This window comes from Paenibacillus sp. 7541, assembly GCF_002276395.1.
Lineage (GTDB): Bacteria > Bacillota > Bacilli > Paenibacillales > Paenibacillaceae > Paenibacillus_AQ > Paenibacillus_AQ campinasensis.
The window spans coordinates 1-50,870 of the sequence record NZ_NQLZ01000047.1 but is presented as its reverse complement, the minus strand read 5'-3'; the positions used below and the strand labels follow the sequence as shown (position 1 = coordinate 50,870).

The 50,870-nt window shown below is 53.1% G+C and carries 51 protein-coding genes and 8 tRNA genes; 50 read left to right on the top strand and 9 right to left on the bottom strand.

Translation table 11 applies throughout. The features are described from left to right. The first annotated feature begins 23 nt into the window (after positions 1–23). From CHH75_RS23105 to trxB, 26 genes are all read left to right on the top strand, one after another. Positions 24–100: transfer RNA gene (locus CHH75_RS23105), tRNA-Met, on the top strand. Between the two features lie 9 nt (positions 101–109). After that, a tRNA-Val gene (locus CHH75_RS23100) sits at positions 110–185 on the top strand. A 26-nt stretch (positions 186–211) separates the two neighbouring features. After that, positions 212–287 (top strand) — tRNA-Thr (locus tag CHH75_RS23095). Between the two features lie 5 nt (positions 288–292). Further along, a tRNA-Asp gene (locus tag CHH75_RS23090) sits at positions 293–369 on the top strand. 229 nt (positions 370–598) lie between these two features. Continuing rightward, positions 599–671 (top strand) — tRNA-Phe (locus CHH75_RS23085). A gap of 8 nt (positions 672–679) precedes the next feature. Continuing rightward, positions 680–765: transfer RNA gene (locus CHH75_RS23080), tRNA-Tyr, on the top strand. 4 nt (positions 766–769) lie between these two features. Continuing rightward, a tRNA-Lys gene (locus CHH75_RS23075) sits at positions 770–842 on the top strand. 315 nt (positions 843–1,157) lie between these two features. Beyond that, positions 1,158–2,333, top strand: coding sequence for a PucR family transcriptional regulator (locus tag CHH75_RS23070; protein ID WP_244908312.1), 1,176 nt, complete (start codon positions 1,158–1,160; stop codon positions 2,331–2,333). A 104-nt stretch (positions 2,334–2,437) separates the two neighbouring features. After that, on the top strand, positions 2,438–3,562 hold the full coding sequence (locus CHH75_RS23065; protein WP_095267812.1) for an ABC transporter ATP-binding protein: 1,125 nt from the start codon (positions 2,438–2,440) through the stop codon (positions 3,560–3,562). Positions 3,563–4,093: 531 nt separating this feature from the next. Beyond that, positions 4,094–5,032 carry an HPr(Ser) kinase/phosphatase gene (hprK, locus tag CHH75_RS23060; RefSeq protein ID WP_095267813.1) on the top strand — a complete coding sequence of 313 codons (939 nt, stop codon included), beginning with the start codon at positions 4,094–4,096 and terminating at the stop codon, positions 5,030–5,032. A gap of 13 nt (positions 5,033–5,045) precedes the next feature. Further along, entirely contained in the window at positions 5,046–6,173 is a 1,128-nt protein-coding gene (gene lgt, locus CHH75_RS23055; RefSeq protein ID WP_095267814.1) for a prolipoprotein diacylglyceryl transferase, read from the top strand. Between the two features lie 6 nt (positions 6,174–6,179). After that, positions 6,180–6,827, top strand: a complete 648-nt coding sequence (ppaX, locus tag CHH75_RS23050) for a pyrophosphatase PpaX (RefSeq protein ID WP_095267815.1) — start codon at positions 6,180–6,182, stop codon at positions 6,825–6,827. Between the two features lie 13 nt (positions 6,828–6,840). Continuing rightward, a complete protein-coding gene (locus tag CHH75_RS23045) occupies positions 6,841–7,344 on the top strand; it encodes an acyltransferase (protein ID WP_095267816.1) in 504 nt (167 codons plus the stop codon). 178 nt (positions 7,345–7,522) lie between these two features. Further along, positions 7,523–8,740, top strand: coding sequence for an acyltransferase (locus tag CHH75_RS23040; protein WP_095267817.1), 1,218 nt, complete (start codon positions 7,523–7,525; stop codon positions 8,738–8,740). A 324-nt stretch (positions 8,741–9,064) separates the two neighbouring features. Then, a complete protein-coding gene (locus CHH75_RS23035) occupies positions 9,065–10,270 on the top strand; it encodes an ATP phosphoribosyltransferase regulatory subunit (protein ID WP_095399250.1) in 1,206 nt (401 codons plus the stop codon). A 40-nt stretch (positions 10,271–10,310) separates the two neighbouring features. Beyond that, a complete protein-coding gene (hisG, locus tag CHH75_RS23030; protein WP_095267819.1) occupies positions 10,311–10,949 on the top strand; it encodes an ATP phosphoribosyltransferase in 639 nt (212 codons plus the stop codon). Positions 10,950–11,095: 146 nt separating this feature from the next. Continuing rightward, positions 11,096–12,400, top strand: coding sequence for a histidinol dehydrogenase (gene hisD, locus CHH75_RS23025; protein ID WP_095399249.1), 1,305 nt, complete (start codon positions 11,096–11,098; stop codon positions 12,398–12,400). Further along, positions 12,397–13,002 (top strand): imidazoleglycerol-phosphate dehydratase HisB, encoded by a 606-nt coding sequence (gene hisB, locus CHH75_RS23020; RefSeq protein ID WP_095399248.1) that lies wholly within the window; start codon positions 12,397–12,399, stop codon positions 13,000–13,002. Before hisD ends, hisB begins: the two co-directional genes overlap by 4 nt. A 3-nt stretch (positions 13,003–13,005) precedes the next feature. Beyond that, positions 13,006–13,617, top strand: a complete 612-nt coding sequence (hisH, locus tag CHH75_RS23015; protein WP_095267822.1) for an imidazole glycerol phosphate synthase subunit HisH — start codon at positions 13,006–13,008, stop codon at positions 13,615–13,617. A 106-nt stretch (positions 13,618–13,723) separates the two neighbouring features. Continuing rightward, the gene (gene hisA / locus CHH75_RS23010; protein ID WP_176475646.1) at positions 13,724–14,455 is read left to right on the top strand and encodes a 1-(5-phosphoribosyl)-5-[(5-phosphoribosylamino)methylideneamino]imidazole-4-carboxamide isomerase; all 732 of its coding nucleotides are present in this window, start codon (positions 13,724–13,726) and stop codon (positions 14,453–14,455) included. 30 nt (positions 14,456–14,485) lie between these two features. After that, positions 14,486–15,244 (top strand): imidazole glycerol phosphate synthase subunit HisF, encoded by a 759-nt coding sequence (hisF, locus tag CHH75_RS23005; protein ID WP_095267824.1) that lies wholly within the window; start codon positions 14,486–14,488, stop codon positions 15,242–15,244. Then, a complete protein-coding gene (hisIE, locus tag CHH75_RS23000; protein ID WP_095399247.1) occupies positions 15,241–15,954 on the top strand; it encodes a bifunctional phosphoribosyl-AMP cyclohydrolase/phosphoribosyl-ATP diphosphatase HisIE in 714 nt (237 codons plus the stop codon). Before hisF ends, hisIE begins: the two co-directional genes overlap by 4 nt. 15 nt (positions 15,955–15,969) lie before the next feature. Further along, a complete protein-coding gene (gene hisJ / locus CHH75_RS22995) occupies positions 15,970–16,794 on the top strand; it encodes a histidinol-phosphatase HisJ (RefSeq protein ID WP_095399246.1) in 825 nt (274 codons plus the stop codon). Between the two features lie 169 nt (positions 16,795–16,963). Continuing rightward, a complete protein-coding gene (locus tag CHH75_RS22990; RefSeq protein WP_095267827.1) occupies positions 16,964–17,914 on the top strand; it encodes a ribose-phosphate diphosphokinase in 951 nt (316 codons plus the stop codon). A 144-nt stretch (positions 17,915–18,058) separates the two neighbouring features. After that, positions 18,059–19,738: a tetratricopeptide repeat protein gene (locus CHH75_RS22985; protein WP_196426438.1), complete on the top strand. Its 1,680-nt coding sequence runs from the start codon at positions 18,059–18,061 to the stop codon at positions 19,736–19,738. 144 nt (positions 19,739–19,882) lie between these two features. Beyond that, a complete protein-coding gene (gene trxB / locus CHH75_RS22980; RefSeq protein WP_095267829.1) occupies positions 19,883–20,836 on the top strand; it encodes a thioredoxin-disulfide reductase in 954 nt (317 codons plus the stop codon). A gap of 115 nt (positions 20,837–20,951) precedes the next feature. Here the strand turns inward: trxB and CHH75_RS22975 are convergent, their stop codons facing one another. Continuing rightward, complete coding sequence (locus tag CHH75_RS22975; RefSeq protein WP_095399251.1) at positions 20,952–21,395, bottom strand: spore coat protein; 444 nt, start codon at positions 21,393–21,395, stop codon at positions 20,952–20,954. Positions 21,396–21,517: 122 nt separating this feature from the next. Beyond that, complete coding sequence (locus CHH75_RS22970; protein WP_095399244.1) at positions 21,518–21,979, bottom strand: GNAT family N-acetyltransferase; 462 nt, start codon at positions 21,977–21,979, stop codon at positions 21,518–21,520. A 196-nt stretch (positions 21,980–22,175) separates the two neighbouring features. On the opposite strand from CHH75_RS22970, the gene CHH75_RS22965 reads away from it, so the two are divergent. The 7 genes from CHH75_RS22965 (at position 22,176) to CHH75_RS22940 (ending at position 27,386) form a co-directional block, all read left to right on the top strand. Continuing rightward, on the top strand, positions 22,176–22,997 hold the full coding sequence (locus tag CHH75_RS22965; RefSeq protein ID WP_095399243.1) for a methyltransferase domain-containing protein: 822 nt from the start codon (positions 22,176–22,178) through the stop codon (positions 22,995–22,997). Between the two features lie 489 nt (positions 22,998–23,486). Continuing rightward, a complete protein-coding gene (locus CHH75_RS22960) occupies positions 23,487–24,560 on the top strand; it encodes a VanZ family protein (protein ID WP_095267832.1) in 1,074 nt (357 codons plus the stop codon). Between the two features lie 180 nt (positions 24,561–24,740). Beyond that, positions 24,741–25,394, top strand: coding sequence for a hypothetical protein (locus CHH75_RS22955; RefSeq protein ID WP_095399242.1), 654 nt, complete (start codon positions 24,741–24,743; stop codon positions 25,392–25,394). 109 nt (positions 25,395–25,503) lie between these two features. Then, positions 25,504–25,977, top strand: a complete 474-nt coding sequence (locus CHH75_RS22950; protein WP_095399241.1) for an NUDIX domain-containing protein — start codon at positions 25,504–25,506, stop codon at positions 25,975–25,977. 117 nt (positions 25,978–26,094) lie between these two features. Beyond that, complete coding sequence (locus CHH75_RS22945) at positions 26,095–26,295, top strand: DUF4177 domain-containing protein (protein WP_095267835.1); 201 nt, start codon at positions 26,095–26,097, stop codon at positions 26,293–26,295. Between the two features lie 27 nt (positions 26,296–26,322). Further along, entirely contained in the window at positions 26,323–26,499 is a 177-nt protein-coding gene (locus tag CHH75_RS24975; RefSeq protein ID WP_176475645.1) for a hypothetical protein, read from the top strand. A 77-nt stretch (positions 26,500–26,576) separates the two neighbouring features. Continuing rightward, entirely contained in the window at positions 26,577–27,386 is an 810-nt protein-coding gene (locus CHH75_RS22940) for a DUF368 domain-containing protein (RefSeq protein ID WP_095267836.1), read from the top strand. A 173-nt stretch (positions 27,387–27,559) separates the two neighbouring features. Here CHH75_RS22940 and CHH75_RS22935 read toward each other — a convergent pair whose 3' ends face one another. From CHH75_RS22935 to CHH75_RS22920, 4 genes are read right to left on the bottom strand one after another with little or no spacing between them, the layout of a single operon-like run. Continuing rightward, positions 27,560–28,165 carry a response regulator transcription factor gene (locus tag CHH75_RS22935; RefSeq protein WP_095267837.1) on the bottom strand — a complete coding sequence of 202 codons (606 nt, stop codon included), beginning with the start codon at positions 28,163–28,165 and terminating at the stop codon, positions 27,560–27,562. Next, on the bottom strand, positions 28,155–29,312 hold the full coding sequence (locus tag CHH75_RS22930; RefSeq protein ID WP_095399240.1) for a sensor histidine kinase: 1,158 nt from the start codon (positions 29,310–29,312) through the stop codon (positions 28,155–28,157). The genes CHH75_RS22935 and CHH75_RS22930 overlap by 11 nt, the downstream gene beginning before the upstream one ends. Positions 29,313–29,325: 13 nt before the next feature. Continuing rightward, the gene (locus tag CHH75_RS22925; protein WP_095267839.1) at positions 29,326–30,075 is read right to left on the bottom strand and encodes an ABC transporter permease; all 750 of its coding nucleotides are present in this window, start codon (positions 30,073–30,075) and stop codon (positions 29,326–29,328) included. After that, the gene (locus tag CHH75_RS22920; RefSeq protein ID WP_095267840.1) at positions 30,076–31,002 is read right to left on the bottom strand and encodes an ABC transporter ATP-binding protein; all 927 of its coding nucleotides are present in this window, start codon (positions 31,000–31,002) and stop codon (positions 30,076–30,078) included. A 296-nt stretch (positions 31,003–31,298) separates the two neighbouring features. Between CHH75_RS22920 and CHH75_RS22915 the strand changes: the two genes are divergently transcribed. The 6 genes from CHH75_RS22915 (at position 31,299) to CHH75_RS22890 (ending at position 36,521) form a co-directional block, all read left to right on the top strand. Further along, positions 31,299–32,246, top strand: a complete 948-nt coding sequence (locus CHH75_RS22915) for an ROK family glucokinase (RefSeq protein ID WP_095267841.1) — start codon at positions 31,299–31,301, stop codon at positions 32,244–32,246. A gap of 58 nt (positions 32,247–32,304) precedes the next feature. Beyond that, positions 32,305–33,213: an RNase adapter RapZ gene (rapZ, locus tag CHH75_RS22910; RefSeq protein WP_095267842.1), complete on the top strand. Its 909-nt coding sequence runs from the start codon at positions 32,305–32,307 to the stop codon at positions 33,211–33,213. Between the two features lie 57 nt (positions 33,214–33,270). Further along, positions 33,271–34,212, top strand: coding sequence for a gluconeogenesis factor YvcK family protein (locus tag CHH75_RS22905; RefSeq protein ID WP_176475647.1), 942 nt, complete (start codon positions 33,271–33,273; stop codon positions 34,210–34,212). 5 nt (positions 34,213–34,217) lie between these two features. Further along, the gene (whiA, locus tag CHH75_RS22900; RefSeq protein ID WP_095267844.1) at positions 34,218–35,147 is read left to right on the top strand and encodes a DNA-binding protein WhiA; all 930 of its coding nucleotides are present in this window, start codon (positions 34,218–34,220) and stop codon (positions 35,145–35,147) included. A 100-nt stretch (positions 35,148–35,247) separates the two neighbouring features. Next, the gene (locus CHH75_RS22895; RefSeq protein ID WP_095267845.1) at positions 35,248–35,517 is read left to right on the top strand and encodes an HPr family phosphocarrier protein; all 270 of its coding nucleotides are present in this window, start codon (positions 35,248–35,250) and stop codon (positions 35,515–35,517) included. A gap of 257 nt (positions 35,518–35,774) precedes the next feature. Next, the gene (locus tag CHH75_RS22890; RefSeq protein ID WP_095399239.1) at positions 35,775–36,521 is read left to right on the top strand and encodes an SIMPL domain-containing protein; all 747 of its coding nucleotides are present in this window, start codon (positions 35,775–35,777) and stop codon (positions 36,519–36,521) included. Between the two features lie 10 nt (positions 36,522–36,531). Here the strand turns inward: CHH75_RS22890 and CHH75_RS24970 are convergent, their stop codons facing one another. Then, entirely contained in the window at positions 36,532–36,861 is a 330-nt protein-coding gene (locus tag CHH75_RS24970) for a hypothetical protein (RefSeq protein WP_176475644.1), read from the bottom strand. 147 nt (positions 36,862–37,008) lie between these two features. Here CHH75_RS24970 and CHH75_RS22885 point away from each other — a divergent pair, with 147 nt between their 5' ends. The 5 genes from CHH75_RS22885 to CHH75_RS22865 all read left to right on the top strand — a co-directional run bounded on the left by CHH75_RS22885 (position 37,009) and on the right by CHH75_RS22865 (position 42,157). Beyond that, positions 37,009–37,974 (top strand): ABC transporter ATP-binding protein, encoded by a 966-nt coding sequence (locus CHH75_RS22885; protein WP_095267847.1) that lies wholly within the window; start codon positions 37,009–37,011, stop codon positions 37,972–37,974. Beyond that, positions 37,971–38,822, top strand: a complete 852-nt coding sequence (locus CHH75_RS22880) for an ABC transporter permease (RefSeq protein WP_095267848.1) — start codon at positions 37,971–37,973, stop codon at positions 38,820–38,822. The genes CHH75_RS22885 and CHH75_RS22880 overlap by 4 nt, the downstream gene beginning before the upstream one ends. 41 nt (positions 38,823–38,863) lie before the next feature. Beyond that, a complete protein-coding gene (locus CHH75_RS22875; RefSeq protein WP_155618373.1) occupies positions 38,864–39,625 on the top strand; it encodes an ABC transporter permease in 762 nt (253 codons plus the stop codon). Positions 39,626–39,704: 79 nt separating this feature from the next. Next, positions 39,705–40,757 carry an ABC transporter substrate-binding protein gene (locus CHH75_RS22870; RefSeq protein ID WP_095267850.1) on the top strand — a complete coding sequence of 351 codons (1,053 nt, stop codon included), beginning with the start codon at positions 39,705–39,707 and terminating at the stop codon, positions 40,755–40,757. Between the two features lie 326 nt (positions 40,758–41,083). Continuing rightward, positions 41,084–42,157 (top strand): PdaC/SigV domain-containing protein, encoded by a 1,074-nt coding sequence (locus tag CHH75_RS22865; protein WP_095399238.1) that lies wholly within the window; start codon positions 41,084–41,086, stop codon positions 42,155–42,157. A 112-nt stretch (positions 42,158–42,269) separates the two neighbouring features. Here CHH75_RS22865 and clpP read toward each other — a convergent pair whose 3' ends face one another. After that, positions 42,270–42,866, bottom strand: a complete 597-nt coding sequence (gene clpP / locus CHH75_RS22860) for an ATP-dependent Clp endopeptidase proteolytic subunit ClpP (protein ID WP_095267852.1) — start codon at positions 42,864–42,866, stop codon at positions 42,270–42,272. A gap of 157 nt (positions 42,867–43,023) precedes the next feature. Next, a tRNA-Arg gene (locus CHH75_RS22855) sits at positions 43,024–43,098 on the bottom strand. A gap of 260 nt (positions 43,099–43,358) precedes the next feature. Between CHH75_RS22855 and CHH75_RS22850 the strand changes: the two genes are divergently transcribed. The 6 genes from CHH75_RS22850 to eno all read left to right on the top strand — a co-directional run bounded on the left by CHH75_RS22850 (position 43,359) and on the right by eno (position 50,711). Further along, positions 43,359–44,396 carry a sugar-binding transcriptional regulator gene (locus tag CHH75_RS22850; protein WP_095267853.1) on the top strand — a complete coding sequence of 346 codons (1,038 nt, stop codon included), beginning with the start codon at positions 43,359–43,361 and terminating at the stop codon, positions 44,394–44,396. Between the two features lie 201 nt (positions 44,397–44,597). Beyond that, the gene (gap, locus tag CHH75_RS22845) at positions 44,598–45,602 is read left to right on the top strand and encodes a type I glyceraldehyde-3-phosphate dehydrogenase (protein WP_095399237.1); all 1,005 of its coding nucleotides are present in this window, start codon (positions 44,598–44,600) and stop codon (positions 45,600–45,602) included. 192 nt (positions 45,603–45,794) lie between these two features. After that, entirely contained in the window at positions 45,795–46,976 is a 1,182-nt protein-coding gene (locus tag CHH75_RS22840) for a phosphoglycerate kinase (RefSeq protein ID WP_095267855.1), read from the top strand. A 72-nt stretch (positions 46,977–47,048) separates the two neighbouring features. Continuing rightward, positions 47,049–47,801, top strand: a complete 753-nt coding sequence (tpiA, locus tag CHH75_RS22835; RefSeq protein ID WP_095399236.1) for a triose-phosphate isomerase — start codon at positions 47,049–47,051, stop codon at positions 47,799–47,801. 1 nt (position 47,802) lies between these two features. Continuing rightward, complete coding sequence (gpmI, locus tag CHH75_RS22830; RefSeq protein ID WP_095399235.1) at positions 47,803–49,347, top strand: 2,3-bisphosphoglycerate-independent phosphoglycerate mutase; 1,545 nt, start codon at positions 47,803–47,805, stop codon at positions 49,345–49,347. A gap of 74 nt (positions 49,348–49,421) precedes the next feature. Next, a complete protein-coding gene (gene eno, locus CHH75_RS22825) occupies positions 49,422–50,711 on the top strand; it encodes a phosphopyruvate hydratase (protein ID WP_095267858.1) in 1,290 nt (429 codons plus the stop codon). The last annotated feature ends 159 nt before the right edge of the window (positions 50,712–50,870 follow it).

The following is a 50,870-nucleotide window of genomic DNA, read 5'->3' as shown; positions in this document are numbered from 1 at the left end:
CCATTTGAAAAACATATTGTTATGGCGGCGTAGCTCAGCTGGCTAGAGCGTACGGTTCATACCCGTGAGGTCGGGGGTTCGATCCCCTCCGCCGCTACCATACATATCTGGAGGCTTAGCTCAGCTGGGAGAGCATCTGCCTTACAAGCAGAGGGTCGGGGGTTCGATCCCCTCAGCCTCCACCATGATATTTTCACTATTATTATACTATGCCGGTGTAGCTCAATTGGTAGAGCAACTGACTTGTAATCAGTAGGTTGGGGGTTCAAGTCCTCTCGCCGGCACCATGCGCGGAACTGTGGTGTAGAGGCCTAACATGCCTGCCTGTCACGCAGGAGATCGCGGGTTCGAATCCCGTCAGTTCCGCCATTTAATTTAAGCTTCAGGGATGAGAATCCGTAAAAGGGTTCGTCGGAGCATTGACGTCGATAGCATAAACTTCGCAGTCTCGAACGAAGTGAGAGTATCCCGTCAGTTCCGCCACTTAATTACTATGATAAGTTCAAGGTCATGGTACGGGAATAAAACTGAATTGATTTCCACAACTTAAAGTGGGAAGTGTTAAACTCCGCACTTTATTTTTTTGTTAATTACATAAGGCTCGGTAGCTCAGTCGGTAGAGCAGAGGACTGAAAATCCTCGTGTCGGCGGTTCGATTCCGTCCCGAGCCACCTTTTATGGAGGCTTAGCGAAGTGGCCAAACGCAGCAGACTGTAAATCTGTTCTCGTACGAGTTCGGTGGTTCGAATCCATCAGCCTCCACCAGTAAGAGCCATTAGCTCAGTTGGTAGAGCACCTGACTTTTAATCAGGGTGTCGAAGGTTCGAGTCCTTCATGGCTCATCAAAGTCGTCAACGATGTTGGCGGCTTTTTATTATTTTCAGTGATCTTATGCTCGCCCTTTCCTTTTTAAACCTCCCCCAACAAGGTTGCACTTCTGGTATCAACAGCCTCGCATCTCATCTTCTTGAGGTATCAAATTTATTATATGCCCGTAACTATTCAGTTAGGCAGAATCTATACTTAATATACTTAAGCTCCTCACGAACCCTTCGTTATTCCCGTTCCAGCTAAAACTGCAATCATGAAGGATGTCCTTGCGGCCGGTTGTTGTTGTACCGCATGATTATGCTAAAATAAGAAAAAACAATAAAGTGGTGGGAACAGCAATGGTGGAGAAGGATCTTATTGTTCAGACACTTGAGCAGGTGCTGGGTGTTTCGCTTGGCTATCGAATATTGGATGATCAGGAGAGCGAAGCTGTGCTTCAGGCTGTATCCGAGAAACAGAACAGGGATGCCGACCTTGACGAGGCTGCTGTTGCTCCGACTAACGGCGTTTACGACAATAACAAAGAGAATGAACTATGGATTCCACTCCATCTGCAGAAGCCCATTCCAGTGATTACGGCGCCAAGGGATGTGTTGACCCCCTCTGAGGTCGGATTAATGAAGTTGTGGTTATCCAGTCTTCAGGAGGACGGCCAAGCCCTTAAAGGCAAAGGTGCCGGAAAGGCGGATGAGGAACGCCAGGCCCGTCAGCTTGGAGATTGGTTGATGGAACAGGTCCGGGAAGGAGCGCTTCATGCAGCGCTTCCGGCAGAACTGCGGCAGCTCAGATTGAAGGAGAACATGGTTCCTTTTTTGCTGACCAATGAGAGTGAGAGCTCTGGGGTGACGGGATACAAGGCTCTTCAGCGCTTGCTGAAGAGCTACTTTGACGGAGAGGTCCTGCTCATTCCTCTGCAGCAGAAAGAATGGATGGTTCTGGCGAGTCAGGATCTGCTTGCCGGCGGCCTAGCGGATGAGAAAGAGGATTCAGCAGTGGAGGCAGACCAGGATCTGCTATCCCTATTCTGCATGGGATTGTACGAGCTAATCTCGACGGAGTGGGTTGGAGATTTTCACATCGCCGCCATTCCGCCCGTGGATGCGAGGCAAGGGCTGCCCTCGGTGCTTCATAAGCTGAGAGAAACGATGGCCATCGGGCGCGTCTTCCGTGTTAAGGAGCATATTCACTTGTCCACAGGTCTTCATCTTGAGCGCCTCATATTCAGCATCCCGGAAGCCCAGCGCAACCGGTTTTTGCAGGAATATGCCGCTTTGCATACGGAGCTGTTTGAGGATAGTGAGACGTTGTCTACACTGGAGTCGTTTTTTGAACTGGACTGTAACGTGAGCGAGACGGCTAAGCATCTTTATATCCACAGAAACACCTTGCTGTATCGGCTGGACAAGATTAAACAGGAGACCGGGCTTGATGTCCGGAGCTTCAGTGATGCAGTTCTGGTAAAAATGACATTGCTATTGTATAAAGTGACGAAAAGGAAATAGGTTTTTTGTGCAGATTGTGTATAGCAAGCCAGGAGCCTATAGGGTAATATAGAATTATCAAATGTATTCGATTTCATAACATTCCTATGAGGGGGCAAATGCACATGGCAGGTGTACGTTTAGAGCATATTTACAAGAAATACCCAGGTTCCGACAAACCAACCGTAGTTGACGTTAATCTTGATATTAAAGATAAAGAGTTTCTCGTATTGGTAGGACCTTCCGGTTGCGGTAAGTCCACTACGCTTCGGATGATTGCTGGACTGGAAGAGATTTCGGATGGAAAGCTGTACATCGGCGACCGCGTCGTGAATGACGTAGCACCGAAAGATCGCGACATCGCGATGGTATTCCAATCCTACGCCTTGTATCCGCACATGAACGTGTATCAAAACATGGCATTCGGTTTGAAACTCCGCAAAGTGAAAAAAGACGAAATCGACAAACGTGTACGTGAAGCAGCTAAAATCCTCGATATCGAGCATTTGCTGGATCGTAAGCCTAAGGCTCTGTCCGGCGGTCAGCGTCAGCGTGTCGCTTTGGGCCGTGCGATCGTCCGTGATCCTCAAGTGTTCTTGATGGACGAACCACTCTCCAACTTGGATGCGAAACTTCGTGGTCAGATGCGTGCGGAAATCACGAAGCTGGTTAAACGTCTTGAGACAACTTGTATCTACGTAACGCATGACCAGATCGAAGCGATGACGATGGGTGACCGGATCGTTGTTATGAAGGACGGCATTATTCAACAAGCCGCTTCTCCTGAAGAGCTGTATAACCACCCTGTAAATATGTTCGTTGCGGGCTTCATCGGATCCCCAACAATGAACTTTATTAACGGTACGTTGTCCGAGCAGGACGGAGGCGTATTCTTCACTTCCGAAGGCCTGAACGTACAAATTCCTGGTGGCAAAGCACAGCTGCTGAAGAATAAATCCTTGATCGGTAAAGAAGTTATTATGGGTCTTCGTCCTGAAGATATCCATGAAGAGCCAGTATTCCTGGAAGCTTCCCCGAACTCTGTGTTCAGCGCCAAAGTTGATGTAACCGAGAACCTGGGTCACGAAATGCTCCTGTACCTCAGCGGACTGGGCACGGATACAGTAATCGGTCGTGTGGACGGACGTTCCACTACACGCGAAGGCGACAATGTGAAGCTGGCGATCGATATGAACAAAGTTCATATCTTTGATAAAGAATCCGAGTTGAATGTACTGTTGGTTGACTAATTAGCGACCACTTTCGAAGAACCGTCCCTTTTGGGGGACGGTTTTCTTATTTTATTAAGGTAATATGCGGAATTATCCTTGCTGTGCCGAGGGGCTGCCCAAGCCGAGCGCGATTGCATTCGGGCTTTATTTCCTATAAGATAAGCAGAAACAGGCCTATATGAAGATACAAGTATGGAGTGATGAAGGTAATGAGCTTTGCGCTATGCGGTCGGCCTGATTCCAAGGTTTATGAATCTTGAGTATGATGCGGCATCAACACATGGTAAAATGAGGTGTAGCATCTTATTTTAATGATATCCAAATAAGGCAGCCGAGAACGAGCTCACTTACATAGCTTACATAGGCAGCATGATTATATGTGCAATTCAGGTACAATGATGCAGTACTTCAACGGGTTCCGCAGGCATACGAGGAACGCGACGGAAGCGAAAGTGCAGCAAACCAGGGCAGACTGCCAATACTAACTGCTACGGGAAGCTCACCGTCTACAATACAGCGGCAGAAAAGCAGAAGAAAAGGGGTAAGACCATGGCCAAAAAAGTAAAAGTGTCAGAGCTGGTACAGCAATTCCAGCTTGAGGTCATCTCAGGCGAGGAAGGTTTGAAACGGCAGATCACTACGGATGATTTGAATCGACCGGGTCTGGAAATGGCAGGGTATTTTGAATATCACCCACGCGAGAGAGTTCAGCTTCTGGGGCGGACAGAGCTGGCTTTTTTTGGGATGTTGAAGCCGGAGGAGCGCAAGGACCGGATGCGCAGACTGTGCACGGACGAGACGCCATGTATCGTGGTGACGCGTTCGCTGGAAGTGCCTCAGGAGCTGGTGGAGGTCAGCAACGAAAAAGGACTGCCTGTGCTTCGCAGCAGCATGGCAACGACGATTCTAACAAGCCGCTTTACGAGCTTTCTGGAGCGGAGACTGGCACCAACGACGACGATCCACGGCGTTCTATGTGATGTGTACGGCGTGGGTATGCTGATCACGGGAACCAGCGGTATCGGCAAAAGCGAGACCGCACTTGAACTGGTGAAGCGCGGACATCGGCTGATTGCTGACGATGCGGTCGAAATTCGCCAAACGTCAGATTTTCAGCTTCACGGGACCGCGCCTGAGCTGATTCGGCATCTGCTTGAGATTCGCGGGGTCGGCATTATTAATGTGATGACCTTGTTTGGTGCGGGCGCCGTGCGGAACAACAAGCGAATTACGCTGGTCGTCCGTCTGGAAGCGTGGCAGCAGGACAAACAGTATGATCGCCTGGGTCTGGACGAGGAAACAACACGCATCATAGATACGGATATCCCGTTGGTCACGATTCCGGTACGGCCAGGACGAAACCTTGCGGTCATCATTGAGGTAGCAGCGATGAACTACAGATTGAAGCAAATGGGACTGAATGCAGCATTACAGTTTACCAATAAACTGACGGCGACGATCGCCGAAGATATGGATGATTTGGATTAGGAGGTATTTCTAAATGTCATCACTGCTGATCAATCCGGTGGCGTTCTCCATCGGAACGCTGTCTGTTCACTGGTATGGGCTTATACTGGGACTCGGTGCGCTTGCAGGGCTTCTGCTGGCGATCCAGGAGGGAAAGCGATTCTCCATTCCCCAGGAATTCTTTATGGATCTGCTGTTGCTCGGCGTTCCCTCGGCTATCATCGGAGCGAGGATATATTATGTCGCCTTTAAATGGGAAGACTATCAGGACAATTTCCTGGATGTGTTCAAAATATGGGAGGGCGGCATTGCGATCTTTGGCGCGCTGATCGGTGCGATCATCTGCGCGGTCATCTACGTTCGCCGCAAAGGATATAACTTCTGGCGCATTGCAGATATTTGCGCCCCATCCCTGCTTGCCGGCCAGATTATTGGCCGCTGGGGTAATTTTGTCAATCAGGAAGCATACGGAGGCCCGGTAGAGGAATCCTTCCTGCGTGAGACGCTCCGACTGCCTGACTTCATTGTGAACCAAATGAATGTACAGGGCGTATTCCATCATCCAACCTTCCTGTATGAATCTTTGTGGAATGTGGTTGGTATTATTCTGATCTTTATTATCCGCAGACAAAAGTTCCTTCGGGCCGGAGAATTGTTTATCGGATATTTCATCTGGTATTCCATCGGTCGCTTCTTCATTGAAGCTGTCCGTACAGACAGTCTGGCATTCAGAGGCGCAAGCGGCCTGGCTGATTTCGTCAATGGACTGTGGAGCCCGATGACCTGGATGGGCTTTGAGCAAGGCTTTCTGGATCCTGCCTACGGCAACGTCCGTATATCGCAGCTCTTATCCATATTGTTCGTTGTCGTCGGGATTGCCCTGATTATCTTCCGCAGGGTAACAGGCAGAGCGAATGAGCGCTATCTGGATCCAATTGTATCAACCAAGGCGGACACCAGCACAGCACCAACGCCGGAAGCCGAATTGCGCAAGGGAGAGGCTGCACCATCCAAACCGCAGCAAACGACAGCTGCAGCTGAGCCGAATGAAGTGAGAGAGAGAACTAACATTAACCAGCCACCAGCGCAGCGTACCGAGGCTGGCAGGGAGGATACTCCGGATGTGAGCGAAAGCCTGGATTCGGAGGACAAAAAGGAGTAAATCAGCATGATTGAAACCGTACTGTTTGATTTGGACGGCACGATTATTGATACAAACGAACTGATCATCTCTTCTTTTATTCATGTGTTTGAACAGCGGGAATCAGGGCCGCTCACAAGGGAGCAGATTATTCCCCATATGGGCACGACGCTGGAGCATCAGCTGCAAGCTTTTTCGGGCGAGGAAGACGTGTCCCATTTCGTGAAGGCCTACCGCGCCTTCAACTCGGTGCATCATGATGAGATGGTCCGGCCGTTTCCGCATGTGAATGAAGTGGTGGAGCGGCTGCATGCGCACGGGCTTCGCCTCGGTGTGGTGACGACGAAGATTCGTCCGTCTACGATGATGACACTGGAGAAGTTCGGACTGGAGCCGTATATGTCGGCTGTTGTCACTGTGAACGATGTGGAGCATCCGAAGCCTCATCCAGAGCCTGTGCTGACCGCTGTGGAGCAGCTTGGATGTGATCCGGAGACAACTTTAATGATCGGGGACAGCCCGGTGGACATTCAGTCTGCCAAAGCAGCAGGCGTGAAGGCGGCGGCTGTCGCTTGGTCACTTAAGGGCGTGGACAAACTTCAGGAGTACGGACCGGACTATATCATCAACGATATGAGGGATCTGTACGACATTATCGGACTTCACAAGGAATAGAGGTTTTGACGGCATGGCCAGAAACGTAACCCGGCATCCGGTGGAAGGGCCTAATGCATTGTGGCAAATATACCGTACCGTGAGCCCCTTCAAAGGGGTCAAAAACTTTGTCTTCATCCAGATCGCCCGCTATTGTCCGGTGCTATCCGTTAAGAACTGGATATATCGACACATCCTTGGCATGAAGGTGGGCAAGCATGCGGCGTTTGGGCTCATGGTGATGGTGGATGTTTTTTTTCCCGAGAAGATTACGGTAGGCGATAATTCGATCATCGGATATAACACGACCATTCTTGCTCACGAGTACTTGATTAAGGAGTACCGTCTCGGTGACGTCATCATTGGAGAGAACGTGATGATTGGAGCGAATTCGACCATTCTGCCCGGGGTGACGATTGGAGACGGCGCCGTGGTGGCTGCCGGATCGGTTGTGCATAAGGACGTGGCTGCGGGCACATTTGTGGGCGGGAACCCGCTGCGGGTGCTGACGAAGGGCTCGGGAGATGAGCCCACCTAAGGCAATTCGTGGTCATAGGTTCCCATGCTGTCCGTTTTATAGTAGAATGAGGAAGGTAATAGGGAAAAATGCTAATGAGAGGTCCCCAGGCTTGACGAACAGTCCTGCGGGACTTTTAAGATTTTTTGGCAGGTATGCCCCGCTTCCTTGATTCTATACAAAAGGAGATTTTATTGGTATGAGCGGAAATTCCATAAAGAAGGAACGACTGCCGCACCTGGACATTTTTCGAGCGCTGGCGATTATAGGCGTTCTTCATGTTCATGCGACGTCGTTTGCTACGGTTGCTGCAACCGAATCGCGATTCTACTACATTATTAACTTTTTAAATATCTTTTTTAAGTATGGCACGCCTTCATTTATTTTCCTGAGCAGCTTTGTTCTGTTCTATAACTATATCGACAGGCCGCTGACGAAGGATTTGATCAAGAACTTCTACAAACGGCGGCTATTGTATATTCTGCTTCCGTATCTGCTGTTCTCGATCATTTATTTCTTTGTTCGCTTGTACCAGAACGGTTTGCTGAATAGCTCGCTTGATCTATGGGCTCAGATGCCGGTCTTTTTCGAACGGCTGGCTCGCGGTCAGAACTATACGCACTTATACTTTGTATTTATCAGCTTACAGTTCTATATACTGTTCCCGATATTCCTTAAGTTGTTCAAGTCGTCCCGGTTCTTGGTCCGGTGGGCGGTGCCGATTGGCTTCTTGCTGCAATGGGGCTTTATTATACTGAACAAGTATGAGTTCCAGATCACGTACAAGGGAAGTTTGTCGATCTCTTATATCGCCTATTACATGCTCGGCGCATATGTGGCCATGCATTATGATAAGTTCAAGGGATGGTTCAGTTCAACCTGGAAGCAGCAGAGCGCAAGGCAGAGGACGGTAACTGTCTTCATATGGCTGGGCTGGCTGGCGCTGGCGCTGGCGCATGTTCAGATATGGTACAACAACCGATTGTATAGCGCGAGATACGACTCCTTGCTGTATGAGCTGCTCTGGAATATGCACACCGTCTTCTCGGCGATCGTGCTGATGCAGTTGGCCAGCTGGCTCTATAACAGCGGCTGGAAGCGGATCGTTGCGCTGCTGACGCGCATCGGGGAGCTGTCGTTTGCGATCTATCTGGTGCATCCGCTGTGGCTGTTCCTCTACCGGGAATATGACCCTAAACTAAATCCGGTTACCGATGATTATCTGATCTGGATTTACGGCGGATTTATTACGGCGCTGCTTGTCAGCGGGGTCGTTGTCCAATTGCTGATGAGATGGGTGCCGGGGGTTTGGGTGCTGCTCGGCAGCGTGCCGCGCTCCCTCAAGCCGGCGCCTCGGACTCGGGCGGATCGGAAAGACACCGTGGCCGGAGATGGCAAGAAGTCGGTGGATCTGTAACTCATTTGCTCCAATAATCAACACAGGGCAGGTCTCATCATGATGAGGCCTGCCTGTTATTATGCAAGCTGTTCGCTGGTGCGAGCAGCTTTTTGGCGTAGGTTCGGATTTTCTGCAAAGAAGCAAAAAAGGTGCCGAAAATGATAATATTACTAGTGTGGCTTTGTTCGTTGTAGTTCAAGATTACAGGGGGTAATGAACGTTTGTAGGCCGTGATGCCGTGCCATTGACGGATGTAAGCTTTGTATGTTAATATATCGAATATCCTTTAATTTGTTAGCAAATTAGCGCTTTAACGCAATGAAGATATAGAGGTGGTGTAGTATGTCTAAACCGAAAGGCTTCGAAAAACCAGCCGGTGTCCGGGATTACCTCCCGCACGCGGTTGCCAAGCTGCGCCGGATTGAACGAGAAGTTCTTGCGTGTATGGACCGCTGGGGCTACCGGCAGATCATGACACCTACGATGGAATATTATGATACGGTGGGCGTGGCAAGCTCGACGTCGGATCAGAAATTGTTTAAATTGTTGAATAACAGAGGCACCACGATGGTCCTCCGTTCGGATATGACGTCGCCGATTGCGCGCGTTGTATCTTCGCTGTTGAAGGAGGAGCCACTGCCAATACGCTTGTCCTACCATGCCAATGTATTCCGGGCGATTGAAGAAGAAGCCGGCCGCGAGTCGGAGTTTTTTCAGACTGGGGTGGAGCTTGTCGGGGACGATTCCCCGGAGGCGGATGCCGAGGTGATCGCTCTGGCCATCGAGTCATTGAAGGCGGCCGGTGTCGCCAGGTTCAAAATCGCAATGGGCCATATGGGCTTCCTGAACGGCCTTCTGCAGGAGGTGCTTCCGGAGCGGGCCGAGGACCAGGGCAGCCTGAAGCAGGATCTGTTAAACCGGGATTATGTGGGCTATCGAGGTACCATTGAGCGGCTGAATCTGCCCGAAGAACAGGCGGGCAAGCTGGATGGCGTGCTGAAGCTTCGCGGCGGCCGCGAAGCCCTTAAACATGCGCAATCGCTGAGCGGCAATACACTGGCTCAGAGCTCCATTCGCCATCTGGGCAAGGTGCTTGAAGTGCTGGATGCGTATGAGGTGTCTGAGCATGTCATGATCGACCTGACAATGATTGGCGATTTCTCTTATTACACGGGTATGATCTTTGAGGGCTATGCTGCCGAGCTGGGCTCTCCGGTGGCAAGCGGGGGGCGCTATGACAAGCTGCTGCGGCAGTTTGGGCGTGCAGTGCCTTCAACTGGCTTTGCCTTGAAGACGAATCGCATACTGGACGGCGTATCCGGAACCGATATTCCGGAGGAGCGGCCAATTCTCGTGCAGTATACGCCAGCCTTCCGCAAGGAAGGGCTGCAGAAGGCAACAGAGCTGCGTGCCCAAGGTTATATTGCGGTAACCTCTGTTATAGAGGAGAACGACCATAGCGAGGTGGCTGGTCAGGATGAACATCAACCGCCGGCTGCGGGTAAACTGCTCAATAAAGGTTATCAGGAAATTATTACTTTCAAATAGATGAGTGTGAATGGACGATATACAGGGAGGAGGATGCATGATGGCGGAAGTGTTGAAGGTTGCCATGCCTAAAGGGCGTATCTATAAAAAAGCATCTGCGCTGTTCCGCGCTGCGGGTCTCCCGATTCCACTGGATGTGGATGAGACGCGCAAGCTGGTCATTCCCCTGCCTGAGGCGGGGATGGAGTTCATCTTGGCCAAGCCGGTGGACGTTCCGACCTATGTCGAGTATGGAGTAGCTGATATTGGCATCGTCGGCAAAGATGTGCTGATGGAGGAGAAGAAGGACGTGTATGAGCTCCTTGATCTGGGCATTGCCCGTTGCCGGATGTCCGTCATTGCACTGCCGGATTGGACGCCGGGCATACGTCAGCGGGTAGCAACCAAGTATCCGAATGTTGCCTCGCAATATTTTCGTGAACAGGGACAGCAGGTCGAGGTCGTTAAGCTGAACGGTTCAATTGAGCTAGCGCCGCTGATCGGACTTGCAGATCGGATTGTCGATATGGTGGAGACCGGGCAGACCTTGCGCGAGAATGGGCTGGTTGAACTGAACAGCATCTTCGAGATTACGAGCCGGCTCATTGCCAATCGGGTCAGTTATCGGATGAAGAATGCGGAAATCCAGCAGCTATGCGACCGATTGCAGCAGGTGATTAACGCAGGGGCACAGCTCTAGTAGCAAACGGATAGCATGCTGATGCTACAGCTAGGGATTGTCCCAACGAAGCTAGCATCGGATGGGAAGAGAGCGGCACGATGTGCTGATATTATGAAATATCGCTTGCAGAGCATATAAGGTCTGAACTTCAGGAGGTGTTGAAGGTGAGAGTGGTATCTGCGCGTGACTTTCAGTCGAAGCGCGAGAATGATTACGGGACACCTGAGCAGAATGAAACGGTAAAAAGCATCGTGAACAGCGTACGAGCCGAAGGGGATATCGCACTGCTGCGGTATACCGAGCAGCTGGATCGCGTCAAGCTGGAGGCGTCCGGACTGCGCGTAACCGAGGCCGAAATGCAGGCCGCTTATGAGCGGGTAGAGCCGTCCTTTGTGACGGCGATCCGGGCGGCGGCAGACCGGATTCGCGCTTATCATGATAAGCAGAAGCGCCAATCCTGGATGGATTTTCAGGCGGACGGGAGCATCCTCGGCCAGATCATTCGCCCGCTTCGGCGGGTCGGTGTGTACGTGCCAGGGGGGAAAGCAGCCTACCCCTCCTCCGTGCTGATGAACGTGATTCCCGCGCAGGTAGCGGGTGTGCCGGAGATCGTCATGGTGACTCCGCCGGCTAGCGGAGGAGAGATGGGCATTAACCCGTACATTCTGGTCGCCGCAGCCGAGGCTGGTGTCACGGAGATGTACCGGGTTGGCGGTGCCCAGGCGATTGCCGCACTTGCCTACGGAACGGAGACCATCCAGCCGGTGGATAAAATATGCGGGCCGGGCAATATCTATGTGGCGCTTGCCAAACGAGAGGTATATGGGGCCGTTAATATTGACAGTCTCGCAGGACCAAGCGAAATCGCAGTGCTGGCGGAAGAAGGGGCGGACCCTTCGTACATAGCTGCCGATCTGCTGTCCCAAGCCGAGCATGACGAGATGGCTTCCGCTATTCTGGTCACGCCGTCCCTCAGTCTGGCGGAGGCCGTGTCAGCCGAGGTGGAGCGACAGCTGGAGCTGCTGCCGCGCCGTGACATTGCCAGGGCTTCGATGGATTCTTACGGAGCAGCGGTCGTGACCGATTCGCTGACGGATGCGATTGATATCATCAATCGGCTCGCGCCAGAGCATCTGGAGATTGTAACGAAGGAGCCGATGGCGATTGTCGGTCAGATTGAGAATGCCGGAGCGATCTTCCTGGGGCCATACAGCTCCGAGCCTGTCGGGGATTATTTTGCCGGTCCGAACCATATTATTCCGACGAATGGCACGGCCCGATTTGCTTCACCTGTGGATGTGGACGATTTTATTAAGAAATCGAGCTTGATCTATTACAGCAAGGAAGCGCTGCTTCGCGACGGTGAGACGATCATGGAGCTGGCCCGGCGCGAAGGGCTGGAAGGACACGCCCGTGCCATCGGCATTCGGCTGGATCAAGAGCGAAATACAGGGGGGACAACGAAGTGAGCAGTTATGAGACAAGCGGTCGCACAGCCAGTGTAAGCCGCAAGACCAATGAAACCGACATTACATTAAAATTCAACGTGGATGGAACCGGCGTTTCCAACCTGGAGACGGACGTTCCGTTCCTGAATCATATGCTGGATCTGTTCACCAAGCACGGTCATTTCGATCTCCACGTACAAGCCAAGGGAGATATCGAGATTGATGACCATCATACCGTTGAAGATATCGGAATTTGCCTCGGGCAGACGATCCGCGAAGCGCTTGGGGACAAAAAGGGAATCAAACGCTATGCGAGCGTCTTTGTGCCGATGGATGAGGCGCTGGCGCAGGTTGTTATTGATATGAGCAACCGGCCGCATTTTGAATATCGTGCCGAGTACCCTTCGGGGCAGGTAGGCTCCTTCGATACGGAGCTTGTGCACGAGTTTCTGTGGAAGCTGGCTCTGGAAGCCCGGATGACGCTGCACGTCATTGTCCATTACGGACAGAATACACATCATATGATCGAAGCGGTGTTCAAGGCGCTCGGACGGGCGCTCGATGAAGCCACCAGCATAGATCCGCGTGTGACGGGAGTTCCTTCAACGAAGGGAGTGCTGTAAACGATGGCGATTGCGATCGTAGATTACGGGATGGGTAATCTGCACAGCGTAAGCAAAGCGGTGGAACGCCTCGGGGACGAGCCGCTTGTGACCGGGAAGCGGGAGGAGATTCTCGCAGCGGATGGCATTATTTTGCCGGGAGTCGGCGCATTCGGCGATGCGATGGAGCAGCTTCGTGCCACGTCGCTGGATAAGGTCATGAAGGAGGCGGCCGAGCTTGGAAAGCCGTTGCTGGGCATATGCCTTGGCATGCAGCTGCTCTTTAGCAAGAGCGAGGAGCATGGTCACCACGAGGGGCTGAGCATACTGCCCGGTCAGGTGGTTCGCTTTGAGAGCGGAGCGTACAAGGTGCCGCATATGGGATGGAACAGCCTGACGTTTACGAAGCCGGAGCATCCGCTGTTTGCAGGGCTTCAGGAAGGGCATGTGTATTTTGTCCACTCTTATCATGTTCTGCCTGACCAATCATCCGATTTGCTTGCCGTGACGGACTACGGCCGTCCGGTAACAGCGATTGTCGGTCGCGGCAATGTGCACGGGATGCAGTTTCATCCGGAGAAGAGCGGGGAGCTGGGCATGAGTCTGCTGCGCAATTTCCTTGCGCTGACGAGGTAGAAACGAGACAATGCGTAGGGGACGTGAGCGGTTGTGCATTGAGCAACGGCTCATGTTCCATGATGGTCGTTCGATCCACAAAATAACGTGAAGGCGAGGGTTGCTTGTGTCCTCATTTATCATATATCCCGCGATCGACATTCGCGGCGGGAAGTGTGTGCGGCTGGTGCAGGGAGACTACAACCAGGAGACGGTATACAACGATAGTCCGCTGGCAGCGGCCAAAGCATGGGAAGAGCAAGGCGGGCAGTTCATCCATCTGGTGGATCTGGATGGGGCGAAGGCTGGCCATCCGGTCAACGATGAGGTGATCGGTCAGATTGCCTCTCAATTGAACGTGCCGGTGCAGGTAGGCGGCGGGCTGCGGACGCTGGCAGACGTGGAGCGTCTGCTGTCGCTCGGCGTCAGCCGGGTCATTATCGGAACGGCTGCGATTGAGGACCGGGAGTTTACCGAGCGGGTGCTCGGACAATATGGCGATAAAGTCGCCATAGGCATTGATGCCCGGGACGGTTATGTAGCGACACGCGGCTGGCTGGAAACCTCCGAGGTGAAGGCAGACGAGCTGGCGAAGGAGTTGGCGGCCAAAGGAGCGGAAACGTTTATATTCACGGACATTTCCCGCGACGGTATGATGCAGGGTCCGAATGTAGAGGCCATTGTCTCGCTGGCACAAGCGAGCGGGCGCACCGTGATTGCTTCGGGCGGAGTAACGCAGTTAGACGATCTGGTGGCGCTCAGCAAGCACCATGGCGACGGCATCGGCGGCGCTATCGTGGGCAAAGCGCTATATACCGGCAATATCGATTTGCGCGAGGCTGTGGCAAAGCTCGGATAAGAAATAGATTAATGGGAAGAAGGCGAAATCATGCTGGCAAAACGGATTATTCCTTGTCTTGATGTTAAGGACGGCCGGGTGGTGAAGGGCGTTAACTTTGTGAACCTCCGCGATGCAGGGGACCCTGTTGAGCTGGCGGCATTATATGACCGCGAGGGCGCTGACGAGCTGGTGTTTCTGGACATCTCGGCTTCGGTTGAAGGGCGGGCCACCATGGAGGAGGTTGTGCGCAAGACCGCCGGGGAGATTGCCATTCCGTTTACGGTTGGCGGCGGCATTTCCTCCGTGGATGATATGAAGCGGATCCTGCGTGCGGGTGCCGACAAGATCGGCATCAATACCGCTGCAGTTAAGCAGCCCGAGCTGATCTCGGCAGGCGCGCGTAAATTCGGCTCCCAATGCATCGTTGTTGCGGTGGATGCCAAATATAACGAGGCATGGGGCGAATGGGAAGTATACACCCACGGCGGCCGTACGCCTTCCGGCATCAAGGCGCTGGACTGGGTACGGCAGGCGGAATCGCTCGGGGCCGGTGAAATCCTGCTGACGAGCATGGATGCGGACGGGACGAAGGATGGCTTCGATCTGCCGCTGACTTCCGCCGTATCTTCCTCGGTCAGCATTCCGGTGATCGCTTCAGGCGGAGCCGGGAAAGAAGAGCATTTCTACGATGTATTTACAACAGGGAAGGCCGATGCAGGCCTTGCCGCAACGATCTTCCACTATAAGGAGATCTCGATTCCGGAGCTGAAGCAGCATCTGAGCGGGAAGGGAGTGGACATACGATGAGTGATCAACGGAATAAAGCCGTGACGCTTGAGCAGGCAGTGGAGAATATCCGCTGGGATGAGGGGGGCTTGGTTCCTGCCATCATCCAGGATGCGGATACGCGACAAGTGCTGATGATGGCCTATATGAACCAGGAGTCGCTTCGTCTGACGCTGGAAAGCGGGGACACCTGGTTCTGGAGCCGTTCGCGCCAGGAGCTGTGGCATAAGGGAGGAACCTCGGGCAACACGCAAGCCGTCGTATCGATCGATTATGACTGTGACGGGGACACGCTGTTGATTCAGGTCAAGCCGAAGGGTCCGGCCTGTCACACAGGCAAGATCACGTGCTTCCACAACCCCGTTGTGATGCAGCGCCAGGACGGCAGCGAGCCTGTTCAAGAGTCCAGCTCAAGTACAGCAGGTGCGTCAGACCGCTTCGCCGTTCTCGGCGAGCTGGAGGCGGTTATTGCACAGCGGGAGGCCGAGCGTCCGGAAGGGGCCTACACGACGTATCTGTTTGATAAAGGTGTAGATAAAATATTGAAAAAAGTCGGCGAGGAGACGGCGGAGACCATCATCGCCGCCAAAAATAAAGATAACGCCGAGCTAAGGCTTGAAGTCAGCGACCTCATCTATCACCTGCTGGTGCTGCTGCAGGAGCGAAAGCTTCCGCTGGATGACATTATGGACGAGCTGGCCCGCCGTCACGAACGGCCGCGCCGGGATTAGGGGGCTGTAGCATTCATGCGAATCGACTACCATACCCACCATGCCCGGTGTGGGCATGCACAGGGACAGCTTGAGGAATATGTGCAGCGGGCGATTGAGCTTGGCCTGGATCATATCGGGCTATCCGATCATATGCCGCTGCTCCATGTTGATCCGGATCGTTACTATCCGGAGATGGCGATGCCGATGGCGGAGCTTCCGCGTTATGTTGAGGAATGCTTGCAGCTGAAGGAACGGTATAAGGGCCAGATCGAGGTGCGGGTAGGTCTTGAAGGTGATTATATCGAAGGCTGCGAGGAGGAAATTGAGCGGATCGTGAACGGATATCCTTGGGATTATGTCATCGGCTCGGTGCATTTTCTTGGCGAGTGGGATATTACGGATTACCGCCAGACCGCAGGCTGGGAAGGGAAAGACCCGCTGGAGGTCTACCGCCAGTACTATGATGCGGTTCAGAAGGCTGCTGCGACCGGCTTCTATGACATTATGGGCCATCTTGATGTGATTAAACGCTTCGGGTACGGCCCTGGCAAGGAGCATGAACCGGAAGTGATTGCGCTGGAGAAAGCGGCGCTGGCGGCTGTGGCCAAGAGCGGGAAGGCGATGGAGCTGAATGCATCCGGACTGTCTAAGGACTGTGCGGAAATGTTTCCAAGCCGTCGCATGCTGGAGGAAGCCATCTCGCTAGGCATTCCGCTGACGCTTGGCTCGGATGCCCATCAGCCATTGAAGCTTGGCGAGCATCTGGACAAGGCCAGAGCGCTGCTGGCGGAGCTCGGCGTAACGGCACTGGCAACCTTCCGCGAGCGGAAGCGTGAAATGGTGCCTTTTGAAACCTAACCTTTTCGATGTATAATACAGGAAGAACGATACACAGAAGCGGACGGCTGTTCTCCTCTCCAACCGTATCAATTGGCGGTGATGGAGGCGGGAACAGCCTGATTTAGCGACAGCGCTTTCACGTCTAGAGCATATGCGTCAACCAATTCATTTCTCCAGGAGGCCCCCCATGTATCGAGAATTTCGATTGTTTGCCGGAACGTCCAATCCGGGTCTAGCCGAAAGGATTAGCCAGCAGCTGGGTGTGGAACTGGGCAAGGTCACGATCTCCCGCTTCAAAAGCGGGGAAATCTACGTGCATTATGAAGAAAGCATACGAAACTGCGATGTGTTCCTGCTGCAGTCGTTCTCTCACCCGATCAATGAGATGTTTGTGGAGCTGCTGGTCATGATTGATGCGGCCAAGCGGGCCTCGGCCAGAACGATCAACATCATTGTGCCGTACTATGGCTATGCCCGACAAGAGCGGAAATCGGCGCCGCGTGAACCGATATCGGCGAAGATGGTGGCTGATGTGCTGACAACGGCGGGCGCTTCGCGCGTCATTACGATGGATCTGCATGCGCCTGCCATACAGGGATTTTTCAACATTCCGGTCGATCATCTGACCGCGCTTGACCTCATCACCGAGTACTTGAACAGCAAGGATATCGATCATCCTGTCGTGGTATCGCCAGATGCGGGACGGGCCAGAACGGCTGAGAAGCTGGCGAGCCGCCTCGGCTCGCCCTTCGCCATGATGGTCAAGCAGCGTCCGGCGCATAATCAGGCAGTGATCACGCATGTGATCGGGGATGTGAGAGACCGCACCCCGATTATTATCGAGGATCTGATCGACACGGGAACGACGATTGTCCAGGTTGTGGAAAGCTTGAAGGATCGGGGGGCCAAGGATGCCATCGTCTGTGCGACGCACGGGCTGTTCTCCGGCTCGGCGCTGGAGAAGCTGGATCATGCCCATATCGGGGAAATCGTGGTTACAGACTCGATTGCGCTGCCGGATCACCCCAGCACAGATCGCCTCAGAGTACTGTCTGTTGCACCGATGCTCGCGAGGGCGACACATATCATAATGGAGGGCGGCTCGATTGCTACCCTGTTCAAGGACGCCGGCGTGTAAAGCTGGTGTCTTTTTTCTGCAAATGATTGTGTTAGTTATGTTATACTGTTGTGGATAGAGGAGCAAGTTAAAGGAGGTGGCCTTGCTTCCGTGAGTGAGAATCACAACGGATCGTACGATCCGCATAATGTTATACCTATCGAAATGACAGCCAACTTTTTCTTCGATCGGGCGGTTCGCGCGCTGGATCGTTACCAATATGACAAGGCATTGAAATATTTTCGTAAAGCGGTTGAGTATGAGCCGGACAATCCGGTCAATCATTGCAACATGGCGGGTATATTATCAGAGACAGGGGATTATACGGCTTCCAATGAAGTGCTGAGGCACATTCTGGAGCAGGTAGATCCGTCCATGACCGAATGCTACTTCTATATGGCAAACAACTATGCCAATATGGAGCAGTATGAAAAAGCAGAGGAAGCGCTCATCACCTATCTGGAGGAGGATCCGAACGGTCAGTTTCTGGATGAGGCGGAGGAAATGATGGAGCTTCTTCAACATGAGCTGAGCCGCCCGGCCAAGCCCAGCCGCATCAAAAGCCGTGAAGGCATGGTCGAGCATGAGCGGGCGCGGGAACTGCTGGAGGAAGGCAAGTTCGCGCAAGCGGTGAAGCTGCTGGAGGAAATCGTCAGCGAACATCCGGATTTCCTGGCGGCGCGGAACAATCTGGCGTTAGCCTATTATTATATGGGCCGATTCGACACGGCCAAACGTACCATCGGCGATGTGCTTGAGCAGGAGCCGGGCAACCTGCACGGCCTGTGCAACCTGGCAATTTTCTATCAGCATGAAGGAAACACACAGATGCGTGACAAGCTGATGGACATGCTGTCGGTCACCGTGCCGTTCCATATGGAGCATGTGTTCAAGCTGGCAACGACGATGGGCATTCTTGGCCAGCACGAGATCGCCTATCGGCATTTCCGCCGCCTGCTCACTGATGAAGGGTTTAACGGAGACCCGAGCCTGTATCATTATACGGCGGCAGCCGCTAGCAACAGCGGCCGTTATGAGGCAGCGGAGAAGTATTGGCGTCAAGCGGCGAAGCTGGATCCGGAATCGGTAATCCCGCCGTTCTATTTAATGCAGCTGCAGCAGATGAGGAAGATGGGCAGCGATCAGATTAAGGTCAGTTACCATTATCATCTGCCCTTTGATGAACAGCTCAAGCACCTGGAGCTGGACGGGGAGCGGCTGACCCAGGAAGCCCGGCAGAATCCGCTCATCCGCTCGTCCTTCTTCTGGGCGCTGCGGCATGGGGATCCGCAGACCAAGCTGCAGGTGATCCGGACGCTGGAGCTTATCGCGGATGAAGAGGTGCGGCACGCCTTGCTGTCCTTTCTGCAGGAGCCTGGCGAGCCACCGGAGCTTAAACATGCGGCCCGGCTGGCGCTGCAGCAGATGGAGACGGCGGCAAGCCGGCTTCAGGAGCGCTCTGAGGAACGCGAGCCGGCTGTCCGAAGCCGCGAGGTTCTTCCCGACTGGCTTCCGGAGTGGAAGGAAGTGCTTGTCAAGGCGGCCGAGAACAAAGAGAAGGGTACGGACCCATACTGGGAGAAGGAACTGGAGCATCTGTGGTCAGACTATTTGAGCCGCCAGTATCCGAACATACCGAATATCCGCAATACGGAGGGCTGGGCGGCGGCGCTTGCCTATTTGGTAGCGAAGAGGCGTGGACGAGCCGTCACTTATCAGCAGGCCGCTGCGCAATACGGGGTCTCCCCGTCAACGGTCAGCCGCTATGCGCGCCAAATCCATAATGTATGCGACCCGGAGCCGTCATCCGATGATCGTTTCCATCCTTTTACGGAAAAAATCTAGCAAGAATAAGCTTGCAAAGCGGCCTTATGAGTGAATACTTAACGTAGGCGTGCGATGGAGAGATCCAATATGCGGGTATTTCCCGCATTTCAGGAATAAATTGTATAAAAGCGAACAGTGATGACATAAAGGAGGCACACAGCGATGTATAAATCCATCGTAATCGGAACGGGGCCAGCCGGTTTAACGGCGGCCATCTATCTGGCACGCGCGAATCTGAAGCCGCTTGTCATTGAAGGATTACAGCCAGGGGGTCAGTTGACCACGACCACTGAAGTCGAGAACTTTCCGGGTTTCCCGGACGGCATTATGGGGCCTGAGCTGATGGATAACATGCGCAAGCAGGCGGAGCGTTTTGGCGCTGAATTCAAGAGCGCGTGGGTGGAGTCGGTTGATCTCTCCCAGCGTCCATTCAAGGTCAATGTGGAGGGTGTCGGCGAGCTGCTGACGGAAACGGTCATTATATCGACCGGCGCTTCTGCTAAATATCTCGGCATTCCGGGAGAGCAGGAGAATGTGGGACGCGGAGTCAGCACCTGCGCAACCTGTGACGGGTTCTTCTTCCGCGGCAAGCGCATTGTGGTCATTGGCGGCGGCGATTCTGCAATGGAGGAAGCCAGCTTCCTGACGCGTTTTGCATCGTCGGTCACGGTTGTTCATCGCCGCTCGGAGCTGAGAGCCTCCAAGATTATGCAGGACCGTGCCCGTGAGAATGAGAAAATCCAGTGGGCGCTGGACCGCACTCCGCTGGAGGTCGTAACGCATGAAACCGGTGTGAAGGGGCTGAAGGTCCGCAACAACGAGACCGGCGAGGAAGAATTGATCGAAGCCGAAGGCGTGTTCGTTGCAATCGGTCATACACCAAACACCGGGTTCCTCGGCGGCCAAATTACAACGGATGCAGCCGGCTACATTCAGGTGAAGCCAGGCACGACGGAAACGAACATTCCGGGCGTATTCGCTTGTGGAGACGTCCAGGATACAAGATACCGGCAGGCGATTACGGCCGCAGGCTCGGGCTGTATGGCCGCCATGGACTGCGAGAAGTACCTGGAAGGCCATATGGTGCATGACTGGAGCGAGACGCTGAACAAGTAAGGCACAGGTGCTGGCATACAGTAAATCACAGAGGGGCAGTCCCGAAAAGTCTAAACGGACCTTTCGGGACTGCCCCTTGTTCACATCTGAAGGCAGGAAAGAGGGGGAAGGCTTCTTACATGCTTAAAGCTTTGTTGGCGTTCTTGACGTCATTGGTCAGCAGCTGCTTGAGATTGTATGCAGGATAGAGACTGCGGGCATGCATGAAATGGAACACTTTGGCATGCAGATCAATCGCGTTGTTCAGCTGTTTCTTCAAGGTGTCGCGCAGTCTAGGGGTCGCTGTCTCGGTAATGGCGATGGCATAGTTGCGGACCGAGGTCTTGGCAAAGATCAGCAGCTGGGCAGCGTAGAAGGCGGTCATATCTGCTTCGGACAGGTTGCGCATGCCGACAGGCGCCTCAGGGAAAAACTGCAGCAGCTCTTTCAGGTTCATTTCAAGACCTTTGATCGCCTCGGTGTACAGCGCACGCAGTTCCGAATCTTTAATGTCGCCCAGACACATCTTGAATTTCATCAGATAGTTTGTCTGGAATGCGGTTAATTCGTGCATTTCCATCGTTTCATGCCAGGCCAAATGCTTAGGGGCTTCCTTGCTCGTCACGTATCATTCTCCTCCACATATTCGGTATGCGATAGCCTATTCAGAGGACAGGAGAAGTGTGCCTAGCGGAAGCGAAGTCAATGGCTGTAGAGATCCAGCGACAACCGCACCATATCGCGCAGTCGCATGCCGTTCTCGTAAATGGCCTCTTCATAATGCCGGACGAAAAAATCGCGATCAATGCCGGTCATACGAAATCCGCATTTTTGATACAAGGCCAGCTGGGCGATGCTTGTACTTCCGGTTCCGACCTCAAGGGTGGCATACCCATGACGGCGTGCCTGCGCAATGGCGTGGCGGACCAGTTGTTTGCCGTAGCCCTGTCCATGAAGGTGCTCCGCGACGGCAACATTCACCAGCTCCATCGTATCCGGCCGGGTCGGAAGCAGAACATAGACGCCGATGACAGCGCCATCGATCTCGCCTACGAAGCAGTGGCCTCGCTGTGTGTATGCTTTGACGAGCCGCTCCGAAGGGTCAGCGAGCAGCAGCAGCTCCAGCGGAAGCGGTTCGCCCGGGTTCAGCTCTCTAATATGCATAGGGACTCCTTTCAATAAAAAAAATGTTTCCTTCGCATCGGATCACTTATCCTCATTCTAACATTTCACGCTTTACCGACCTAGTCCGAGCGTGGCTCCACCCCAGGTTGAATCGGGGCGCAAGCTCAATCCGCAGGTTATTGTTTCATGTCTTGCGGACGCCCTACAATGAGTGTAACAAAGGAGCGTGCCAAGAATGAATCATCACAAGCTATCTCAAAACATATACAGGTATCGTAAGGAGCAGGGCCTGACCCAGGAGCGGCTGGCTCAGCAGCTGGGCGTCACCTTTCAGGCGGTCTCCAAATGGGAGAACGGGCAGAGCCTGCCGGATGTATCGCTGCTGCCGGAGCTGTCACGGCAGCTGGCTGTCAGCATGGACCGGCTGTTCGGCTATACTTCTGCCGGCAAGCCGGTCACGATCTATGAGGAGGAATACAAAACGCCGCATTATTACTGGGGCACGGAGCCGTCGGTTACGTGTTACAAGGTGCTGGAGCTCATGCCGCCGACACGCAGGCTTAAAGTGCTGGACATCGGCTGCGGGGAAGGCAAGGATGCGGTGTTTCTGGCGCGCAACGGCTATGATGTGACCGCCTTTGACATTTCCGATGCTGGCATTGAGAAGACGAAAATGCTGGCGGAAAGAACCGGCGTGCATGTCCATGTGTTCAAAGCCGATATCCGGGATTTCCGCCTGGAGACGGAGTTTGATATCGTATACTCCAGTGGGGTGCTGCACTATATCCGGCCGGAGTACCGGGCGGAGATCTTTAATAACTACAAGCAGTTTACCGCCAAGGGCGGGATGCACTTCCTGAATGTGTTCGTACAGAAGCCATTTATTGCGCCCCCGCCGGAGAATGAGCCGTACGCTTATGACTGGATATCAGGCGAGCTGCTGTCCCTGTACCATGATTGGATGATTCATGATTGTCCCGAGGTGGTCTTTGACTGCAACTCCTCCGGCGTGCCGCACCAGCATGCGATGAGCAAGCTGATTGCGCAGAAGCTGTGAACGAGAACGGATCACCCATGATAACTCAAGGAAAAGCGTGATGGGGAGCTGAAGTGAGCAAGGCTGCTTCCCCGTATCTGCGCCTTGCCCGATGAGGAGCGGAGAAGGCGGGTAGATCTCGCGCCAGCTGGAGTGAACATGAGTTACCCTGAACAGATGTATGGGCTGATGCCCAACTGGAGGCGTTTCCGTATGGAAACGTCTTTTTGCTATGCGGTCAAGGCAAGGCCGTGGTTCAGGAGGGGAAATCCCCGCATACGGCGGCGGTTCATGATGGGCCGACAGCTCTGTCATGAAAAACGCCGCGGGCCGGAAGCTGCCTATGGGGCGCAAAGGGCCGGGAGCGAGGCGGCTGAAACCAAGTGATGCGCTGTCTCGTTATAGCAGTAGACGGTTTTTTAAACTCTTTTTAAACAGAAGCTCCCTTTCGATTTAAACATGGGTGTGTAGTCTTGGAGATAACGTCACTGAAAGGAAGTGAATGCTGCCGTGTTAGAGCCTTATCTGTTTCCCATCTCTTATGCTTTTATGACCTTTCCCATCGCCGCTTTGCTATGTGCGATCCCTTTCCTTGTCGTGCAGTATCGCAAATACGGCTATTTCAATAAATTTCGCGGGTTTCTGCTATACCTGTTCTTGCTGTACTTGATGAATGCAGTCTATCTTGTGCTGCTGCCGCTGCCAGCTTCAAGGCATAATGACCCGCTGCCGGTGTCCTCGTATATGCAGTGGGTTCCCTTCGAGTTCGTGCAGGATATTATGAGGGAGACGAAGGTGGTCTGGTCGGAGCCCTCCACCTATATTCGCCTGCTGAAGGAAAGAGCGTTTCTGCAGGTGGTGTTTAATGTGCTGCTTGTCGTCCCGTTCGGGATGTTTCTGCGCTATTATGCTCGGGCTAAATGGCTGACCTGCCTTATAGCTTCGTTCGGGCTGTCCCTGCTGTTCGAGATTACCCAAGTGACGGGCATTTATGGCTTCTACGATTACCCGTACAGACTGTTTGATGTGGATGATCTGATGATGAATACGCTGGGCGGAATGATCGGTCTGGTGCTGGCGGACTGGTTGAAGAACCATCTGCCGCGAATGGAGCGGCTTGATGAGGATGTGGATCTGTCAACCAAGCGGGTCAGCTATACGCGGCGGGGGATCGCCTTCGCGGCAGATATGATGCTGCTTCTGTTGATCTGGGGCGGTCTAGTCATACTGAGGGTGCCAGGGGCTTATTTTATCGTGAGTATATTGTACTTCATCGTGCTTCCTTATATGAACGAGGGACGGACAGTGGGCAGCTGGATCGTTCGCATCCGGATCAGTGGAGAGGGGGAGCATCTGAAGCTGAAGGAGATTCTGATTCGCAACGGACTGCTCTATGTTGTCGTCGGCGGGCTGCACTCGCTGGTGTTCACGGTTCATTTCCCGGGGCTGCTTCATGGCATGTATCTGTTCGGGCTTCTGATTATGGACGGCTGGGTGTTCATACATCTGGTGCTCTGTTTGCTGAATCGGGATCGGAAGCTGCTTCATGAGTACAAAAGCAACACCAAACTGGTCATTGGCTGACAAGAGAAGGATCGAATCAACCCGGTTTGCGAAGCGAAATGTGGGATGAGAAGAACGATGATTCATGCGTGGAGTTCCGAGGCAGAGGGCGGATTTGCGGAGATCATGGGCCACTTACTGAAACCACCTGCTGCCTCCTGTGTTATAATATGGATTATGCAACTGCAAGGGGGATTTAGGTTGAAAGCAAAAATGCTGTGCGTGACGGCCCTGATTCTTGGGCTTTTGTTTATTTCTGTCCACCATCTGGGTTATCCCCTCGGTTACGATCTGTTCACCGGCGTGGGCATCCCGCCTTTGATTACCGCAGGGAACACAACCTATCATCTTTCGACGATCATTGGAAGCCTATTGCTCATCATTGGCGTATATGGCACGGCCCGCCTCTTCGAGGCGCGTTATCCGAAGATCATGAGCAGGCTGATCATCGGCTGTATTGCTTATATCCTCGTATTTCCTTGGGTCTCCGGCCAGATTGTCTCGCTCGTGAAATACAATACCAGCGGGATATCCTCGGTAGCCTATTCGACAAAAGACAGCGAGTGCCGTTTTCAAACGATCGAATCACGTTTAGTTGCAGATTGCATGCTCAATATATACAATTACGGAAATGAGCATCAGATTACGATTCGTCCTGTGGACATTGGATTCGGCAGAGAACACGTTACGCTCGAGCCTAAGGAGATCACGGTGGAGCCCCATCGTCGCTCGCTTGTACCCGTCCGGTTCCAAAGCGTGAACCTGGTGGATGTGGAGGGCCGCGGCATGAAGAAGCATCCTGCCGTTGAGATCGGTCTGCACGATCATTGGAAAGTCTACCGATATCCAGGTTGATCAGAACCCGTCCGGGCTTGCCCTGTGCAAGGATTAGGCTCGGCGGGTTCCGGTTTGTTACAATAGAAGTGGTTTGTGGTTTGTTGGACGAGAAAGGGGAGGGGATGCAGTGAAACCGATTCGTAATTCGGCCAAGGCGGTCATCATGGATCAGGACCGGGTTCTGCTCACCAGAAATGTGGATCATCTGGGTGAATTTTTTCTGTTTCCGGGCGGTGGCCAGGAGAAGGGGGAGACGCTGGCGCAGGCCGTTGTCAGAGAATGTCTGGAAGAGATCGGACGGACCGTGGCGGTCGGCGATCTGCTGCATGTGCGCGAGTATATCGGCAGCAACCATGAGTTTGCGGCAGAGGATGGCGACATCCACCAAGTCGAGTTTTATTTTGAGTGCCGCCTGACGGATCAGGGGGATTCATTTGAGGGCCATCGTCCTGATGACTATCAGGTTGGGGTCGAATGGGTCAAGCTGTCTTCCTTGGGAGATGTTCGTATATATCCTCGTTCGCTGGTTGAACCTTTGGCGAAGAGAAGAGGTTACTCCGGCCAGGGCCCGTCCAGGGTCTATGTCGGCGATACCAATTAACAGATCGGGCAGATGCCCCTATGGCGGAACTCTCGGCCGCTGGCTGTCGCCGAAAGGTAAAATGATGCCAATTATGAACTTTAAGCAACCATCATCGGGGAACGGGAGGACGAGCCTATGGAGCAATGGGAATACAAAACGCTGAAGTATCGAACGGGCGGTTTTTTTGGCGGCAATGTGAAAGAAGAGGACTTCGAGGAGGAGCTGAATCGCTACGGCATGGATGGCTGGGAGCTGGTATCCTGCTTTGATACGAACATGTCCGGACAGTCGCGGGATGTTATCGTGGTGTTTAAACGCAAGGTGAACTTCGGGTAGCCGATGAAATTGAGATGGGGATGAACGATGAATAAATACAGTTTTCTGCTCGTTGCGGTGCTTAACTTCTTGGCTGCGATCGCCTTTATCATCACTGTTGTACTGTCCGAGAAGAGCACCCATCAGTGGGGGTTCTCCCTGGTTGCCTTCATGTTCGCCGTGGGCGGAGTGGGCAATCTGGTGCTGCACTTCAAGCAGAAGTAATCGATTGGGATCATAAGACAGACGTTTGACAGATGAAGTATGACTCGTACGCGAATGATGAAAGGACAAGTTAATCGATGGAATGGAAAAATATATATCGTGGGTTAGTCATGGGCATTAGCGATCTCATCCCCGGCGTCAGCGGAGGGACCATTGCGGTCGTTCTGGGGATATATGACCGCCTGCTGGCGGCCATTAGCGGGTTCTTCAGCAAGGAGTGGAAGAAGCATCTCGGCTTTCTGATTCCGCTCGCGGTCGGCATGGGATCTGCCTTGCTGCTGCTGAGCCGGGTTATTGAGTATTTGCTGGAGCATTACTATGGACCGACACAGTTTTTCTTTATGGGACTTATTGTGGGCGTGCTGCCCTTTATTTTAAGGAAAGCGGAAGCGAGAACGCGCTTTAAGACTGTTCATATCGTCGTTCTGCTGGTGGCTGCGGGGCTGCTTGCGCTGACGGCGTTTCTGCGAACCGATGAGGCGATCGAGCCGATCACCGCTTTGACGGGCGGTACTGCGATCCGGCTGTTCTTCTCCGGCTGGCTGGCCAGCATGGCGATGCTGCTGCCGGGCATTAGCGGCTCTTTCGTCCTGTTGATTCTGGGCGCATATTCTACGGCGATTGCTGCGCTGTCGTCCATGAACATCAGCATCATTGCCGTGATCGGCTTGGGAGCTGTTGTCGGCTTCATCGTCAGCAGCCGCCTGATCCGTTATTTGCTGGATGTGTTTCCGAGCGTGACTTATGCGGTCATTACCGGACTGATCCTCGGTTCCCTCGTTGTCATTTTCCCGGGGGTTCCTGCGGGAATCGGGCTGCTGGCAGTCAGCGCGGGCACATTTGTGGCTGGTCTCCTGATTGCCGTGCTGCTTGGCAGACGGGAATAACGTGAGACAGATCTTTTTCTTGGGGGCACGGGGGCCGTCCTGGGAAACCTGACAAGAGGGGATATACCCCCGTTCAGGTGAACAGGCGGTCTTCAGGCCCCTTATTTATATTTCCTTCCGGCCTCTTGCTCCTGCATGGGGCAGCCCATACATGCTTTGATGCGGGATGCGGGTCAGATCCAGCCTCTTTCCTCTGCGATGGCAATGGCCTCGATCCGGTTCTTGGCACCGAGCTTGCCCAAGATTTCGGACATGTAGTTGCGGACGGTGCCATAAGACAGATGCAGCCTCCCCGCAATGTCCATGGAGCTGCTGCCTTCGGCGGCTAGACGGAGAATTTCCTGCTCGCGCTCGGTGAGCGGATTCGGCTCCCGGATCGTGCCGAAGACCAGTTCGGGAGAGACTTCGCGCCGCCCCTCCATCACGCGCCGGATCGCTTCGGCAAGGCGGTCGCTAGGCTCATCCTTGAGTAAATATCCTTGCACGCCAGCCTGCACGGCGCGTTCAAAATACCCCGGTCTGGCAAAGGTCGTCAAAATAATGACGCGGCAGGGGCTTCCGAGCTTCACGAGCTCTTCGGCGACGTCCAGGCCGCTAAGCACCGGCATTTCGATATCAAGCAGGCAGACATCCGGCTGCAAAGCGCCGATCTGGCGCAGCGCTTCCTCTCCGTTGCCGGCTTGCCCGACTACCTGGATATCCTCTTCAAAATTGAGCAGCGCGGCCAGCGCGCCGCGAAGCATGCTCTGATCCTCGGCAATCAGTACTTTAATCGCCATCCGGTGAATCCTCCTTCCGGCTCTTGATGACAATCGGAACGCGTATCGTCAGCTTCGTTCCGCCATGGCTTTCTATGTTCAGCGTGCCACCGATCAGCGCGAGCCGTTCGGTCATGCCCCGAAGCCCGTTTTTCTCGGGGGCATCGTAACCTGCCTGCAAGCCGGCGCCATCGTCTTCAATGCTCAGCAGCCAATCGGTGCTGCCGGTTTCCATGGTGACAGTACAGGTGCGCGCCTGGCTATGCTTGACCACGTTGGTGACGGCTTCGCGCAGGCACAGGCTCATAATATTCTGAGCCAAATCGGATATGCCGGCTAGACGCGGATGGCCATGGCAGATCAGCTCAATACCTGCGCTGTTCAGAATGACGCGGGCCTCCTGCAGCTCCCCCGCCAGCGTGGCCGTCCGCATCTCGGAGACAAGCTCCCTGACCTGCCTCAAGGCGGAACGCGAAGTATTGTGGATTTCGCGGGCCTCCAGCTTGGCCTGCTCGGCATTGGTATCAACCAGCTTCTCGATAAGCTGGCTCTTTAACGTAATCAGGGATAGCGTATGTCCAAGCGTATCATGCAGGTCCCGGGCGATTCGCATGCGCTCCTCCCCCTTGATCAGACTGCGGATTTGCTCGTTGGCCTGGGCCAGTTCCTTCTCAAGCTGCTGCCGCCGGTATAATGATCGAATCCCGAACGGAGCCATCACCATAATGAGGAGGAAAGGAATCATGAAAATAAGCTCCCTCCAACCTAACGTATGGGCGTGTTTGATCAGAGGGGCGCTCTGCACCAGGGTAAAGAGCGCGAGGGAGATGGTAAAATTGCGCCGGTCCGTATACCAGCCGATGAAATTGGCGGTGAAGAAGCCCATATACATATAGCTTGGATGGTACCACATGCAGAGAATGAAGATGATGGACATCTGAATTCCGAGCCATGTGAAGAAGCGCGGCTCCCCTTCAGCAAAGTACAGCTGGCGGTAGGTGAAGGTGAACAGGGCGATAAGGCCATAGCCGACGGCCATTTTCGTTCCGGATTCACTCAGCATATTAATAATAGGAAGCACCAGGTAGATGAGCCACAGGTAAGGGAACCATCCGATCTCTGCCGGGAAAATCGCAAAGCGGCGTTTGCCTGTCTTCACACGCTTCATGTACATCATCCTTTTATGCAGCTTGTTGTTTTTTGCGAATATAGGTGGATAGTAACATAAATACGGCAAAATATCCTGTCAAAACAACGATATGCTCCCATCCTGGCGCTTCAGCGCGGGTGATCGCCCACGCTCCGCTCCCGAAGTGGTAGGAGGGCATCCATTGCCCGATGGCCTGCATGAAGGATGGCATGGCCTCCATCGGGAACCACAGTCCGCCGGTCAGGGCGAGCCCGAGATACATGCCGTTGCTGACGCCGCTGGCGGTCTCCACACGCTTCATCAATCCGATCAGCGCTCCGATCGCCAGAAACGGCGCGGAGGCAAGCAGAATCCATAAGCCGCTGGACAGCCACTGCCACATGGCCATCGATACACCGTTGATCAGGTATCCTGCCGTGAAAATGACGATAATGCTCAGCAGATGCATCACGGTCTGTACAAACATTTTGGCGATAAAATAGACGGATCCCGGCAGCGGGGTTACCCGCATATAGATAGCCCAGCCCTGCGCCCGCTCCTGCACAAGCGGAATGCCAAGGTTCATGATGGCGGTCCCCATCACGCTGAACACGGTCATCGACATCAGATAATGGGCCTGCCATATTCCTGCATCCATGGCGTCTGTGCCAGTCACCAGCCGGGTGAAGATGACATAGAACGCGATCGGCATGGTCAGGGACCAGAAAATATAGTATGGATTGCGGACCATACGCAGTAATTCGAACCTGCATTGCAAGCGGATAAGTCTCCAGTTGTTCATTCAGTTCGCCTCCTCCAGTTCCGTTGTCAATTGGCTGAACGCTTCGTCAAGACTGCCCTGCTCGATGCGGATATCACGCATGCCGACGCCTTCCCGGTACAAGACGGACAGCGTGCCGTCCGTATCGTCCGTCACGATATGTATCCGGCCATCCTCGACGAACAGGTCGGTTATGCCGAGGGTATGCGGCAGGAGCTCCCGAATCGATTCGGGCTTCTGATCGGAGATGAACGATAAGGCGCGCCGGGTCAGTCTGGCCTTGATATCTTTCGGATCGCCATCCGCGATAACCCTTCCTTGATTAAAGAGCAGCACGCGCTCGGCAATATCATCAGCTTCCTGCAGGTAGTGGGTCGTAAACAGAATCGTCTTGCCCCGCTCGGCCAGCTGCTTTGCAGTGTTCCAGAATGTCCTGCGCGCGGTTGTATCCAGCCCGACTGTCGGTTCATCAAAGAACAGCAGCTCCGGATTGCCGGCGATGGCGAGGGCAAAGATCAGCTTGCGCTTTTGGCCGCCGGACATTTTGACGGCCCACTGCTTCAGCTCTTCCGGCGTCAGTCCGGACAGGCGGACGATCTCATCCATCGGCAGAGGGTTCGGATAATAGCCCCGGATGAGCTGGATGACTTCCCGTGTGCGGAGACCGTCCATCACACTGACCTCCTGCAGCATGGCGCCAATCTGCTGGCGGACCTCGAGACTCCTTGGGTTCTGGCCGAGCAGGAGCACCTCGCCTTCGCTCGGGCTTGCAAGGCCGAGCATCATCGAGATGGCGGTGGATTTTCCGGCGCCGTTGGGCCCGAGAATGGCGGTGATCGATCCGCGATGGATGGTGAAGGAGACTTGATCCACCGCTCTTTTGCCGCCGAACGTTTTGGTGACTTGCTTCAGCTCGGCGACCGGATCGCCGGGTTGCTGCTTGATCATGGACAACGCCCCTTTTCGCATTAGGTGTTTGATGGCTCTATCATAACGGGGCAGCCAGCGGCCGTGTTAGTAAAGGATGTCACCGGTTTGGGATGACTTTTGTCATGCGCGGGTCTTGTTATGGATGATCGCAGGGCGGTTTCGCGCAGCTCTGGAAAGGCTTCACGCTCCTTGGCAGGTGTGAGGCCTTCTCTTGACCGAAAGTGTGGCTTCAATTATAGTGGGTACAGTAGGAGCAACATGAATCATGCAGCAGTCATATATCAATTAATAGAAGGAAAAAGGTGGCTTGTAACATGTCTGAAAACATCTACGTCGGTGTCGATTTGGGCGGAACAGCGATTAAGGTTGGAATTTGCAACGAAGAAGGACATCTCCTGCATAAGTACGAGGGGCCGACGGAAACGGCAAAAGGCGTTGACACGGTAATAGGCAACATTGAAAAGTACGTGCGTCATATCGTGGAGGAGTCTCCGTACAGCTGGGATCAGCTCGCAGGTGTAGGCGCTGGATTCGCCGGCTTTATGAACATTCGTGAAGGCATCATTATTCTGGCACCGAATGTAGGGTTTAAGGATGTGCCGATTCGCGCTCTGCTCGAAGAGCGTCTGGGCAAGCCCGTGAAGATAGACAACGATGCCAACGTGGCGGCGCTTGGCGAGGCTTGGAGCGGTGCGGGCCGCGGCATCGAGAACTGTGTGTGCTACACGCTGGGAACCGGCGTGGGCGGCGGTATCATCATTAACGGCAAAATTTATCAAGGCGGCGGAATGGCCGGCGAGCTCGGCCATATTACGGTTGTTCCTGATCTGGAAGCAATCCAGTGCGGCTGCGGCAAGATGGGCTGCCTCGAAACCGTTTCCTCTGCTACAGGCATCATCCGTATGGCGAAGGATGCCGTTGCGCGCGGAGATCGCACGTCCCTGTCCCTGGTGGAGAACATCGCGGCGAAGGAAGTGTTCGACGCAGCCAAGGCCGGAGACGAAGTGGCGCTTCGCATCGTGAAGCGGGCCGCTTATTATCTTGGCAAGTCGATGGCTACGGTGGCAGCAGTGCTGAATCCTGAGGTGTTTATTATTGGCGGCGGCGTATCCAAGGCCGGTGATATTCTGTTTGACGAAGTACGGGCGGTGTTTGCCAAGTTGGCGCCGGAGCCGCTGCAGCGCGGCGTTAGCATCGTGCCTGCGGAGCTGGGCAATGATGCCGGAGTTGTTGGCGCAGCGGGTCTGCTTCTGCGTTCGTAGGTTTGTTATTTTCCGATCTGCCGCTTGATTATATATTCAATCGAGGGAGGGGAAGCTGATGCTGGAAGCAGCCGATCGAGGCAGCGACACATCAACCATGGCCACCCTGATCATCATTACCGGGATGTCGGGTGCAGGGAAGACTTTAGCGGTGCAAAGTCTGGAGGACCTCGGATTTTTTTGCGTGGATAACCTGCCTCCGGTGCTCATTCCGAAATTCGCGGAGCTGATCGATCAATCGAAAGGCAAGATTGGCAAGGTCGCTTTGGTCATCGACCTGCGGGGCCGTGAATTCTTCACTGCATTGTCCGAATCGTTGAATTATATTAAGGATCATTTCACGATTCGGTGTGAAATTCTGTTCCTCGACGCAACCGATTCGGTGCTGGTTCAACGCTACAAGGAGAGCCGGCGCCGCCATCCCCTTGCTCCGGAAGGCATGCCGCTGGATGGCATCCGTCTGGAGCGCAAAATGCTGGATGAACTGAAAAACTCGGCGACTCAGGTCATCGATACAAGCCATATGAAGCCGCTGAAATTGAAGGAGAAGATCATCTCCCGCTTTACACATCTGGAGACCAGTATGCTGTCGGTCAACATTACGTCTTTTGGATTTAAATACGGAATCCCGATTGACGCCGACCTGATCTTTGACGTGCGTTTTCTGCCTAATCCGCATTATGTGGAGCAGCTGCGCCCGAACACCGGACAGAACAGCGACGTATATGATTATGTCATGAAGTGGCCGGAGACGCAGACGTTTCTGACGAAACTGCTGGATATGCTGCATTTTCTTATTCCGCAGTATCGCAAGGAGGGCAAGAGCCAGGTTATTATCGGGATCGGCTGCACGGGCGGCAAGCACCGTTCGGTGGCGATTGCGGAATATCTTGGCAAGATGCTGGGTGCCAGCGAAACGGAAGCGGTGTCGGTAAGCCATCGTGATTCTGACCGGGATCGGCATTAATTAGGGGAAGTGATAAACTTGGGTGAGCAAGCAACAAAGCGCCCTCGCATCGTCGTGATGGGTGGAGGAACCGGGCTGTCGGTCATGCTCCGGGGCCTGAAGGAAAAGCCGATCGACATAACGGCGATTGTTACTGTAGCGGATGACGGAGGGAGCTCCGGCATTCTGCGCAGTGAGCTGCAAATGCCTCCTCCGGGAGATATAAGAAATGTACTCACGGCTCTCGCCGATGTGGAGCCGCTAATGTCTGATATATTGAAATACCGTTTCGAAACCGGCTCGGGACTGGCCGGGCACAGCCTCGGCAATCTCATCCTGGCTGCCATGACGGATTTGCACGGCGATTTTGTCACGGCTGTTAAGGAGATGAGCCGGGTTTTTGTTGTTCGCGGACAGGTTCTGCCAGCGGCTGGCGAAGCGGTTGTGCTGCACGCCGAGATGGAGGATGGCACGATTGTGACCGGTGAATCGAAAATTCCGGAGGCTGGCCAGCGAATCAAGCGAGTCTTCCTGGAGCCGGAGCATGTGGAGCCTCTTCCCGAAGCCCTTGAGGCGATTCGACAGGCGGATGCGATTCTGATTGGGCCCGGGAGTCTCTACACGAGTATTCTGCCCAATCTGCTTGTCCCCAAGCTTGCCGAGGCGATTGTGGCATCGGATGCTATCAAAATGTTTGTATGCAATGTCATGACACAGCCAGGAGAGACAGATAATTATACAGTAAGTGATCATTTGCAGGCGGTATACGATCATATTGGCCTTCATCTGTTTGATTATGTTATTGTTAATGATGGAGACATTCCTCCTCAGGTGCAGGAGAAGTATGCACAGAAAGGCGCGAAGCCTGTGTACCTGGACCGTGATGAGGTGACCAGCCGAGGATATAAGCTCATCGCTGACAAGCTTGTGCTGTTTCGAACCTATTTGCGGCACGATGCGGATAAGCTGAGCCAACATATTTTTCAGCTGGTGCAAGACTGGATAACACGAAAGAGGTGAGTACCTTGTCCTTTGCGGCTCAAACCAAGAAAGAGTTGACCATGGTCGAAAGCCAGGGCTGCTGCGAGAAAGCGGAACTGTCTGCGCTCATCCGGATGAACGGATCGGTTCAGCTTTCGAACAAAAAGGTGATTCTGGATATTTCGACGGAGAACGCCGCGATTGCAAGGCGCATTTATTCCTTAATCAAGAAGCATTTCCAGGCGCATACTGAACTTTTGGTGCGTAAAAAAATGCGTTTGAAGAAGAATAATGTATACATCGTCCGCATACCGGCTCAGGTTCAGGAAATTCTGAAGGAGCTGCGTATTGTGTCGGAAGGATTTCTGTTTCAGCCACGGATTGACAAGCAGATTGTCCGCAACAATTGCTGCAAGCGGGCATATCTTCGGGGTGCCTTCATGGCAGGGGGTTCGGTCAACAACCCGGAGGGCTCGTCGTATCACCTGGAAATCGCCACGATGTATGAGGAGCACTGTCAGTCTCTTGTCCAGCTTGCCAATGAATTTCACCTGAATGCCCGCTGTATTGAGCGGAAGAAAGGGTTCATCTTCTACATCAAGGAAGGCGAGAAAATCATCGAATTCCTGAACCTGATCGGAGCGCATCAGGCGTTGTTCAAGTTCGAGGATGTCCGGATCATGCGGGATATGAGAAATTCCGTCAACCGCATCGTCAACTGTGAGACGGCCAATCTGAACAAAACCATCGGGGCGGCGATTCGCCAGATTGAGAACATCAAGCTGCTGCAGAAGGAAGTCGGCCTGGAGAACTTGCCTGACAAGCTCCGGGAGGTCGCCGAAATTCGGCTGGCTCATCCGGATATGAACCTGAAGGAAGTCGGGGAACTTCTCAAGGGGACGGTCAGCAAATCCGGGGTAAACCACCGTCTTCGCAAGATTGATGAACTGGCGGAAAAGATTCGAAACGGATAACATTTTTTCTGCTAGTGTCCTGTATGGTTAAATGTTATAATATGATAAAATATCACCGCGCTTTCAATTCAGCAGATTTATAAGATAGGGGGTAATTTTCATGACAAAGCACCCGGTAGTCGTTCGGCTGAAGACGGGTCTACACGCCAGACCGGCCGCGCTGTTCGTTCAGGAAGCGAATAAATATTCCTCTGAAATTTTCGTCGAAAAAGATGATAAAAAAGTAAATGCCAAAAGTATCATGGGAATTATGAGCCTAGCTATCAGTTCCGGAACTGAGGTTTACATTAGCGCAGAAGGAGCCGACGCTGAGCAAGCGGTTACCTCGCTCATGAATTTGGTGAGCAAGGAAGAGCTCGAAAATCAATAAACAATACCTGTCATTAAGAAAAGTCTTGTCATCTGCAAGGCTTTTTTTAACATAAGCAAGCGAGGGGTATTCTACATAATGGGTTGGGATGAGACGGGAGCGGTTGCCCGTCTTTTTGTCATGCATACCATGCAGGGATCCATGATTCATAATAAATATGATAATTTCGCAGCGTCTGATGCAACATTTACCAACTGAGCACCGTTAGAAGGGTAAGGCAAGCATACAAGGGCCAAAATTGAGGAGGCGAATGAACAATGAACAAGTGGGTTAAACGGGTTGGTGCAGTGATGATTGCAGGGACGCTGCTGACCGGAGGCGCAGCTGTCACCGGAATCGGGGGTGCAACGGAAGCATATGCGGCTGAGACGCCGCGCAGTGTGGTAACAGTGGTGGGTAAAGGCGAAATTTCTGTGAAGCCGGACATCGTCTACCTGTCCATTGGCAGTGAGTCTACGGCGGCAACAGCAAAAGAGGCGCAAAGAAGCAATGCGCAGAAAGTTCAGAAGATTACAGCGTTGCTGAAGGATACATGGAAGATCAACGAGAAGGATATCAAAACGGAGCAGTTCTTCGTACAGCCAAACTACACGTATTCGGATGAAGGCGGACGCACGCTGAAGAGCTATACCGCTTATCATTCGCTTGAGGTTACGCTTCTTGACCTGACGAAGGTCGGAGACGTGCTGGATTCAGCGGCTGACGCGGGTGCGAACATCATTGGCAACGCCCGCTTCTCGGTTGCCGATCGGGATGCTTACGAGGCGCAAGTGATTGAAAAGGCGATTGCGAATGCCGATCTGAAGGCGCGCGCCATTGCCAATGCAGCCAAGCGTCAGCTTGGAGCGATCATCAATGTGTCGGAAGGTTCGGCGATGAATGATATCATTACGTTTGCCGCGGCGGACGGCCTGGCGTCGAAAGCAGAAAGTGCTGGCACCTCGCTTGAGCCGGGCGAGATCAAAATTGTTACCCAGCTTAACGTTCAATATGAGCTGAAATAGTATGTCGGAATTAAGCTCTCGGGCTTTGTGCCGCTGCGATGCAGCGCGTAGAACTGCTGGAGGGCTGGTCAGCACCCGTCTGTATATGCAGGCGGGTGTTTGTGTTGAGACAAGGGCTTCGTTCTTGTCCACTGCGGAAGCTGGGGATGAGGGTTTCCGGTTGCTCGCCCAGCGCTGCCATGTTCTTGAAGAATATCCCGTCTTTACCCTGTCGAAATCCGCAGAAAAGTGTTGTACATAGTGGGAAAACAATGTATAGTGAATATGCAAAAAACTGAATTTGATGAACATCGGTAAAGCCATACCCATGGATATGGCTTTTTTTTCTTAAACGACGCATGATATACGATTATTCTTGAGAAACGGGTCTGCCTTCGGGCAGAATTGCCGTTTCTTCTTACTGGTTTCGAACAGGCCCGCGAATATAAGCGCGCAAGTATTCACGCTCTATCCCATGTAAGGGCACCATTAGAAAGGGGTTGATGCTATGATTGAGCTTGTCCAGATTGAAAAACATTTTCAGGGACAGGCGGTCGTGCATCCGCTGTCGCTCTCCATTAAGGAAGGGGAATTCCTGACCTTGCTGGGCCCAAGCGGCTGCGGCAAGACAACGATCCTCCGTATGATCGCAGGCTTCGAGCAGCCTACGGATGGACAGGTATGGCTCGCGGGGCAGAACGTGACGGATGTTCCTGCAAGCAAGCGGGATCTGAACCTCGTATTCCAGCATTATGCCCTATTTCCGCATATGACCGTTGAAGATAACATCGCGTTTGGGCTAAAGATGAAGAAGATGCCGCGTGCCCAGATCAAGGAGCGTGTAGATGAAGCTGCCCAAATGACCCAGCTGTCGGCGCTGCGGGATCGCTTTCCGCATCAGCTCTCCGGCGGTCAGCAGCAACGTGTCGCCATTGCGCGTGCGATTGCGAACAAGCCCAAGGTGCTGCTGCTGGACGAGCCGCTTGGCGCGCTGGATTTGCAGCTTCGCAAAAACTTGCAGTCCGAGCTGAAACATTTGCAGCGTACGCTTGGGATTACATTTGTTTATGTGACGCATGATCAGGAAGAAGCGATGATGATGTCCGACCGGATCGTCATTATGAATAATGGCAAGGTGGAGCAGATCGGCACGCCGCGCGAGATCTATGCGAGACCGCAGACCCTGTTCGCTGCAACCTTTGTCGGGGAGAACAATATTTTCTCATCGCCGGAGGGGCTTATCGCTGTTCGGCCCGAGAAGATGGTGGCTCAGCGGGAGCCGGGTGCGAAGAAGACGGGTGTCATTGAGGACATTCAATATTTGGGCAGCGTGCATAAATTGCTGGTGCAGCTGGATGGCGAGCCAATGAAAGTGACGGTGGCGCTCGATATATCGGATGAACGTCCGTGGCAGATCGGTGAGGCTGTAGGGGTGAACTGGAACGACAAGGACGAGGTGATGATCGAGCCATGAGAAATTCCCGATTTCTCCTGCCGCCGGTCCTGTTGTGGCTGTCATTGTTCCTAGTGATCCCGATGCTGATCGTGGTGGGCATCTCGTTTTTGTCGAGGGACACGCTTGGCCGAGTTGTATTTGAGTTCAACCTGGAGGGATACCGCACTTTTTTTGATCCGCTGTATTTGGGGATCTACTGGGACACGCTGGTTTTGTCGCTTCTGACTACGGTCATCTGTTTGTTGGTCAGCTATCCGCTGGCCTATTATATAGCGAACGCGTCCCCGCGGGTTCAGACTTGGGGGCTGGTCCTGATTACGATTCCGTTCTGGATCAACTTTCTAATCCGCACGTATGCCTGGGTGCTGCTGCTGCGAACGCAAGGGGTCGTCAACAGCGCATTGCTCTGGCTCGGCTGGATTGATGAGCCGATTCAGATGCTGTATACCTACGGCGCGGTGCTGATGGGCATGGTCTATAACTTCATTCCGTTCATGGTGCTGCCGATCTACGTGGCGCTGGAGCAGATGGACAAGCGTCTGCTGGACGCCGCAAGCGACCTCGGCGCTTCCAGATGGAAGGCGTTCCTGCATGTGACGCTGCCGCAGAGCAAGTCGGGCATCATGACCGGTGCGGTGCTTGTCTATGTATCGACTTCCGGCATGTTTGTGGTGACGGATATTCTGGGCGGTGCGAAGTCGACCATGATCAGCAACATTATTCAGACGCAGTTTCTGGGGGCACGTAATTGGCCGTTCGGCGCGGCGCTGTCAGTGATTTTTGTCGTGACATCCCTGATCCTGATTCTGCTGTTTAACCGGGCGATGCAGGCTCGTCATCAACGAGTAGGGGAGGGAAGAGCGTGAAGAAGCGCAGCCATCCCCTGCTGGGGATCCATTCGTACCTGATGCTGGCCTTCATCTATATGCCGATTCTGATCATTATCATTTATTCTTTTAACAGCGCGAGACTTAGCGGCAACTGGGAAGGCTTCACACTGGACTGGTACACATCCTTGTTCCAGAATCGCCATGTCAGGGAAGCGCTGATGAACAGCCTGACGATCGCGATTACATCCACAGTGGTGTCGACCATGCTCGGCACAGCGGCGGCGCTGGCGCTGCGAGATTTGCGCGGCAAGAAACGCAGCGGCATGAACGGGCTTCTGTATCTCCCGGTTATCATCCCGGACATCATTATGGGGCTGTCGCTGCTGGTGATGTTCAGCCAACTGAACATGCCGCTAGGCAAGACGACGGTGATGATTGCGCATATTACATTCAGCTTGTCCTACGTCTATGTAGTTGTGACAGCAAGGCTGTCAGGCATGGGCAAGCAGCTGGAGGAGGCTGCGCAGGATCTTGGCGCCACGCCGTGGCAGACGTTCCGGCATGTGACGCTGCCGCAGATTGCCCCGGGGATTATATCCGGTGCACTGATTGCTTTTACGCTGTCGCTGGATGATTTTATGGTGAGCTTTTTTGTGGCGGGGCCGAGTTCAACGACGCTGCCAATCTATATATACGCCCAGGTTAAGCGGGGGATATCGCCGGAGATTAACGCCCTGTGTACACTGCTGATCCTGGTGAGCATTACCCTGATTCTGCTGTCCCAATACATTCTTAACCGGGGCAACAATGACAAGAAACACAAGACATTGCCGATTTAAAGCAAATTTGCTTTTTCGGATAGAGGGATGATCTCAAAAGATCCCAAAAAACGGAACGAGGAAGAGAGGAGATAAGGAATTGAAAAGAAGAGGATGGACCCGTCTGCTGGCGGCAGGCTTGGTTGGGGTATTGTCGGTAGGCCTTTTGGCAGGCTGTGGCTCAGAGAAGGAAACGCTGCATATTTACAGCTGGGCGGATAACTTTGATCCCGAGGTGCTGAAGGATTTCGAGGAAAAGTTTGATGTGAAGGTCACTTATGACAACTATGCCAACAATGAGGATCTGCTGGCCAAGATCAATGCGGGCGGAAGCGGATATGATCTGATTCAGCCTTCGGATTACATGGTCAAAACGATGATTGAGTCAGACCTGCTGGAGCCGCTGGATATGAACAATATCCCGAATTTCGAGAACATTTCTGACACGTTCAAGGACCCGTCCTACGATCCGGGCAACCAATATTCGATTGTGTACACCACCGGTGTGACGGGCATTGCATATAACACGAAGTATATTCAGGATGAGATTAACAGCTGGGAAGATCTGTGGAATCCCGAATATAAGGGCAAGGTGCTGCTGCTTGACGATAATCGCGAGGTGATCGGCTTGGCGCTCAAGAAGCTCGGGAAATCGAACAGCACGACCGACGAGGCGGAGATTACCGCAGCGGTGGAGGAGCTGAAGACGCTTCTTCCGAATGTGCTTGCCTTCGACACGGACAGCATCAAACAGAAGATGATGCAGGAAGAGGGCTGGATTGCGAGCGTATGGTCGGGGGATGCGGCGTTTATCGCGGCTGAGAATCCGGATGTGGCCTATGTTGTGCCTGAAGAGGGAGCGACGATTTTCTCCGATAACTATGCGATTCCGAAAGGTGCGAAGAACAAGGAACTGGCCGAGAAGTTCATCAACTTCATGCTGGAGCCTGAAGTGAGCGCCAAGAACTTTGAGTATATCGGATACAGCAATCCGAATACCAAAGCGATGGAATTCCACAGCGAAGATTATCGCAACAATACGATGATCAATCTGACAGACGAAGAGCTGGCGCGGACCGAATGGCTCGATAATGTGGGCGAGGCGCTGCAGCTGTACGACCGTCTGTGGAGCGAACTGAAGAGCGGCCGGTAACAAAGCTGTTATCGTTTGTTAAATATAGAAAGCGGGAAAAGGTCTGTCGAATCGACAGGCCTTTTCTTTGTATGCCGTCACATCCTCGGACCTATGTCTGGAGAAGTCATTTTCTCGAACCTGAGCTCGCCGCTGTATCCCGAGGTTAGGGAGTTTGGCCGGGAAGGCATGAGCGGGGATAGGCCCTCGGCCCCGGAATCAAAATTGTCATTCGTATTGTTACCTATAGACCAAGCATGAAGGATTATAATGGGAAAGGAAGTGAACAATAACAGCAACTTATTCAATTGACCCCATAACAAAAACGACAAAGGTGGAATTTCGAAATGAAGCGTAATCTCCGTATATGTGCATCGTTCATTGCAGCTGGTGTTCTGATCGGAAGCCTCGGATGGACCGGGCAGGTGATTGAGGCGAACGGATCGGCACAGGCGGCCGCGGCCAGCCAGAAGAAGTCCAGCAAGGAAGTTGTTCTGAAATGGAATGGCAAAGTGCTGCCGCAAAAAGGAATCCTGTCCAACGGTGTTACATATGTGCCAGCTACCGCCGTCAGAGACGCGCTCGGTTTGCCGATTAAGTATGATGCTAAAGCGCGTGCTTATACGCTGGGCGATGGATACAACCGTCTGAAAGCGGTGGTGTATGCCTCGAAAGACATCGGCCTATCGGTTAACGGGCTTTACATAGGGGAGCCTGGAGGCCAGATCATCGATGGGCGTTTGTATATCCCGTATAAAGTGCTCAGTGATTATATGGGCGTTCAAGGACAGTGGAATGCGGCGCAGAAGACGCTTTCGATGGTGCCGAAAAAGCAAAATGCGATCACAATTTCTGCCAAAACATTGAAGGAGTCCACGGATAAAGCCAACATTCAAGTGCGCTATGCCCAGATCAGCGGTCTTGGCAACGATAAAGCGCAGTCTGCGATCAACGAGACGCTAAAGCAGCATGCCGAGCGGTTCATCGAGGCGGCGAAGGAGCAGGTTGCGGAAGCGCCATCGCCTGAGCCGGGGATGGAGTATGAGTTCCAGGGCGATTTTGTAGTGACCTACAACGCAGAGGGGCTGCTCAGCATCTTGACGAGTGAATACACGTATACGGGCGGGGCGCATGGGATGACTTACCGCCAGGGTTATACGTTCTCGCTGGAGGACGGATCGCTGCAAAGCCTCGGGGACGTCATTAACCTGAAGGGTGACGGCAAGAAGAAGCTGAATGATTATGTATTGAAGAAATTCAAAGCCAATGAGGGCTATCTCGGCGGGTTTGAAGGCGTATCGGACGATGCCGATTTCTACCTGAAGGACGGCGCAGCGGTGCTCTTCTTCCAGCTGTATGAGTACACGGCGTATGCTTACGGTTTTCCGGAGTTTGAGCTGAAGCTGAAGGAGTGGAAGTAAGGGCTGCAGTTATGTAAGCAGACTCGTCGAGTACAAGAGTTATGGAAAAAACGGGCAGGCACCGATTCGGCGCCTGCCCGTTTTTTTATGCAAATAAGGTTTCCGGCTGAGTTTACAGTCCTTGCGCCGGAGTTTTCTCCAGAACCTGATCGACGATGCCGTATTCCTTGGCTTCTTCAGCAGTCATGAAGTAGTCGCGATCGGTGTCTTTCTCGATGCGCTCAAGCGGCTGACCGGTACGCTCTGCGAGGATGCGGTTCAGCTTGTCGCGCATCTTCAGAATGCGGCGGGCGCGGATTTCGATATCCGTTGCCTGGCCTTGTGCGCCGCCAAGCGGCTGGTGAATCATGATTTCGCTGTTAGGCAGCGCGAAGCGCTTGCCCTTGGCACCTGCATTCAGCAGGAACGCGCCCATCGAAGCCGCCATGCCGACACAGATGGTCGAAACATCCGGCTTGATGAATTGCATCGTATCGTAAATGGCCATGCCGGCGGTAATCGAACCGCCCGGGCTGTTGATGTAAAGATGAATATCCTTTTCAGGGTCCTCTGCTGCCAGGAACAGCATTTGGGCAATGATGGAATTGGCGACCACGTCATTTACATCGGAGCCGAGGAAGATAATGCGGTCTTTCAGCAATCTGGAATAGATGTCGTACGCCCGCTCGCCGCGGTTGCTTTGTTCAACGACCATAGGTATAAAACTCACGTGGAAAACCTCCTCTTAAGTACAGTCCTCTTTAAAATACTGTTACCGTATTACCCACATGATAAACAATTCAAATCAAAAAGTCAAAGAAAGTCAAACTATCGGGTAAAAAAAAGAGCCATCTCAGGCACTATGCGGGTAAACAGTAATGATGATATGGCGCGCCCGCGAGGAATCGAACCTCGATCTCAGGCTCCGGAGGCCTACGTCATATCCATTGGACCACGGGCGCATAAAAATTAGCAACGAAATTGATTATACAACAAGTTTGAACAAAAGACAAGAAGTCGTTCAAAAGATTGTTTTTGTCTAGACCCAAGCATCATTTGGCCATAATGTATAAGAATGCCTGAGGCTGAGAAATATACTTTCGGACCCCTTGCAACCTGCATAATAATTGAGTAGAATAAGGGTGGGACTTAAATTGCTTACCCGGGACATTTTACGTCCAACATAAAGAGCGTCGAGACGAAGTTTGCAGGAGTGGAATGCATGCGTGACCTATTAGAAATACAAGAGCAGCTTCTGCCAGATCTCATGGACACTCTTAAACGAAGGTATACGATCCTTCATCAGATCAGGTTGTCTGGAGTTGTCGGACGGAGGACGCTCGCCGGATCACTCGAGATGACCGAGCGTGTGCTCAGAGCGGAGACCGATCTTCTGAAGGCACAAGGTCTGATTGAGATCGAGACGGTCGGAATGCGGATCAGCGATGCCGGCATCTGTTTGCTGGAACAGCTGGAGCCGATGATGAAGGAGCTGTTCGGTCTGGCCCGCCTGGAGGAGAAGATTCGCAAGGCTTATGGCTTGCGCAAGGTTGTTGTCATTCCTGGCGACAGTGAATCCTCCCCGGATGTGAAGCGTGAGCTTGGCCGTGTCGGAGCAAGAACGCTCCTCAGCTATGTTCATAGCGGAGACACGATTGCCGTCACAGGCGGATCAACGCTTGCCGAAGTGGCAGAGCAGATGACCGCGCTTGCCGGCGGCCCTTTGAAGGGAAGCTGGTTTGTACCGGCTCGGGGCGGCCTTGGAGAGAGTGTGGAGATTCAGGCGAATACGATCGCTTCCAAGATGGCCAAACGGGTTGGCGCGGAATACCGGCTGCTGCATGTACCGGATTTGCTGGGCGAGGATGCCTATCAGTCTCTTGTGCATGATCAGCATATTCAGGAGATTGTGCATGTCATCCGTCAATCACGCATTATCATTCACGGCATCGGCGACGCCATGGAGATGGCCCGCAGGCGCAAGCTGGATGACGGCTCGATTGACAGTCTGCAGAAAGACGGTGCCATTGCGGAATCCTTCGGATACTATTTCAGCGAATCAGGTGAGGTCGTACACAAGATGCTTACGCTCGGTCTTCGGCTTGAAGATATTATGCGCACCGAGATCGTTATTGGCATCGCAGGAGGAAGAAGCAAGGGCAAAGCGATCCACGCTGTGCTGAAATTCGGCCATGAAGACATTCTGGTCACGGACGAAGCGGCTGCGCTGGAAGTTATGAAGGAAATAGAGACGCTCTAGCATTAAAGGACCATGGACCAGGATTGAACGGGGTGGAGCGCCTAAGTGCTGCATGCCTGAATGGAGCCCGAAGTGCTGCGATCATATGGAATTGTCCCTTTTTCGCAGGCATTGGCCGCACATTCAAGCTATTGTTGTCATGACTGACCTTTTGGCGGTCTTGAATATATACAAATAAAGCAAATATGGAGGGAACTGCTAATGGTTAAAGTAGGTATTAACGGTTTTGGACGTATTGGACGTAACGTGTTCCGCGCTGCGCTGAACAACAGTGAAGTTGAAATCGTGGCAATCAACGATTTGACTGACGTGAGCACACTGGCACACCTTTTGAAATATGACACAACTCACGGAAGACTGGATGCAACAGTTGAAGCTAAAGAAGGCGCGCTTATTGTAAACGGCCGTGAAGTGAAAGTATTCGCTGAGCGTAATCCAGAAGCTCTTCCTTGGGCTGAATACGGTGTTGAAATCGTGGTTGAATCCACAGGTATCTTCACTGCTAAAGAAAAAGCTTCCGCTCACTTGAAAGGCGGCGCGAAGAAAGTTATCATCTCCGCTCCAGCTACTGACGAAGACATCACAATCGTTATGGGCGTTAACGAAGACAAATACGATCCAGCTAACCACACCATTATCTCCAACGCTTCTTGTACAACGAACTGCTTGGCTCCTTTCGCCAAAGTTCTTGATGAGAAGTTCGGCATCGTGAAAGGCATGATGACTACGGTTCACTCTTACACGAATGACCAGCAAGTACTCGATCTGCCGCACAAGGACCTTCGTCGTGCTCGTGCTGCTGCTGAGAACATCATTCCTTCCACAACTGGTGCGGCAAAAGCAGTTAGCCTTGTCCTGCCACAACTGAAAGGCAAACTGAACGGTATGGCTATGCGCGTACCTACGAAGAACGTTTCTGTTACAGACCTCGTTGTTGAGCTGTCCAAGAACGTAACCAAAGAAGAAGTTAACGATGCGCTGAAAGCTGCAGCTGACGGCTCGCTGAAAGGCATCCTGAACTACTCCGACGAGCCGCTTGTATCCAGCGACTACAACAGCGATCCGGCTTCTTCCACGATTGATGCGCTCTCTACTATGGTAGTTGGCGACAACATGGTTAAAGTCGTTTCCTGGTATGACAACGAGTGGGGCTACTCCAACCGCGTTGTTGACCTCGCTGCTTACATCGCAAGCAAAGGTCTGTAATTGATTTAAACCATTCAATCGAAGAGGAGTTCCGCTTAAAGGTGCTCCTCTTTGGTTCATGGTTTTTCCTGTTTTTAAGCCATAAGCCATGCACTTAAACACATAGACAACACGCCGGGCTTTGGACGACATAAAGAGATGAAGAGCACCTGCTGTCGGCTGGGGAGAATAGTTTCTAGGAGGAACGTGGAGATGAACAAGAAAAGTGTACGTGATGTAGAAGTAAACGGCAAACGCGTCTTTGTCCGGGTCGATTTCAATGTACCGCTTGAGGATGGTAAAATAACAGATGATACTCGTATCCGCGAGACACTGCCAACCATCAATTACCTGATTGAGCGAGGCGCGAAGGTCATTCTCGCCAGCCACATGGGTCGCCCGAAAGGCGAGGTTGTTGAATCGCTGCGCCTGAATCCGGCAAGCGAGCGCCTGTCCGAACTGCTTGGCAAACCGGTTGCGAAGGCGGATGAAGCTGTAGGCGAAGCGGTTAAGGCTCAAGTGGAGAAGCTGCAAAACGGCGATGTGCTCGTGCTTGAGAACGTGCGCTTCTATCCAGGCGAAGAGAAGAACGATCCGGAGCTGGCGAAGCAATTCGCAGAGCTTGCTGATCTGTTCGTCAATGACGCATTTGGTGCAGCTCACCGTGCGCATGCTTCGACAGAAGGCATTGCCCATCATCTGCCGGCTGTATCCGGTCTTCTGATGGAGAAGGAGCTGTCTGTTCTGGGCAAAGCGTTGTCGAACCCGGATCGTCCGTTCACAGCGATCATCGGCGGTTCCAAAGTTAAGGACAAAATCGATGTCATCAACAACCTGCTTACACTGGCTGACAATGTCATCATCGGCGGTGGACTTGCCTATACGTTCTTCAAGGCGCAAGGCCATGAAATCGGCAAATCCCTGCTGGATGCAGAGAAGCTGGATACGGCGCTTGGCTTCATTGAGAAAGCTAAAGAGCTGGGCAAAAACTTCTACCTGCCGGAAGACATCGTAGTAACTGACGATTTCAGTGCAGATGCAAACACCAAGGTGGTCACGATCGACAGCATCCCAGCAGATTGGGAAGGCATTGATATCGGTCCGAAGACACGCGAGAAGTATGCAGAAGTGATTAAAAACTCCAAGCTGGTCGTATGGAACGGGCCGATGGGCGTGTTCGAAATCGAACCGTTCAGCCACGGTACTCGCGCTGTAGCGCAAGCTTGTGCGGAAACGTCTGCTTACACGGTGATCGGCGGCGGAGACTCGGCTGCAGCAGCTGAAAAGTTCGGTGTAGCTGACAAGATGGACCACATCTCGACGGGTGGCGGCGCATCCCTTGAATTCATGGAAGGCAAGGCGCTTCCTGGCGTTGTGGCTCTGAACGACAAGTAAGACACGAATGGGTAAAGACGCAAGATAGCAGTTCCCCGCGGGATGGCGGGGAATATTTAAGGAGTGAACCTAGTGAGAACACCAATCATAGCTGGCAACTGGAAAATGTTCAAAACGGTTCCGGAAGCAACGTCCTTCTTCGAGGAAGTTAAGGGCAAGGCGGAAGTAGAAGGCGTTGAGAGCGTCATCTGCGCGCCGTTCACAACGCTTCCGGCTCTGGTCGAAGCTGCGAAAGGAACAAGCATCAAGATCGGGGCTCAGAATCTTCATTATGAAGACAGCGGTGCATTTACCGGAGAAATCAGCGGTTCCATGCTGAAGGATCTGGGCGTGGACTACGTCATTATCGGGCATTCCGAGCGTCGTCAGTACTTTGCGGAAACCGACGAGATCGTCAACAAGAAGGTGCATGCGGCATTCCGTCACGGACTGCTTCCGATTGTATGCGTTGGCGAGAAGCTCGAAGAGCGTGAAGCAGGGAAGACGAAGGACGTATGCAAAGTGCAGACCGAAGCTGCATTCGCAGGTGTTCCTGCAGACCAAGCGGTTCATGTCGTCATTGCCTATGAGCCGATCTGGGCGATTGGCACAGGCAAATCCTCCACGGCGCAAGATGCCAACGAGGTGATTGCATATATTCGCGATCTCGTGAAAGGATTGTACGGGGAAGACGTTGCAGCTGCGGTTCGCATTCAGTACGGCGGCAGCGTGAAGCCTGAGAATGTAACGGAGTATCTGGGGCAAAGCGACATTGACGGCGCTCTCGTCGGCGGTGCCAGCCTGCAGCCAGCTTCTTACATTCAACTCGTTGAGGGGGCGAAGTAAGATGTCAGCACCAAGACCGGTAGCCCTGATCATCATGGACGGATTCGGGCTGCGCAATACGGAGGCAGGAAATGCGGTCGCTAAGGCGAATAAGCCGAATTATGACCGTTATCTGAAACAATATCCGAACACCACACTGACCGCTTGCGGAGAAGCTGTAGGCCTGCCGGAAGGGCAGATGGGCAACTCCGAGGTCGGCCACTTGAACATTGGTGCAGGACGGATTGTATATCAGGACTTGACCCGGATCAGCAAGTCGATTCGTGAAGGGGAGTTCTTCAAGAACGAAACCCTGGTTGAGGCCATTCAGAATGCCAAGAAGAACAACAAGAAGCTTCACCTGTACGGGCTTGTATCCGATGGTGGCGTACATAGCCATATCGAGCATATGTTTGCCATGCTGGATCTCGCGAAGCAAGAAGGCCTGGACGAGGTGTATATTCATGGCTTCATGGACGGACGCGACGTCGCTCCGGACAGCGGGCGTCAATTCGTCAAGGACCTGATCGCCAAGATCGAAGAGATTGGCATCGGCAAGATTGCTACGGTATCTGGCCGTTACTACGCAATGGACCGCGACAAGCGCTGGGACCGTGTAGAGAAGGCTTACCGTGCGATGGTATACGGTGACGGCCCGAAATATACGGACCCGCTCAAGGCCATTGAAGACTCCTATGAGAAGTCGATCTATGATGAATTTGTTGAACCGACGGTGATCGTGGATGAGCAGGGGAACCCGGTCAGCCTCGTGGAGAGCGGAGATTCGGTTGTGTTCCTGAACTTCCGTCCTGACCGTGCGATTCAGCTGTCCCAAGTGTTCACGAACAAGGATTTCCGCGGTTTCGAGCGGGGACCGAAGTTCCCTGAGAACCTGCATTTTGTGTGCCTTACGCTGTTCAGCGAGACGGTCGAAGGCTTCGTGGCCTACAAGCCGAAGAACCTCGACAACACGCTGGGCGAAGTGCTTGTACAGCATAACAAAAAGCAGCTTCGCATTGCCGAGACCGAGAAATACCCGCATGTTACCTTCTTCTTCAGCGGCGGGCGCGACGTGGAGCTTCCTGGCGAAACGCGTGTCTTGATCAACTCGCCTAAGGTGGCGACTTACGATCTTCAGCCGGAGATGAGTGCATACGAGGTGGCTGAAGCTTGTGTGAAGGAAATCGAGGCGGATAAGCATGATGCCATCATTCTGAACTTCGCGAACCCGGATATGGTTGGTCACTCCGGCATGCTGGAGCCAACCATCAAAGCGGTGGAAGCCACGGATGAGTGCGTAGGCAAAGTCGTTGAAGCCGTTCTGGCCAAAGGCGGGGTTGCTATCATCACGGCCGACCACGGCAACGCCGACATGGTATTCGACGAGAATGGCCGTCCGCATACGGCACATACAACCAATCCGGTTCCGTTCATCGTCACCGATGAGAATGTGACCTTGCGTGAAGGCGGCATTCTGGCTGACATCGCTCCAACGATTCTGGATCTGATGCAGCTGCCGAAGCCGGACGAAATGACGGGCACTTCGATGATTGCAGCACGCAAATAAGAAATAAAACACCTGAAACAGCCTGGCAGCAATGCCAGTTTCAAATACCATATTAACAAAAGGAGACTATACCCATGACCATTATTTCTGACGTATATGCACGCGAAGTCCTTGACTCCCGCGGTAACCCGACTGTAGAGGTTGAAGTATACCTGGAATCCGGCGCAATTGGCCGTGCCATCGTTCCTTCCGGTGCTTCGACTGGTGTTCACGAAGCAGTTGAGCTTCGCGACGGCGACAAATCCCGTTACCTCGGAAAAGGTGTTCTGCAAGCAGTAAAGAATGTTAACGAGGTTATCGCTCCTGAAGTGATCGGAATGGACGCGCTTGATCAAGTAAGCATTGACAAGCTGATGATCGCTCTGGACGGAACCCCGAACAAAGGCAAACTGGGTGCAAACGCGATTCTGGCTGTATCGATGGCTGTCGCTCGTGCAGCTGCCGAAGCGCTTGCTATGCCGCTGTACACTTACCTTGGCGGATTCAACGCAAAACAGCTTCCAGTACCAATGATGAACATCGTGAACGGCGGCGCTCATGCTGACAACAACGTTGACGTGCAAGAGTTCATGGTACTGCCTGTAGGTGCTTCCAGCTTCAAAGAAGCGCTTCGTATGGGTGCTGAAATCTTCCACAACCTGAAATCGGTTCTGAAAGGCAAAGGACTGAACACTGCTGTTGGTGACGAAGGCGGCTTCGCTCCGAACTTCACTTCCAACGAAGACGCGCTGTCCTCGATCATTGAAGCGATTGAAAAAGCTGGCTACACGCCAGGCAAGGACGTATTGCTGGGTATGGACGTGGCTTCCACGGAATTCTTCAAGGATGGCAAATATGTGCTTGAAGGCGAAGGCAAATCCTTCACACCTGCTGAGTTCGTAGACCTGCTTGCTTCTTGGGTAGAGAAATATCCAATCATCACCATCGAAGACGGCTGCTCCGAGGACGACTGGGAAGGTTGGAAATTGCTCACTGAGAAATTGGGTGACAAAATTCAGCTCGTGGGTGACGACCTGTTCGTTACGAACACTGAGCGTCTGGAAAGAGGCATCAAGGAAGGGATCGGTAACTCCATCCTGATCAAAGTTAACCAAATCGGTACGCTGACTGAAACATTCGACGCGATCGAAATGGCAAAACGCGCTGGTTACACCGCTGTGATCTCCCACCGTTCCGGTGAGTCCGAAGACAGCACGATCGCTGACATCGCGGTTGCTACAAACGCTGGCCAGATCAAAACGGGTGCACCTTCCCGTACGGACCGCGTTGCGAAATACAACCAGTTGCTTCGCATCGAAGACAACCTGGGCGAACTCGCTCAGTACGACGGCTTGAAGTCGTTCTACAACCTGAAGCAACAATAATAAGGGCTATAAAAGCCTGGCTCCTGCTGTTGCGGGGGCCGGGCTTTTTTTTGCGCTTATTGGGGTTGCAGGGGGGCGAGGCTGCACAATAGATCGTGCTTGTGGGAAGGTGCGCGAATCGCCTCCGGTCGCTGTTAAAATTGGGAAACATGGAACGAA

Bases quoted from the DNA above. Each gene is read 5' to 3' on its own strand.
- CHH75_RS23065 (WP_095267812.1), top strand. From the start codon at position 2,438: ATGGCAGGTGTACGTTTAGAGCATATTTACAAGAAATACCCAGGTTCC.
- hprK (WP_095267813.1), top strand. From the start codon at position 4,094: ATGGCCAAAAAAGTAAAAGTGTCAGAGCTGGTACAGCAATTCCAGCTT.
- lgt (WP_095267814.1), top strand. From the start codon at position 5,046: ATGTCATCACTGCTGATCAATCCGGTGGCGTTCTCCATCGGAACGCTG.
- ppaX (WP_095267815.1), top strand. From the start codon at position 6,180: ATGATTGAAACCGTACTGTTTGATTTGGACGGCACGATTATTGATACA.
- CHH75_RS23045 (WP_095267816.1), top strand. From the start codon at position 6,841: ATGGCCAGAAACGTAACCCGGCATCCGGTGGAAGGGCCTAATGCATTG.
- CHH75_RS23040 (WP_095267817.1), top strand. From the start codon at position 7,523: ATGAGCGGAAATTCCATAAAGAAGGAACGACTGCCGCACCTGGACATT.
- CHH75_RS23035 (WP_095399250.1), top strand. From the start codon at position 9,065: ATGTCTAAACCGAAAGGCTTCGAAAAACCAGCCGGTGTCCGGGATTAC.
- hisG (WP_095267819.1), top strand. From the start codon at position 10,311: ATGGCGGAAGTGTTGAAGGTTGCCATGCCTAAAGGGCGTATCTATAAA.
- hisH (WP_095267822.1), top strand. From the start codon at position 13,006: ATGGCGATTGCGATCGTAGATTACGGGATGGGTAATCTGCACAGCGTA.
- hisF (WP_095267824.1), top strand. From the start codon at position 14,486: ATGCTGGCAAAACGGATTATTCCTTGTCTTGATGTTAAGGACGGCCGG.
- hisIE (WP_095399247.1), top strand. From the start codon at position 15,241: ATGAGTGATCAACGGAATAAAGCCGTGACGCTTGAGCAGGCAGTGGAG.
- hisJ (WP_095399246.1), top strand. From the start codon at position 15,970: ATGCGAATCGACTACCATACCCACCATGCCCGGTGTGGGCATGCACAG.
- CHH75_RS22990 (WP_095267827.1), top strand. From the start codon at position 16,964: ATGTATCGAGAATTTCGATTGTTTGCCGGAACGTCCAATCCGGGTCTA.
- CHH75_RS22985 (WP_196426438.1), top strand. From the start codon at position 18,059: ATGACAGCCAACTTTTTCTTCGATCGGGCGGTTCGCGCGCTGGATCGT.
- trxB (WP_095267829.1), top strand. From the start codon at position 19,883: ATGTATAAATCCATCGTAATCGGAACGGGGCCAGCCGGTTTAACGGCG.
- CHH75_RS22975 (WP_095399251.1), bottom strand. From the start codon at position 21,395: ATGGAAATGCACGAATTAACCGCATTCCAGACAAACTATCTGATGAAA.
- CHH75_RS22970 (WP_095399244.1), bottom strand. From the start codon at position 21,979: ATGCATATTAGAGAGCTGAACCCGGGCGAACCGCTTCCGCTGGAGCTG.
- CHH75_RS22965 (WP_095399243.1), top strand. From the start codon at position 22,176: ATGAATCATCACAAGCTATCTCAAAACATATACAGGTATCGTAAGGAG.
- CHH75_RS22945 (WP_095267835.1), top strand. From the start codon at position 26,095: ATGGAGCAATGGGAATACAAAACGCTGAAGTATCGAACGGGCGGTTTT.
- CHH75_RS24975 (WP_176475645.1), top strand. From the start codon at position 26,323: ATGAATAAATACAGTTTTCTGCTCGTTGCGGTGCTTAACTTCTTGGCT.
- CHH75_RS22940 (WP_095267836.1), top strand. From the start codon at position 26,577: ATGGAATGGAAAAATATATATCGTGGGTTAGTCATGGGCATTAGCGAT.
- CHH75_RS22935 (WP_095267837.1), bottom strand. From the start codon at position 28,165: ATGGCGATTAAAGTACTGATTGCCGAGGATCAGAGCATGCTTCGCGGC.
- CHH75_RS22930 (WP_095399240.1), bottom strand. From the start codon at position 29,312: ATGAAGCGTGTGAAGACAGGCAAACGCCGCTTTGCGATTTTCCCGGCA.
- CHH75_RS22925 (WP_095267839.1), bottom strand. From the start codon at position 30,075: ATGAACAACTGGAGACTTATCCGCTTGCAATGCAGGTTCGAATTACTG.
- CHH75_RS22920 (WP_095267840.1), bottom strand. From the start codon at position 31,002: ATGATCAAGCAGCAACCCGGCGATCCGGTCGCCGAGCTGAAGCAAGTC.
- CHH75_RS22915 (WP_095267841.1), top strand. From the start codon at position 31,299: ATGTCTGAAAACATCTACGTCGGTGTCGATTTGGGCGGAACAGCGATT.
- rapZ (WP_095267842.1), top strand. From the start codon at position 32,305: ATGCTGGAAGCAGCCGATCGAGGCAGCGACACATCAACCATGGCCACC.
- CHH75_RS22905 (WP_176475647.1), top strand. From the start codon at position 33,271: ATGGGTGGAGGAACCGGGCTGTCGGTCATGCTCCGGGGCCTGAAGGAA.
- CHH75_RS22895 (WP_095267845.1), top strand. From the start codon at position 35,248: ATGACAAAGCACCCGGTAGTCGTTCGGCTGAAGACGGGTCTACACGCC.
- CHH75_RS22890 (WP_095399239.1), top strand. From the start codon at position 35,775: ATGAACAAGTGGGTTAAACGGGTTGGTGCAGTGATGATTGCAGGGACG.
- CHH75_RS24970 (WP_176475644.1), bottom strand. From the start codon at position 36,861: ATGCGTCGTTTAAGAAAAAAAAGCCATATCCATGGGTATGGCTTTACC.
- CHH75_RS22885 (WP_095267847.1), top strand. From the start codon at position 37,009: ATGATTGAGCTTGTCCAGATTGAAAAACATTTTCAGGGACAGGCGGTC.
- CHH75_RS22880 (WP_095267848.1), top strand. From the start codon at position 37,971: ATGAGAAATTCCCGATTTCTCCTGCCGCCGGTCCTGTTGTGGCTGTCA.
- CHH75_RS22875 (WP_155618373.1), top strand. From the start codon at position 38,864: ATGCTGGCCTTCATCTATATGCCGATTCTGATCATTATCATTTATTCT.
- CHH75_RS22865 (WP_095399238.1), top strand. From the start codon at position 41,084: ATGAAGCGTAATCTCCGTATATGTGCATCGTTCATTGCAGCTGGTGTT.
- CHH75_RS22850 (WP_095267853.1), top strand. From the start codon at position 43,359: ATGCGTGACCTATTAGAAATACAAGAGCAGCTTCTGCCAGATCTCATG.
- gap (WP_095399237.1), top strand. From the start codon at position 44,598: ATGGTTAAAGTAGGTATTAACGGTTTTGGACGTATTGGACGTAACGTG.
- CHH75_RS22840 (WP_095267855.1), top strand. From the start codon at position 45,795: ATGAACAAGAAAAGTGTACGTGATGTAGAAGTAAACGGCAAACGCGTC.
- gpmI (WP_095399235.1), top strand. From the start codon at position 47,803: ATGTCAGCACCAAGACCGGTAGCCCTGATCATCATGGACGGATTCGGG.
- eno (WP_095267858.1), top strand. From the start codon at position 49,422: ATGACCATTATTTCTGACGTATATGCACGCGAAGTCCTTGACTCCCGC.